At 44.3% G+C, this 57,671-nt stretch carries 53 protein-coding genes (2 of these 53 cut by a window edge); 29 read left to right on the forward strand and 24 right to left on the reverse strand.

Going from position 1 to position 57,671, the window contains the following annotated elements:
* Both fbaA and tamL read right to left on the reverse strand, forming a co-directional pair.
* Positions 1–131: the 5' portion of a class II fructose-bisphosphate aldolase gene (gene fbaA, locus BW980_RS16975; protein ID WP_013992142.1), read on the reverse strand. 937 nt of this gene lie to the left of the window's left edge; 131 of the gene's 1,068 nt are visible here — the first part of the coding sequence; the start codon lies at positions 129–131; the stop codon falls past the left edge of the window.
* Positions 132–339: 208 nt separating this feature from the next.
* Complete coding sequence (gene tamL / locus BW980_RS16980) at positions 340–2,952, reverse strand: translocation and assembly module lipoprotein TamL (protein ID WP_076456385.1); 2,613 nt, start codon at positions 2,950–2,952, stop codon at positions 340–342.
* Between the two features lie 188 nt (positions 2,953–3,140).
* On the opposite strand from tamL, the gene BW980_RS16985 reads away from it, so the two are divergent.
* Positions 3,141–3,863 (forward strand): TrmH family RNA methyltransferase, encoded by a 723-nt coding sequence (locus tag BW980_RS16985; protein ID WP_076456386.1) that lies wholly within the window; start codon positions 3,141–3,143, stop codon positions 3,861–3,863.
* A gap of 7 nt (positions 3,864–3,870) precedes the next feature.
* On the opposite strand, the gene porT is transcribed toward BW980_RS16985, so the two are convergent.
* Positions 3,871–4,590, reverse strand: coding sequence for a type IX secretion/gliding motility protein PorT/SprT (gene porT / locus BW980_RS16990; protein WP_076456387.1), 720 nt, complete (start codon positions 4,588–4,590; stop codon positions 3,871–3,873).
* 77 nt (positions 4,591–4,667) lie between these two features.
* Positions 4,668–5,399, reverse strand: a complete 732-nt coding sequence (gene ubiE, locus BW980_RS16995) for a bifunctional demethylmenaquinone methyltransferase/2-methoxy-6-polyprenyl-1,4-benzoquinol methylase UbiE (RefSeq protein ID WP_076456388.1) — start codon at positions 5,397–5,399, stop codon at positions 4,668–4,670.
* 213 nt (positions 5,400–5,612) lie between these two features.
* Here ubiE and trkA point away from each other — a divergent pair, with 213 nt between their 5' ends.
* The 3 genes from trkA to BW980_RS17010 all read left to right on the forward strand — a co-directional run bounded on the left by trkA (position 5,613) and on the right by BW980_RS17010 (position 10,956).
* Positions 5,613–6,962: a Trk system potassium transporter TrkA gene (gene trkA / locus BW980_RS17000; protein ID WP_013992137.1), complete on the forward strand. Its 1,350-nt coding sequence runs from the start codon at positions 5,613–5,615 to the stop codon at positions 6,960–6,962.
* The gene (locus BW980_RS17005; RefSeq protein ID WP_076456389.1) at positions 6,962–8,452 is read left to right on the forward strand and encodes a TrkH family potassium uptake protein; all 1,491 of its coding nucleotides are present in this window, start codon (positions 6,962–6,964) and stop codon (positions 8,450–8,452) included. The genes trkA and BW980_RS17005 overlap by 1 nt, the downstream gene beginning before the upstream one ends.
* 353 nt (positions 8,453–8,805) lie before the next feature.
* Positions 8,806–10,956 carry a zinc metalloprotease gene (locus BW980_RS17010; RefSeq protein WP_076456390.1) on the forward strand — a complete coding sequence of 717 codons (2,151 nt, stop codon included), beginning with the start codon at positions 8,806–8,808 and terminating at the stop codon, positions 10,954–10,956.
* Between the two features lie 86 nt (positions 10,957–11,042).
* On the opposite strand, the gene BW980_RS17015 is transcribed toward BW980_RS17010, so the two are convergent.
* Together BW980_RS17015 and BW980_RS17020 are read right to left on the reverse strand one after the other, a co-directional pair.
* Positions 11,043–12,254, reverse strand: a complete 1,212-nt coding sequence (locus tag BW980_RS17015; protein WP_076456391.1) for a pyridoxal phosphate-dependent aminotransferase — start codon at positions 12,252–12,254, stop codon at positions 11,043–11,045.
* 63 nt (positions 12,255–12,317) lie between these two features.
* Complete coding sequence (locus BW980_RS17020; RefSeq protein WP_076456392.1) at positions 12,318–13,421, reverse strand: fatty acid desaturase family protein; 1,104 nt, start codon at positions 13,419–13,421, stop codon at positions 12,318–12,320.
* Between the two features lie 107 nt (positions 13,422–13,528).
* Here BW980_RS17020 and rsmG point away from each other — a divergent pair, with 107 nt between their 5' ends.
* Positions 13,529–14,164, forward strand: coding sequence for a 16S rRNA (guanine(527)-N(7))-methyltransferase RsmG (gene rsmG / locus BW980_RS17025; protein WP_076456393.1), 636 nt, complete (start codon positions 13,529–13,531; stop codon positions 14,162–14,164).
* Between the two features lie 543 nt (positions 14,165–14,707).
* Here rsmG and BW980_RS17030 read toward each other — a convergent pair.
* The 5 genes from BW980_RS17030 to BW980_RS17050 all read right to left on the reverse strand — a co-directional run bounded on the left by BW980_RS17030 (position 14,708) and on the right by BW980_RS17050 (position 19,982).
* Positions 14,708–15,220, reverse strand: coding sequence for a DinB family protein (locus BW980_RS17030; RefSeq protein WP_076456394.1), 513 nt, complete (start codon positions 15,218–15,220; stop codon positions 14,708–14,710).
* Positions 15,221–15,342: 122 nt separating this feature from the next.
* A complete protein-coding gene (pruA, locus tag BW980_RS17035; RefSeq protein WP_076456395.1) occupies positions 15,343–16,971 on the reverse strand; it encodes an L-glutamate gamma-semialdehyde dehydrogenase in 1,629 nt (542 codons plus the stop codon).
* Positions 16,972–17,172: 201 nt separating this feature from the next.
* On the reverse strand, positions 17,173–17,559 hold the full coding sequence (gene apaG / locus BW980_RS17040) for a Co2+/Mg2+ efflux protein ApaG (RefSeq protein WP_013992129.1): 387 nt from the start codon (positions 17,557–17,559) through the stop codon (positions 17,173–17,175).
* 12 nt (positions 17,560–17,571) lie between these two features.
* Positions 17,572–18,699, reverse strand: a complete 1,128-nt coding sequence (locus tag BW980_RS17045) for a DUF3667 domain-containing protein (protein ID WP_076456396.1) — start codon at positions 18,697–18,699, stop codon at positions 17,572–17,574.
* A gap of 38 nt (positions 18,700–18,737) precedes the next feature.
* Positions 18,738–19,982, reverse strand: coding sequence for a type IX secretion system plug protein (locus BW980_RS17050; RefSeq protein ID WP_076456397.1), 1,245 nt, complete (start codon positions 19,980–19,982; stop codon positions 18,738–18,740).
* A gap of 152 nt (positions 19,983–20,134) precedes the next feature.
* On the opposite strand from BW980_RS17050, the gene BW980_RS17055 reads away from it, so the two are divergent.
* From BW980_RS17055 to BW980_RS17090, 8 genes are all read left to right on the forward strand, one after another.
* Positions 20,135–21,487, forward strand: coding sequence for a Na(+)-translocating NADH-quinone reductase subunit A (locus BW980_RS17055; RefSeq protein ID WP_076456398.1), 1,353 nt, complete (start codon positions 20,135–20,137; stop codon positions 21,485–21,487).
* A 3-nt stretch (positions 21,488–21,490) separates the two neighbouring features.
* Positions 21,491–22,765, forward strand: coding sequence for an NADH:ubiquinone reductase (Na(+)-transporting) subunit B (locus BW980_RS17060; RefSeq protein ID WP_076456399.1), 1,275 nt, complete (start codon positions 21,491–21,493; stop codon positions 22,763–22,765).
* A gap of 2 nt (positions 22,766–22,767) precedes the next feature.
* The gene (locus tag BW980_RS17065) at positions 22,768–23,517 is read left to right on the forward strand and encodes a Na(+)-translocating NADH-quinone reductase subunit C (RefSeq protein WP_013992124.1); all 750 of its coding nucleotides are present in this window, start codon (positions 22,768–22,770) and stop codon (positions 23,515–23,517) included.
* A 1-nt stretch (position 23,518) separates the two neighbouring features.
* Positions 23,519–24,166 carry an NADH:ubiquinone reductase (Na(+)-transporting) subunit D gene (locus BW980_RS17070; protein ID WP_013992123.1) on the forward strand — a complete coding sequence of 216 codons (648 nt, stop codon included), beginning with the start codon at positions 23,519–23,521 and terminating at the stop codon, positions 24,164–24,166.
* A 21-nt stretch (positions 24,167–24,187) separates the two neighbouring features.
* Complete coding sequence (nqrE, locus tag BW980_RS17075; protein WP_076456400.1) at positions 24,188–24,940, forward strand: NADH:ubiquinone reductase (Na(+)-transporting) subunit E; 753 nt, start codon at positions 24,188–24,190, stop codon at positions 24,938–24,940.
* A gap of 2 nt (positions 24,941–24,942) precedes the next feature.
* Positions 24,943–26,250, forward strand: coding sequence for an NADH:ubiquinone reductase (Na(+)-transporting) subunit F (nqrF, locus tag BW980_RS17080; RefSeq protein WP_013992121.1), 1,308 nt, complete (start codon positions 24,943–24,945; stop codon positions 26,248–26,250).
* Positions 26,251–26,365: 115 nt separating this feature from the next.
* Positions 26,366–26,734: a Na(+)-translocating NADH-quinone reductase subunit F gene (locus BW980_RS17085; RefSeq protein WP_076456401.1), complete on the forward strand. Its 369-nt coding sequence runs from the start codon at positions 26,366–26,368 to the stop codon at positions 26,732–26,734.
* Entirely contained in the window at positions 26,727–27,734 is a 1,008-nt protein-coding gene (locus tag BW980_RS17090) for an FAD:protein FMN transferase (RefSeq protein ID WP_076456402.1), read from the forward strand. Before BW980_RS17085 ends, BW980_RS17090 begins: the two co-directional genes overlap by 8 nt.
* On the opposite strand, the gene BW980_RS17095 is transcribed toward BW980_RS17090, so the two are convergent.
* From BW980_RS17095 to gpmI, 3 genes are read right to left on the reverse strand one after another with little or no spacing between them, the layout of a single operon-like run.
* The gene (locus tag BW980_RS17095) at positions 27,731–28,501 is read right to left on the reverse strand and encodes a class I SAM-dependent methyltransferase (RefSeq protein WP_076456403.1); all 771 of its coding nucleotides are present in this window, start codon (positions 28,499–28,501) and stop codon (positions 27,731–27,733) included. The two genes, BW980_RS17090 and BW980_RS17095, sit on opposite strands and share 4 nt — an antisense overlap.
* Before the next feature lie 42 nt (positions 28,502–28,543).
* The gene (gene map, locus BW980_RS17100) at positions 28,544–29,362 is read right to left on the reverse strand and encodes a type I methionyl aminopeptidase (RefSeq protein WP_013992117.1); all 819 of its coding nucleotides are present in this window, start codon (positions 29,360–29,362) and stop codon (positions 28,544–28,546) included.
* 33 nt (positions 29,363–29,395) lie between these two features.
* The gene (gene gpmI / locus BW980_RS17105) at positions 29,396–30,913 is read right to left on the reverse strand and encodes a 2,3-bisphosphoglycerate-independent phosphoglycerate mutase (RefSeq protein WP_076456404.1); all 1,518 of its coding nucleotides are present in this window, start codon (positions 30,911–30,913) and stop codon (positions 29,396–29,398) included.
* A gap of 344 nt (positions 30,914–31,257) precedes the next feature.
* On the opposite strand from gpmI, the gene BW980_RS17110 reads away from it, so the two are divergent.
* A complete protein-coding gene (locus BW980_RS17110; protein ID WP_076456405.1) occupies positions 31,258–31,650 on the forward strand; it encodes an ankyrin repeat domain-containing protein in 393 nt (130 codons plus the stop codon).
* A gap of 107 nt (positions 31,651–31,757) precedes the next feature.
* On the opposite strand, the gene BW980_RS22980 is transcribed toward BW980_RS17110, so the two are convergent.
* The 5 genes from BW980_RS22980 to BW980_RS17130 form a co-directional block, all read right to left on the reverse strand.
* Positions 31,758–31,925: a DUF6747 family protein gene (locus BW980_RS22980; protein WP_316932901.1), complete on the reverse strand. Its 168-nt coding sequence runs from the start codon at positions 31,923–31,925 to the stop codon at positions 31,758–31,760.
* A gap of 238 nt (positions 31,926–32,163) precedes the next feature.
* Positions 32,164–32,928 (reverse strand): M48 family metalloprotease, encoded by a 765-nt coding sequence (locus BW980_RS17115; protein WP_076456406.1) that lies wholly within the window; start codon positions 32,926–32,928, stop codon positions 32,164–32,166.
* A gap of 37 nt (positions 32,929–32,965) precedes the next feature.
* A complete protein-coding gene (locus tag BW980_RS17120) occupies positions 32,966–33,700 on the reverse strand; it encodes a M15 family metallopeptidase (protein ID WP_076456485.1) in 735 nt (244 codons plus the stop codon).
* 364 nt (positions 33,701–34,064) lie between these two features.
* A complete protein-coding gene (locus tag BW980_RS17125) occupies positions 34,065–35,216 on the reverse strand; it encodes a T9SS type B sorting domain-containing protein (protein WP_076456407.1) in 1,152 nt (383 codons plus the stop codon).
* A gap of 24 nt (positions 35,217–35,240) precedes the next feature.
* Positions 35,241–38,777, reverse strand: a complete 3,537-nt coding sequence (locus BW980_RS17130) for a TMF family protein (RefSeq protein WP_139327722.1) — start codon at positions 38,775–38,777, stop codon at positions 35,241–35,243.
* Positions 38,778–39,137: 360 nt separating this feature from the next.
* Here BW980_RS17130 and BW980_RS17135 point away from each other — a divergent pair, with 360 nt between their 5' ends.
* The 8 genes from BW980_RS17135 (at position 39,138) to BW980_RS17170 (ending at position 46,353) form a co-directional block, all read left to right on the forward strand.
* Positions 39,138–39,887, forward strand: coding sequence for a hypothetical protein (locus BW980_RS17135; RefSeq protein ID WP_076456409.1), 750 nt, complete (start codon positions 39,138–39,140; stop codon positions 39,885–39,887).
* A complete protein-coding gene (locus tag BW980_RS17140) occupies positions 39,874–40,656 on the forward strand; it encodes a carboxypeptidase-like regulatory domain-containing protein (protein WP_076456410.1) in 783 nt (260 codons plus the stop codon). Before BW980_RS17135 ends, BW980_RS17140 begins: the two co-directional genes overlap by 14 nt.
* A gap of 57 nt (positions 40,657–40,713) precedes the next feature.
* Positions 40,714–41,544 carry a carboxypeptidase-like regulatory domain-containing protein gene (locus tag BW980_RS17145; RefSeq protein ID WP_076456411.1) on the forward strand — a complete coding sequence of 277 codons (831 nt, stop codon included), beginning with the start codon at positions 40,714–40,716 and terminating at the stop codon, positions 41,542–41,544.
* Between the two features lie 52 nt (positions 41,545–41,596).
* On the forward strand, positions 41,597–42,427 hold the full coding sequence (locus tag BW980_RS17150; protein ID WP_076456486.1) for a peptidase associated/transthyretin-like domain-containing protein: 831 nt from the start codon (positions 41,597–41,599) through the stop codon (positions 42,425–42,427).
* Positions 42,428–42,477: 50 nt separating this feature from the next.
* Positions 42,478–42,984 (forward strand): DUF6702 family protein, encoded by a 507-nt coding sequence (locus tag BW980_RS17155; RefSeq protein ID WP_076456412.1) that lies wholly within the window; start codon positions 42,478–42,480, stop codon positions 42,982–42,984.
* A 60-nt stretch (positions 42,985–43,044) separates the two neighbouring features.
* Positions 43,045–45,357: a M1 family metallopeptidase gene (locus BW980_RS17160; protein ID WP_076456413.1), complete on the forward strand. Its 2,313-nt coding sequence runs from the start codon at positions 43,045–43,047 to the stop codon at positions 45,355–45,357.
* Between the two features lie 82 nt (positions 45,358–45,439).
* On the forward strand, positions 45,440–45,778 hold the full coding sequence (locus BW980_RS17165; RefSeq protein ID WP_076456414.1) for a Sec-independent protein translocase subunit TatA/TatB: 339 nt from the start codon (positions 45,440–45,442) through the stop codon (positions 45,776–45,778).
* A 2-nt stretch (positions 45,779–45,780) separates the two neighbouring features.
* A complete protein-coding gene (locus tag BW980_RS17170; RefSeq protein ID WP_076456415.1) occupies positions 45,781–46,353 on the forward strand; it encodes a phosphatase PAP2 family protein in 573 nt (190 codons plus the stop codon).
* On the opposite strand, the gene BW980_RS17175 is transcribed toward BW980_RS17170, so the two are convergent.
* The gene (locus BW980_RS17175) at positions 46,319–46,960 is read right to left on the reverse strand and encodes an O-methyltransferase (RefSeq protein WP_076456416.1); all 642 of its coding nucleotides are present in this window, start codon (positions 46,958–46,960) and stop codon (positions 46,319–46,321) included. The two genes, BW980_RS17170 and BW980_RS17175, sit on opposite strands and share 35 nt — an antisense overlap.
* 68 nt (positions 46,961–47,028) lie before the next feature.
* Between BW980_RS17175 and BW980_RS17180 the strand changes: the two genes are divergently transcribed.
* From BW980_RS17180 to BW980_RS17195, 4 genes are all read left to right on the forward strand, one after another.
* Entirely contained in the window at positions 47,029–47,496 is a 468-nt protein-coding gene (locus BW980_RS17180) for a GNAT family N-acetyltransferase (protein ID WP_076456417.1), read from the forward strand.
* Between the two features lie 49 nt (positions 47,497–47,545).
* Complete coding sequence (gene kynU / locus BW980_RS17185) at positions 47,546–48,817, forward strand: kynureninase (RefSeq protein WP_076456418.1); 1,272 nt, start codon at positions 47,546–47,548, stop codon at positions 48,815–48,817.
* A gap of 203 nt (positions 48,818–49,020) precedes the next feature.
* Positions 49,021–50,070 carry a M12 family metallopeptidase gene (locus BW980_RS17190; RefSeq protein WP_175609906.1) on the forward strand — a complete coding sequence of 350 codons (1,050 nt, stop codon included), beginning with the start codon at positions 49,021–49,023 and terminating at the stop codon, positions 50,068–50,070.
* 137 nt (positions 50,071–50,207) lie between these two features.
* A complete protein-coding gene (locus tag BW980_RS17195) occupies positions 50,208–51,353 on the forward strand; it encodes an MFS transporter (protein WP_076456420.1) in 1,146 nt (381 codons plus the stop codon).
* A 12-nt stretch (positions 51,354–51,365) separates the two neighbouring features.
* On the opposite strand, the gene BW980_RS17200 is transcribed toward BW980_RS17195, so the two are convergent.
* The gene (locus tag BW980_RS17200) at positions 51,366–52,046 is read right to left on the reverse strand and encodes a hypothetical protein (protein ID WP_076456487.1); all 681 of its coding nucleotides are present in this window, start codon (positions 52,044–52,046) and stop codon (positions 51,366–51,368) included.
* 209 nt (positions 52,047–52,255) lie between these two features.
* Here BW980_RS17200 and BW980_RS17205 point away from each other — a divergent pair, with 209 nt between their 5' ends.
* Both BW980_RS17205 and BW980_RS17210 read left to right on the forward strand, forming a co-directional pair.
* Positions 52,256–52,804 (forward strand): ClpP family protease, encoded by a 549-nt coding sequence (locus BW980_RS17205; RefSeq protein WP_046287315.1) that lies wholly within the window; start codon positions 52,256–52,258, stop codon positions 52,802–52,804.
* A 326-nt stretch (positions 52,805–53,130) separates the two neighbouring features.
* The gene (locus BW980_RS17210; protein ID WP_076456421.1) at positions 53,131–54,471 is read left to right on the forward strand and encodes an FAD-dependent oxidoreductase; all 1,341 of its coding nucleotides are present in this window, start codon (positions 53,131–53,133) and stop codon (positions 54,469–54,471) included.
* Between the two features lie 67 nt (positions 54,472–54,538).
* Here BW980_RS17210 and BW980_RS17215 read toward each other — a convergent pair whose 3' ends face one another.
* Both BW980_RS17215 and BW980_RS17220 read right to left on the reverse strand, forming a co-directional pair.
* The gene (locus tag BW980_RS17215; protein WP_013992094.1) at positions 54,539–55,318 is read right to left on the reverse strand and encodes a zinc ribbon domain-containing protein; all 780 of its coding nucleotides are present in this window, start codon (positions 55,316–55,318) and stop codon (positions 54,539–54,541) included.
* Between the two features lie 5 nt (positions 55,319–55,323).
* Positions 55,324–56,418, reverse strand: a complete 1,095-nt coding sequence (locus BW980_RS17220; protein WP_076456422.1) for a Nif3-like dinuclear metal center hexameric protein — start codon at positions 56,416–56,418, stop codon at positions 55,324–55,326.
* Positions 56,419–56,466: 48 nt separating this feature from the next.
* On the opposite strand from BW980_RS17220, the gene lpxK reads away from it, so the two are divergent.
* Complete coding sequence (gene lpxK / locus BW980_RS17225; protein WP_076456423.1) at positions 56,467–57,462, forward strand: tetraacyldisaccharide 4'-kinase; 996 nt, start codon at positions 56,467–56,469, stop codon at positions 57,460–57,462.
* Here lpxK and BW980_RS17230 read toward each other — a convergent pair.
* Positions 57,455–57,671: the 3' portion of a tetratricopeptide repeat-containing hybrid sensor histidine kinase/response regulator gene (locus BW980_RS17230; RefSeq protein ID WP_076456424.1), read on the reverse strand. 2,012 nt of this gene lie beyond the right edge of the window; 217 of the gene's 2,229 nt are visible here — the last part of the coding sequence; its start codon lies off the right edge, out of view; it ends in the stop codon at positions 57,455–57,457. The genes lpxK and BW980_RS17230 overlap by 8 nt on opposite strands.

Consider the following 57,671-nt stretch of genomic DNA (forward strand, 5'->3'; position numbering starts at 1 on the left):
AGAACACCGTTGATCGTATCTGAACCGATAACGTTCACTGCCGGAAGGGCAAATCCTTTCTCCTTGGCATAATTGAAAATCGCTTGTACTTCGTCACCTGTTGCGACACCTGGTTTTATACTGTGGGCCATAATATTTCTGGTCTATATAGTTATGTAAAAAATGAATAGGGCAAATGTAATAAAATAAATAGGTCTAAAAAGATGGGTGTTTATAAGTTTATACCCTATAAGGCCGAATATTGTGATAAAATTAGCCTTTTTCCGCCCTGTTTTATAAGTGTTTTAAAAGATGCGCCCGTTTCTGCATGGTGGGGTGAAAAAATAATTTACGGCCATTTTAGAAGGGGTAGTTGATCCCAATTTGGAGTACCGAGTTGGCGAAATTGTAGTCCCTGAACCATCGTTTTGACATTTCTTCCGCCGGATTATAGGTTTTGAAGCCCAAATCGGCCCTTAAGATAAAATAGGTGAAATCGTATCGGAGACCAAAACCGGTTCCTAGGGCAACGTCTTCCAAGGATTTGAACCCGGTAAAGGTAGCGGCGGGGTCTTCTACGTTATCGAAAACGTTCCAAATGTTTCCGGCATCGGCAAAGAGGGCTCCTTTCATATTTCCTATTACGGGGAAGCGATATTCAAGGTTGAGTTCGATTTTTAGGTTGGCCTCGTTAAAGTCGTTAATGGCATCGGTGCTTCCGGGTCCGAGGGAATAGGGAGACCAGGCCCTGATGTCGTTGGCCCCTCCTGCAAAATAACTGCGGACAAAGGGAATGTTGTCGGAGTTTCCATATGGAATGGCTATACCGAAAAAGCTACGAAAGGCCAATACGTTGGTACGCGATGTAGCCCAATATTTTACGTAGTCGAATTCCGTTTTAAGGTATTGGCTATAGGGAACGCTGAAAACCAATTGGTCTCCGCTGTCATTTTCATTGAAGGGAACAATGTTCGAGAGCAAGGATAAAACGTTGCCCGCACTTTCGAACTTGAACCTGAATTGATAGAATTGGTTGTCGGTAAGCCCTTCGCGGTTGTTCAGGTTCAGGGTGTAATTGCTGGCAAAGATCAGGTTGTCTTCGGTAAGCCGTTGTCTTCGTTCTTCGATACGGCTTACGGTTTGAAATTCATCAGCGGTACTCGACACCGTCCCATCAAGAATGGCCCTTGTGAAATCGGTCGTTCCTAAAGGAATACGAAGGCTGGGGTCGTCCGAACTTTCCGAGGTTTCAAAATTACGTGTCAGTTCGGGGTAGTTTATGGCGTCGTTATAGCTGTCAAAATTATCGGCTACCGCATCTAACTGTTCGTAGGAGTTTTGATAGACATTAAAAAAGCGGTCGGGGTTTACGTTTTTTACGAACTGTATGTTGAGCAGTTCAATGTTGTGTTTGATAAAGTCCGAAGGTGTCCAGTTATACCCCAAGACCGTACTGAAGGCCTGTTTGTCTAGACCTATATTTTTCTGAAAGCTCGTTCCGACGGAAATCCGTGTTCTGGGCAGGGTATAGCTGGGTATAATTTTACTGGTGTTGATAAAGGGAAACCAGAACCTTGGTATGTCTAAGGTGAGGTCGGCCCCGAACTCTTGAATGTTAAAGAACCGACTGTCTATTATACTGGGGTCGTTCGATGAGCCAATGCTCAATCTGCCTGCCAAATTTAGGTTTTCGGCCCCCCCGAACAAGTTTCTGGCCTGTAAGGAAGGACTTAGGGCCAAGCCTACCTGCTGAATATTGGATCGGGTGACCTCAAAAGAGGTTCCCAGTGAATACTTGGGTCGCGCCGCCAGATAAATGTTGGCGTCTAAAACCGCAGCGCTATCGTTGGGTGTAGATGTGATCGTAGGATATTTAAAAACGCCCAAACTGGTAATTTGCCTATAGGTTCGGGTACGGTCTATATCTTTATAGATACTGTCTTTTTCGAAAAATACGGCATTGGCCAAGGTTTTGGGCTTGAACCTTAGTTTGTTGCGGTAGAAAATGGTGTAGTCTCCATAACGGATGAACTTTTGTTCGCTATCGCGTTCGTCATATAAATAATCGGTGTAGATATTGATCTTGTCAAATTTGTACACTTTGTATTCGGCACTGGTTACGGCACTGTCGCCCCGTCTCTTAAAGTTGTCGATGTTCAGCTCAATGTTCATTTTTTGATCATTGGCCAATTTGGTGGTATCGGTAGCGATGTCGTAAGAAATTGAGCTTTCTTGAAAGTTGTAGATACCTGAATTTCTGAAAATAGTGCTGAGGCGCTCCCTTTCACTGGCAAATTTGGTAAGGTCGAATTGGTCTCCGCTCTGAACGAACGATTCCGCCTTATGGAGGGCATAAATGGAGTCTATGGCCTTTGATGCAATTTTTTTGGATACCGAATCGATCATAAAGGGGTGGCCGAGGTCGACTTTATAGGCAACCATGGCCCTTCTTTTTTTGCCAAGCGTGTCTATCTCGTATGTGGTGTTATTGTTGAAGTAACCTTTGCTTCCGTAATAGGCGCGCAGTCTTTCCAAGGTACGCCTCGTTTTTGTGGTGTCTAAAATGGCTGGGGCCTCGCCGACTTTTTTGAGCCATTCGCTCAGGCCGCTTACCAGAAAAGATTTGCCTAATCGGTCTACCTGTTTTTTGGATAGGAAATTGATCAGCCTCTGTTCTCGTTTTGCACTTTCATGAAGCCACGCCTGATAAGACGAATCCGGATTTTTTTTAGCGAGGTTGTGCAGGTTCAGTCGCAGTGGGTAGCCTAAAAGTGTGGTGTTCGGCTCTTGAACGATCAAACTTTTTATTTCTTCGCTCTTGACTTCAATGCTGTCGGCATAAATGGTGTTTTTTTTGAGCAAAAGTTCATCGTCATCCACGCGCTTTAGCGTGTTGCACGAGTTGACCACGAGAACTATAAGCAATAGGCCTATTCTAATAGTGGACTTAGTAAAGCGAAACGTTTTGCCCATAGAGGTCAAAAATACATTGATTTCGTTTAAACTTTTTTATTTGGAGTCGAAAATATAGGGTTTTCTGTAGGGATGCACTTTTTTGGGGGAAATTTATGACCTTAATTTTAGTGTTAGAGTATAAATTGTAGCTTCAAAATGGCATATTTGCAGTCCATATATATTCATCGTAAGACGCACAGAACACCATGGTTTCAAAAAATCAGATCAAACTCGTTAAAAGTCTACACCAAAAAAAGTACCGTAATCGTCACAACCTTTTTGTGGCCGAGGGTAGAAAGGTTGTAAGCGAGTTGGTGGCCTCAGATTTCAAGGTAAATGCCGTTTATAGTACCGATGCCGAAATAGAGGTGGGTGCGGCTGGTTTGGTGGAGCTTGTTTCAGAGGCGGAATTGAAAAAAATGAGTGCGCTTACCACTCCTAACAAAGTATTGGGGGTTTTTGAGATTCCTAAGGCCCGAAAGCCCGATTTGACGGGGTGGGTCGTTGTGCTCGATGATGTTCGTGATCCGGGAAACCTGGGGACCATCATTCGGTTGTGCGACTGGTTCGGTATTGAACATTTGATCTGTTCCTTGAATACGGTAGATTGTTACAATCCGAAAACCTTGCAGGCTACCATGGGGTCGATATCGCGTGTGAATATCGGTTATACCGATTTGCCTACTTTTTTAGAGGGAGTTTCCGTCGAGATATACGGAGCTTTTATGGACGGAGAAAGTGTTTATACGAAGACAATGCCCGAGTCGGGAATATTGGTAATGGGCAATGAGGCCAATGGTGTATCGAAAGAAGTGGAAGCTTTGGTGTCCCGGAAAATAAGCATACCCCAGTTCGGGAAAAGCACTACGGAAAGCCTTAACGTAGCAACTGCTACGGCTATATTGTTAAACGAAATCAGAAGGGTTTAGCGCTTTTTTATTCAAAGGTAAAGTTGACAAAGAGTCCGCGCGTTTTCATGGATTCGATATTTCCGGTCCATGGGCTGTTGGGGTCGTTGTCGCGTACCAGTTCGTCCGTTAGGCCGAAGACACCGCGAATGGATGGGGTGAATTTAAAGTACTCGAGGTAGAAATCTATACCGAAGCCCAGTTCGTAGTTGTAAGTCCATTTTTTCATACGGAAGGTTCCGCTGCTGTTGTCATCAAGACTTTTTTCGTTGCTTCCCAAGTTGAGGGAAGCCGATGGGCCGGCAACTAGAAAAGGTTTGAAATTACCAAAACGGCGTGTACCGATCTTTAAAAGAACGGGGAAATTGATGTAAGTCGATTTTACTTCGGTAATGGCATTCCTTTCTCCTTCGTCAGTTGCGGCGAATCCGGGAAAACCCAAGGTTCTGGCGTTATAGTATAGTCCGGGCTCTAGCCTTACATCCAAAAATTCATTAAGGCGCAGCTCGCCGATAAGGCCTACGTTAAATCCGGTGGACTCCAAGACTTGTATGTCGGTGCCTTGGTTGCCCCGATCTTGTTTGTATTCAAATTTGAATCCGTATTGGTTGAAACCCAAGAAATAGCCGTAGTTCAAGAATTTTTTATCCTTGTTCTCAATATTTAGAACCGGGTTGGAATTGAATTGGGCGTTCGCCGGTAGGGATAGGAATAAAATACCTCCCAGAACCAAAAAAAATCTTTTCATTCAAAAAAAAATTATCCGTCCGCTTTTCGCTTTTTAAAAAGGTCGAACCTCTGGTTTATTTGGCCATAACGACCGTGTCATTTTTTTGTGGCAACGTAAATCGATGCAACCCCAAATGTTTGGGGCCTGTTCTCTACCTCTATAAACCCGATTTTGCGTAAAATATTGTTGAAGGCATCACCATGTGGGAAAACAGATGCCGATTCGCTCAGGTAAGAATAGGCTGCTTTGTCTTTGGAAAAGAGTTTGCCAATGGCGGGCAACATGTATTTGGTGTATGTGTTATAGCCCTGTTTAAAAGGGGTTTTGGTCGGTACCGAGGTTTCTAAGACCACAAAGGTGCCGTTTGGGGCCAATACCCTGTATATTTCCGCAAGGCCTTTTTCCAAGGTTTCAAAATTTCGAACACCAAAGGCTACGGTTACGGCATCGAAACTATGGTCTTCAAAAGGTAGGTTTTCACTGTCGCCGATAACCATGTCTATTTTTTGATCTAGGTTTTTTTGGGCTACTTTCTTTTTGCCGACCTCTAGCATTCCGGGAGATATGTCAAGGCCCACAATTTTTTCGGCTCCGGTTTCCACCAGGTTAATGGCGAGGTCGCCTGTGCCTGTGGCAATGTCCAATATGGAACTGGGTTCCTTGGCGGTCAAAATGGCCACCACCCTTTTGCGCCATTTGATGTCTATACCGAAGGAAATGACACGGTTCAGGCCATCGTAATTTTCTGATATGTTATCGAACATTTGCGTAACTTGGTCTTTCTTTCCAAGCTCGGAATCTTTGTAAGGAGTAACCTTTTTGTCCATTTTTGGGCAATTTTTGGGGCAAAGATACAATATCGTGACAAGTAAACGTTTATGCAACACCACGAAAGCCTAGGAGGGTAAAGTGTATTTTATGGGCATTTTAGAAAGTCAACCGAAATATTATGTAATTTTGCCCAGCAAAATATAAGCTAGAAACTGGTTTTATATGCATAGAGGGGTGTGTGCTGCCGATCCCAACAAAGTTGCTGATACATGAAAATTATAATCGCAGGCGCTGGTGAAGTAGGTTTTCACTTGGCCAAACTGCTATCTTACGAATCACAGGATATTACGCTCATCGATACTAAAAAAGAGAGTCTGGCCTATGCCGATACTCATTTGGATATTCGTGTGCTGCGTGGTGATGCCACTTCACTTTCCGTACTTAGGGATGCCGATGTGCAAAATTCAAGGTTGGTAATCGGGGTAACTTCCTCGGAAACCACCAATATTACCTTATGTATGTTGGCCAAGCAATTGGGATGTAAAAGAACCATCGCCAGAATATCGAACACAGAGTTTATCGAAGAACGTGAGAGCATCCGCTTTGCCGATCTTGGTATAGACGAGCTGATTTCCCCCGAAGAGCTGGCAGCGACCGAAATACAACTGCTGTTGAACAAGTCGGCTTTTAACGATACCTACGAGTTTGAGGAAGGTAAACTTATTATGATCGGGGTTTCGCTATTGGCCAGTGCGCCCTTTGTCGGAAAGACGGTAAAGGAGGCGGCCCGTATTTTTCCGGAACTCAATTTTATGCCGATCGCCTTACAGCGAACCGGTACCCAATATACGGTTATACCTCGGGGAGACACCGTTTTTAAACACGGTGACCAGGTTTATTTTATCACGACAAAAGAAGGGGTAGACCAACTGTACAAGCTTACGGGCAAAAAAAAGGAATCTATTCGAAACGTAATGATCTTGGGCGGTAGTAAAGTGGGCTTTAAGGCCGCACGAGACCTGTGTGCCAACAAGTTCAATGTAAAACTTATTGAAAAGGACAAGGAAAAGGCCTTTGATCTTGCTGACGATTTGCCAAATGCCTTGGTCATTAACGGAGACGGTAGAAATGTAGAATTGTTGGAAGAGGAAAGCCTAGAGTCTATGGATGCCTTTATTGCGGTGACCGGAAACTCCGAAACCAACATTATGTCTTGTCTTGTGGCCAAGTCGAAGCGTATCAAGAAAACCATTGCCTTGGTCGAGAATATGGACTATTTTCAACTATCGCATTCCATAGGTATAGATACCTTGATCAATAAAAAGCTATTGGCGGCCAATAACATATTTCGCCATATTAGAAAAGGTGAAGTAGTGGCTTTGATGCGTTTGAACAATTTAAACGCGGAAATACTGGAATTTGTGGTCAAACCCAACTCAAGGGTAACGGGAAGTGTTATCCGTGAACTTGATTTCCCAAGGGCCGCTACCATAGGCGGGGTCATCAGGGGAGAAGAAGGAATCATAGCCTTAGGGGGCTTTGAAATACAGGCAGGCGACCGGGTAGTGGTCTGTTGTCTGCCGGAAGCCATTCCTAAAATTGAACGATTGTTTCTTTAATGCAGCTAAATTCAAAAATAATATTTCATATCATGGGGCTGCTGTTGCTTTGCAACGGCGGCTTTATGCTCTTGGCTGCCTTGGTAAGCGGGATCTATGATGATGGCGCTACCCTAAGTATAGCTTTGGCGGCGATAACGACAATGTTTATTGGAATTTTTGCCATGTTCTATACCAAGGGACATAAAAAGGAGGTAAAGCGTAAGGAAGGTTATATTATCGTGACCTTTGGGTGGCTGGTAATGTCTTTTTCGGGCATGTTGCCCTATCTTTTTTCCGGGGCCATTCCCTCGGTTACCAATGCTTTTTTTGAGACCGTATCGGGGTATACCACAACAGGGGCCTCCATTTTAGATGATATTGAGGTATTGCCCAAGGGCTTGCTTTTTTGGCGTAGCCTTACCCATTGGATCGGTGGTATGGGAATTATTGTTTTGGCCATTGCCATTTTACCGCTATTGGGTATCGGGGGGATGCAGTTGTTCGCGGCCGAAGCCCCTGGGCCGAGCGCCGATAAGTTGCACCCAAGGATTACCGATACCGCCAAACGTCTTTGGCTGATTTATGTCGGATATACCTTGGCGGAAACCCTGCTTTTGAAATTGGCGGGCATGAGTTTCTTCGATGCTATAAACCATTCCTTGGCTACCCTTTCTACCGGGGGCTTTTCGACCAAGAACCTAAGTGTGGCCTATTGGAACGATCAGCCGATGATCCAGTACATTATTATTGTGTTCATGTTTCTTGCAGGAAGCAATTTCGTACTCAGTTACTTTGCTTTTAAAGGGAAGGTACAACGCGTATTAAGGGATGAGGAGTTTAGATATTATGGCGGCTTTGTGGTCATTTTTACCCTGGTGTCGGCCCTAGTGGTCTATTTTCATGCGGAAGTGCCGCTTACCGAATACCATCCGATGGTGCTAGGGCAGGCGGAAAGCGCTTTTCGGCATACCTTATTTCAAGTTATATCGGTAATTACCACAACGGGATTTGTTTCTGCCGATTTTACTAGTTGGACACCCTTTATGACCGTTTTCTTTTTCGGACTGATGTTCCTTGGTGGCTCTGCAGGTTCTACTTCAGGTGGGATCAAGGTTATGCGGCATATACTGATTATTAAGAACGGATTGTTGGAGTTTAAGCGAACCTTGCACCCCAATGCCATTATCCCCGTGCGTTACAACAATAAGACCGTTAAAGAGAAAATCGTTTATAACATCATCGCGTTTTTTGTGCTGTATATGTTATTGTTCATCATAGGGGCTTTGGTATTAGGGGCCATGGGAATCGATTTTGTAACTGCCATTGGTGGTTCGGCCTCGTCCCTTGGTAATGTGGGGCCGGCCTTTGGGGGACTCTATCCCTTGAGCAATTTCAACGGATTGCCCGACGCGGGTAAATGGTGGTGCGGTTTTCTTATGTTGGCCGGTAGGCTCGAGCTCTTTACGGTTCTTATTTTACTTACCCCTTATTTCTGGAAGAGGACCTAGAAATTATTTCTTCCGATCTTTATTTTTTCGAGTTGTTTTCGACAACTGCATTTAAGGTCAAAAAAACCTTGTAAAGTATCGTTTGCACTTCAACGTAGTTTTCAAATTTTTACCGCCATAAGGCTATTGGAACAATTGGTGTTATCAAGTCTGTAATTTATATGTTTATATTTTGATAAATGTAGAAAAAATCTTACATTGTATTCCTTTTTTGATATAACTATTATTGTGGGGCTACAGCAATATGATGGTTTGGCCGCCGCACCTTCAACCTTCCCCTGAAATGAGCAATGCCTAGGGCATTTGGTTCTTAGTCTGTATTTACTAATTCTAATCATAAAATACGTTTTATCATGGGAAAAAAAGTTTTAGATTCGAGTATTGGGGACGTAGCGGAGTTGGAAAGGGAAATAACTCCGGAAGAAATTGGCCAACAGGCCCAACTGATACCGTTTTGGTATAGAAACAGCGGCTTGTACATTAAAAAGGGCAGGTTCTTTCCGGTCTTTCCGAAAATACCGATAAAGATGAAGCCGTCTGGGGTTCAGAGTGCAATTGACCTTGATGTTCTGAACGAGGAAGAACGGGCTAGTCTTCCTATATTGCCATTTCTCTCTTACGAAGAACTGAGGCTTGATATTGACGGTCAATTTCCGTTAATGATGGCCAGTGGTTACCTGAGGTTTCCAGGGGTGCATTACGTAGCGAAGTTGAGCAAGTCGGGCAATGATTACTTGGGTAAAATCTGGTACAGGCATGGTAATGTAGCCTCGTTTGCCTACAAGTATATCAAAATCGAGTTGACCAATTCAATCTTCCCAAAAAACAAGAAGGCCAAGGTCACTTTTTACGGAAACGGAGATACCAAAAAAGTTTCGACCTATAATTTTAGTAGCAGTCAGTTTAGAAAAGTCGATTTTGAATTCGATTACGAAGAAGGGGTAAAACCGGTGTTGTCTATAGATACCCATGCCCATCCGATAAGGCCTGCGAGTCTGGTCAAAGAAAAATTGACACTTGAAAAAGTGTATCAGCGGGCTGGTTTTACGGTTACGCGATCCGCCGGTGATGAGGTTCCTTCGGCGTTAAAAGGGGCGAATGGTACTTGGAGCAATATGGAAATGCATGATGCCATGCAGGCCTATTGGTCTAAATTCAGCGCAGCACCCAAGTGGGCCTTGTGGACCTTCTTTGCCAAACAACATGATATAGGCCCGAACCTTGGAGGGATTATGTTCGATGATATCGGTCCTAACCACAGACAGGGTACGGCTATATTTTACGACTCTTTTATTAATAATGCGCCAGTGGGTGACGCCAATCCGGCAGCCTTTGTCAAACGTTCAAAATTCTGGACGGCCGCCCATGAAATGGGGCATGCCTTTAATTTGGCCCATTCATGGCAAAAAAACTATCCCGGTTTTGGCTTTTCATGGATTCCACTGGCCAACGATCCTGAAGACCGTAGCTTTATGAACTATCCCGGTAGGGTTAGTGGGGGTGAAAACGCTTTCTATTCCGATTTTGATTTTAGGTTTACCGATAACGAGTTGTTGTTTATGCGCCATGCCCCTAACGATTTTGTTGAAATGGGAAATAGCGACTGGTTCGAGAACCACGCTTTTGAACAAGAAGCGTCCATTACCGATAATAGGTTGTCGTTAGAGATAAACGTATTACAGGAAGGCCGAGTGGCCGAATACCTTGAGCCTGTGTATTTGGAGCTGACCTTGAGGAATACTTCCGGTGCTCCCATAGCGGTGAGCAAACGCTTGATTGACAACCTTAAGAATGTTATGGTGCTTATTCAAGGGCCCAACGGCAAGGTGTCTAAGGTGCGTAGTTTTGTCGAGTACCTTCTCGAGGATAAAGAGGTGGTCTTGTTGCCCGATGAAATCATGACCCATAAACATTTTATATCCGCAGGTCCCGATGGTTGGTATATAAAAGATAGTGGTAGCTATAAAATTTCGGCCATGTTAGAGAACAAGGATCAAGTTTATAGTTCCAATCAGGTGGAATTGGAAGTACTCTTGCCTAAAACTACCGAAGCCCAATTATTGGCGAATCAATATTTTACCGAAGAGGTGGCGCGAGTCTTGTTTTTTAATGGTAGCCGAGTGCTTACCACTGGAAACAAGGTGTTGCAAAAAGTAGTGGACAGCCTACCGGAAAGTAATGTTTCGGTACATGCGGCTATGGCACTGGCTATGCCTTATATGAAAGATTATAAGATGATGAATTTTGAAGAAGCTACACCGCAGGCGGCCGTAAAAAGTGCCTCGGAGGAAAAGGGCGGGTTCAAGACGATAAAGGCCGATGAGAAAAAGGCAAAGTCTTTGATCGATATAGCTACGTCACGTACCGAGCAATTTGCCAAGACCTATGGTGTTGCATCGAACAACGCACATTTGAACGAGCTTCTTGGTTTTATAAAAGAAAACGACAGTGCGACAAAGCTCAATAAAATTGAGAAGGATTTGAATAAATATAGCCGTAATTGACACGTGGGGGGAATATATGTCAATTAAAAAAGGGTAGACGTGATGAAACGTCTACCCTTTTTGTATGTGTTAAACCTATACTTGGTCTATTGTTTCAGCGCTTTTTCAATTCTGGAAATAGCTTCCCTGATTTGCTTTTCGGCCGCGGCATAAGAGATTCTGATGCAATTTCCGTTGCCGAAGGCATCGCCTGTCACCGTTGCTACGTTCGCATGCTCCAAAAGGTACATGGCGAAATCGGAGGCATTGTTTATGGTTACCCCGTTCAAAGTTTTTCCAAAATAAGCGGTTACGTCAGGGTAAACGTAAAAAGCACCTTCGGGTTCGTTACAACGAAAACCGTCGATAGCGTTCAAAAGTTCAAGAATGATTTTTCTACGTTCCTTAAACTCATCGACCATATATTGAATTCGGTCGGGAGATTCGGTTAGGGCGGTAATTACCGCTCTTTGGGCAATACAGTTGGCGCCGCTGGTAACTTGGCCCTGTAGTTTGTTACAGGCACGAGCTATGTAAGTCGGGGCTCCGATGTATCCAATACGCCATCCGGTCATGGCAAAGGCCTTGGCCACTCCGTTTACGGTTACCGTACGGTCGTACATATCTTCAAACGCGGCCATAGAGGCATGCTCGGTTACACCGTAGTTGATATGTTCGTATATTTCATCACTTACCACTATAATTTGTGGGTATTTCTGTAAAACGTCCGCAAGGGCACGTAATTCTTCCTTGCTGTATATAGAACCACTGGGGTTACATGGGGAGCTGTACCAAAGCATTTTGGTCTTTGGCGTAATGGCGGCTTCCAGTTGTTCGGGAGTCATTTTAAAATCGCTCTCTATGCTAGTGGCCACTTCTACGGGTACACCATCGGCCAATTTCACGATATCGCTATAGCTAACCCAGTAAGGACATGGGAGAATAACTTCGTCACCTTTGTTCAATACCACTTGCGCTACATTGTACAAAGCTTGTTTGGCTCCGGTAGACACAACGATCTGCGGACGCTCATAGCTGATGCCATTGTCTCTTTGAAACTTGGTGATGATCGCATCCTTCAATTCTACGTACCCATCAACAGGGGTGTATGAATTATAGCCGTCGTTTACGGCTTGAATGGCCGCTTCCTTGATGTAGTCGGGCGTATTAAAGTCCGGTTCGCCCAAGCTTAGTCCGATAATGTCTTTTCCTGCTGCGCGCAATTCACGGGCCTTGGAGGCCATTTCTAGGGTGGCCGAGGGAGCTAGACTGTTGATGCGGTCAGAAAGTTGGTTCGTTGTTGCAGTCGATGATGTCATAATAAAACTAATGTTTTACACGGTACGTATACACGTGTGCTAATAAAATTACGTTCAATGGGTCTATTGAAGGTTCAGGCTAGGTCTTTTACCGAGCTCCTTCAAATGTTTAAAGTGCGAAATTATAGCTTTTCGGGTAGTTTTGTACTCGTTATAGGGCAAATTAAATTCCTTTGCCGTTTCTTTCACAATTTCTGCAATTTTTGTGTAGTGTACATGACTGATGTTAGGGAAAATATGATGTTCTACCTGGTGGTTCAAACCTCCCGTAAACCAATTGACCAATTTGTTTTTGGTGCCAAAGTTGACGGTCGTGAACAATTGGTGTATGGCCCATGTATTTTTCATAGTACCTGTTTCGTCGGGTAATGGCGTATCGGCCTCGTCAACGATATGTGCCAACTGGAATACTACGCTCAAGATAACCCCGGCTACATAGTGCATGATAAAGAAGCCCAACAATACCTTCCACCAAGCGATATCGACAAAAATCAACGGCAGAACGATCCAGATGGTGATATAGAGCACCTTTGTAATAACCAAAGTACTCCAATTCACTACCGGGTTCGGTAGTTTACCGTATGAAAGTTTGCGTTTCATATAACGGTACATCTGCTGAAAATCGGTGGTAATGGCCCAGTTGAACGTCAATAAGCCATAAAGAAAAACCGAATAGAAGTGTTGGAATTTATGGTGTTTGCGCCATTCTGCATGTTTGCTAAAGCGCAGGATGCGGCCCGCTTCCATATCTTCATCGTGTTCGTGGATGTTGGTATAGGTGTGGTGCAATACATTGTGCTGCACCTGCCAGTTGTAAACATTTCCCGCTAGGATATAAATACTGCTTCCCATGAGTTTGTTCACCCATTTTTTGTTCGAATAGGCGCCGTGGTTGCCGTCGTGCATAACGTTCATGCCAACACCTGCCATACCGATTCCCATGATAATGGTAAGAATCAGGTTGGCCCAGATCGGAAGGCCTAGGGTCAAGATCAGAAAGTACGGGGTCAGAAAAATGGCGAACATAATCACCGTTTTCAGGTGCAAGCGCCAGTTGCCCGTCTTTTTTAATTTGTTCTCTTTGAAATAATCGTTTACGCGCTTGTTCAAGGTTCTAAAGAACTGTGCGGAATCTTTTCTAGAGAATCGTACTGTTTTTGGGTCCATATAAATAGTATTTTTGATAAATATCGTAGAAACGCAAAGGTTTAAATGTCGATAAAATATTATTTCATCGATGAATATAGTAGTTTTGTAACTATACAAATATACGCATGACTGCCGAATTAGTTTTTAAATATTTTCCCAATTTATCAGAACTTCAACAAAAACGGTTCATTTTATTGGAAGAACTGTATAAAGATTGGAACCAAAAGATAAACGTAGTCTCTCGTAAGGATATTGATGAACTTTATTTGAGACATGTACTTCATTCAACCGGAATAGCTAAAGTTCAGCAGTTTAACGATGGGTCTTCCGTTCTCGATGTAGGTACCGGTGGTGGCTTCCCCGGTGTGCCCTTGGCTATACTTTTTCCTGAAGTACAGTTCACTTTGGTCGATTCTATAGGTAAGAAAATTAAAGTGGTCGAAGAGGTCGTTCAAGGTCTGGGTATAGACAATGTACGTACCATCAATGCCAGGGTAGAGGAAACCAAGGAGCAACATGACTTTATTGTAAGTCGAGCGGTTGCCGCAATGCCTACTTTTGTGCACTGGGTCAAAGGGAGAATAAAAAAAGATTCGCTACACGAACGTAGAAACGGAATTCTTTACTTAAAAGGTGGGGACTTGTCGGAAGAACTAGAAGGGTATAAGTCGGTAGAGACCTACGATCTTACCGACTACTTTGAAGAGTCTTTTTTCGAAACCAAAAAAGTGGTTTACCTGCCCATGAAATACAAGGGCTAGTCTATAAGCTCAATAGGTGGTAATACGCCTTTCTATATTTCCTCGCGTAAATTTTCAAATAACTCCATACGTGTATACGTAAGCAATCTACAATCATTCGTGATTTACTGTATGTTTTCTGCATATTCATAATCCTCATTTTTTTACAGTTACTACAAAGTACGTAATTATTACGATAAGTTTACAATTACTTAACGTTAAATTTACATAAAAAGTGTGTATTCAAGCAAGTTTCAGTCTTTTTTCCTCAAAATCAAGGTGATAAAATCGCGATTTTAGGCTTTACTATCCTTGTGGAGCCAGATTTGATATCTAACAAAAATTTTATTGTAAAGCGCTTGTAATTAGGTTTTTATAGGTTTGAGTCCGACTGTAATCACTTTGCTTTAATAAAGTAATGTTTGTGTTGTGTTATTTTAATGTAAATATAACGTTAACCAAGAGGGGTAAATTGTGTTGTTTTGGAAAAAAGGAGGGTTTTGGGTATAAAAAAAGCCTTTCAACACTATGTGTCAAAAGGCTTTTGAAGGTTTTACGCTTTTCTTACTTGCTCCATGGGGGAGTGACACCGTTAGATCGCGCGTAGGCGATCAATTGGCCTTTGTGTTCTCCGTTGTGTTCCATTATGGCCAAAAGGCCACCCAATTTGTTCATTTTGGCGAACCCAAAGTCCACTTCATCGGCAAATTGGTCGTCCTCCACTTGGGTTATTTTGTCAAGAACGAATTCATTCGATTTTTTCAATGCGGCTATAATATTTTCCTTGCCCGTAATTTTTGAAAGGTTCATCATATCAACATCCTCTGGTGGGGCAAAGCCCATTTTAGAGGTTAGGTAGTAGTTTCCTCCGGCTACGTGCAACAGGGCTTCCGCCACCGAATTGACCCCTTCGGTAGGGCGCCAGGCGTACTGCTCTTCAGAGAAGGCTTCCGCTAGGGCGACTACTTGTTCTTGGTTTCCTTTTAAAACGCCCTGAATTGTGTTTTGGGTCAATTTTTCCTGTGCATACGTTATGGTGGCTACCATAAGGAATGCCATTAATGCTAGTTTTTTCATTTTTCTTTTTGTTTTAGTGGTTAAATAAATTCCCCAATCGTCCGATTGTAAAACCGGGAATTGGGGAATTTAAGAAAAGTTACAATAAAATACTGATAATCAGTATTATTTTGGTGTCTTGTTTAGCCTAGGAAGGGATATCTGTAATCCGTTGGGGTTACAAAGGTCTCCTTGATAAGGCGAGGTGAAACCCATCTTAACAAGTTTTGGGCCGAACCGGCCTTATCGTTGGTTCCGGAAGCCCTAGCGCCTCCAAAAGGTTGCTGGCCTACAACGGCTCCAGTCGGTTTGTCGTTGATGTAGAAGTTACCCGCACAGTTTTGTAGTGCTTTGGTGGCTTCGTCGATCGCATATCTGTCAGTAGACAAAACTGCTCCTGTCAAGGCGTATTCCGAGGTTTCGTCAACGAGCTTAAGGGTCTTGGACCAATCTTCGTCCTCATATACATATACCGTTACCACTGGGCCGAACAATTCGGTTTCCATAGTGGTGTATTTGGGGTCTGTAGTAAGAATGACCGTAGGCTCTATAAAATACCCTTTCGATTTGTCGTAGTTTCCACCGATAATCACTTCGGCATTGTCGTCGTTTTTGGCTTGATCGATGTATTTGGCCAATTTGTCGAATGAACCTTCGTGGATAACCGCCGTTACGAAGTTGCTCATATCCTCGGGGCTTCCCGGTTTGTTGAACGAAGCAACGTCTTTCTTGACAGATTCAAGAATTTCTTCCGATAATGATTTAGGAAGGTAGACACGGGAGGCCGCACTACATTTCTGACCTTGGAATTCAAAGCCGCCGCGAACGATGGCAGTGGCCACTTGCTGTGGTTTTGCCGATGGGTGAGCGATGATGAAATCCTTTCCGCCGGTTTCCCCAACGATTCTTGGGTAGGTTTTGTATTTATGGATGTTGCTTCCTATCTGCTTCCAAAGTTCTTTGAAGACATGGGTGGAACCTGTAAAATGGATACCTGCAAAATCAGGACTGTCCAATACGGTTTCGGTAATCATTACCGGGTCTCCGTAAACTACGTTGATCACTCCATCGGGAAGACCTGCTTCCTTGAAGATGTCGACAATTACCTTTGCCGAGAATACTTGGCTGTCGCTAGGTTTCCATACCACTACGTTACCCATCATGGCGGCACTTGCTGGAAGGTTTCCGGCAATGGCGGTAAAGTTGAACGGGGTAATGGCATAAACAAAGCCTTCTAGGGGTCTGTATTCTACACGGTTCCAGATACCTTCGGCCGAATCGGGTTGCTCTTCGTAGATCTGTGACATGTACTCTACATTAAAGCGAAGGAAATCGATCAGCTCACAGGCGGCATCGATTTCGGCCTGATGTATGGTTTTCGATTGTGCGATCATGGTGGCGGCATTGATCTTTGCGCGGTAAGGTCCTGCGATCAATTCGGCAGCCTTTAGGAAAATGGCGGCACGCTGTTCCCAAGTAAGGTCGGCCCAAGCCGCTCGAGATGCCAAGCCGTTTTCAATGGCCTGGGTCACATGTTTCTTTTCGGCTACATGGTATTGGCCTACAATGTGTTTATGGTCATGTGGAGGAGACATCGGCTTGGTATTACCGGTCTTAATTTCTTCTTTACCTATATATAAGGGTACGTCTACATTCCCGTTAAAATAAGCACGGTACTGTTCGAGGACTTCTTCTCTTTCGGAAGAGCCTGGTGCATAACTTTTTATCGGTTCGTTGATAGCTGTCGGTACTTGAAAAAAACCTTTGCTCATAATACTTTAATTAAGTTTTAAAAAATAGAGCGTAAAGGTAGGATTCTTAGTGCGAATAAAAAATTGCTATGGGGGTAATAATGCCCGTAAACTATGCTAAAAAAAGCATAAAACTATAGGGAGTGAACCGACGGGAAAACCAATGCGCTAACAATTTTTTAAATCGGCGTAAAAAATACTATGATATTGAAAGGAAATGGCCTAATTCAGTGCAAAAGGGGCATGAAATTTAAAGGTGGGAATGTAGACCCTAAATTTTTCGGTGGAACTGAAATTTACCATATTGTAATGCCCCCTCATGGCGCCGATGGGCGAGGCTAGAAGGCAGCCGGAAGTGTAAGTGTGCGATTCGCCGGGTTTGATGACCGGTTTCTTGCCGATTACACCTTCCCCGTCAAGGATCTCCAGCTCGTTAAGGGCGTCGTAGATTTTCCAGTGACGCGAGGTCAGCTGTACGGAGTCTTTACTTTGGTTTTCTATGGTAATGGTGTAGCCAAAGGCAAAGTGCATTTTATAGTTCTTGAAGAATGTACCTTCAAAACTGGTGTTTACCGAAATTTTTATGCCCTTGGTTACCTGTGTGATCATAAGCGTTTCCTTCTAAAAGGTGATTATGTTTCCGGTAAAAAGAATTACCGTGGAAAATATAGCCAATATAAAAAAAATAGTGTTGAGAAAGAGATATTTAACAATAGTTTTGAATATACCCTGTCCGTAAAAATTCCGCATAGCCGCAAAGAGGTATGTCGAAAAAATCATTAGAAAAATCCAATTGCTGTTCGTTTTAAAAACAGAGTCAATCAAATAGCTAATAATGAGCAAGATAAACAATAAGGCGGTGTTGTGAAAACTAAAGATCAAATGATCGGTGTAACTATATTTTTTTCTGATATATACCAGCCAAATGAATAAGGTAAAGACGGGTAAAAAGAAAAATACGACGAACGGTAATTTTGAGATCAGGGTGCTTAGGAAGCTGCCGGGCGATTTTTGGAGTTTTAAGAACCCGTTGGCGGTGTTGAATGCCATTTTGTTCTCGAAAGTTTCGGCAAATCCGTATTTCTGCTCTATATCTTGGTAGTCGTATATGGTATCGTGCTTCAAAAGGGTGGTGAACAAAACGTGCTTGGCGCTGAAGCGGTCGCCTAAAAGACCTTGGTCTATTTTCTTTATATGGGCGCCCGGGTCGAGTAAGAGCAATGAGTCGCGCTTGTGCTTTCGCGCTTTGTATGTATCGTAGTTTACCACTTTTTTAAGGGAATCGATTTTTTGGGATAATTCGACTTCCTCTTCGTTTGCGGGGTCTATCGTCAATTCGGAAATCACGTCTTCAACGGCCGAGAAGTCCTGAACGGCGTATTTGTCCAGTTTTGAAAAATTTCCAGTAAAATTTATCATCAAAAAATAGATGATGGCGAGGCTTAGTAAAAAGCGAAACGGGTTGGTGAAAGAAACGCGCTTGCCGTCGATATAGCTTCTTGTGATCTTTCCCGGTCTGATGAGTAGGGTAGAGAGTGTACGGAACAAACGTGAGTCGTAGGCGATCAGGGTGCCGAAAAACTCGTCCACATAATCCTTGAGGGATATTTTTTTAGTGCTGTTGGCCTGCGAGCAATTGGGGCAATACCTGTCACTTAGGTCTAGGGGATGTCCGCAATTGAGGCATTCGGTGCCTCGGTAGTTGAGGTTGTACCTTCCTTTTCCTGGTATTATGGGCTTGTCGTTCATTTGTCCAGAAAAAATATAAGGCCAAGGCTTGTTGTGGTTTAATTGCTGATATTTCTCGAATTGGCCGAGCCAACACCGATAATGCTGTCGTATAGGTCACCGAAGTTCCTGTAGTATACTAAAATAAGGTAGTTGTTCTCGGTAAAGTGGTAGTTGCCGCAAATGGTATTGAGTTCTATGCTGCCATCTTCGCGTTTTATAACATATTTATAGTTGTAGAAGCCCTGTTTGAGTTTTATTTGGGCTTCCATCATCCCATTATTTTCGTTATAGGTCATTTTGTTCCCCTCGTTCAGGGCGTAATTGTTGTGCTTTCCGAAAACATAGACCTCGTCTAGGGCCAGACGTTCGTCGTAGGGTAGGGCAAAATGGACCATGGTGTACTCCGCTTCCCTCGAATTGTCGTCGCCCTGTAGGGTGCGAACGACAAAGTCGCCGTTGATGTCGGGGTAATAGGTATAGGGTTGGTTGGCGCGATATTCGTCGGCAAACAAATAATGGTCGTAGAGTTCGCCGATTTCTATTCTTGAAATTTGTGATGTCGGCGCCCTAAGGTCGCTGGTGTCGAAATTCAGGAATTCGTTACCGCCGTAAAAACTCGTTTCTTGGTCGTATTTGTAGACCAGTTCGGATCCCAAGGTGTATTGTGGGGCTATATTATAAAGAGCCGTTTCCCATTGATGGTTTTGTAAGATGGCCACTTTCACTTCTTTTTTCGGGTTGACAAGCTGAAAGTTTCCGGCATTGATGCTGAATTGTACCACTTGTTTTTCGTTGAGGAAGTTAAAATCACGCGAACGTTTGATCGTACCTCCCACGGTAACGAGGTTTTTGTAGACGACAAATCGCCTTGAAAATTGAAGTTCGTAGCTGTCGTTGTAGATTTCCAGTACAAAATTCCCGCTTACCTTTAGTCCTACATTTTCGTTCGGTATGGTCAGTTTGTAGTTGGAATAAGACTGGAGGGTAGAGTAACTGTTCTCGTAATCGGTGATGCGTTGGTTGTCTACCCCGTTCAGGTATTGCGACTTTAAAAGTTGGGACGGTTGCCAGTCGTAGTCGCAATGGACGATTTTGTAGTAATAGTCGCGTTCCTCCGCCGTAGTGTCGTCAAACTCCAGCTTGATGCTCTCGCCGAGCTCTACCACGGGAAATTGGTCTTCCGTAGGTCCTCCGAAAATGACGGTTTTTATATGTTCGGGAGGATTCACTTCTACTTGAACCTGAGCCCATATTGAAGATGTTAAAACGAAGGAAAAAACCAGTGTAAGATTCAAGCGCATTACCAGCTATTTTTTATCACAAAGGTAAACAAAAAGCTTGCCCAAAAAATTTAGATCGCTGTGTGGCCTAAATTTCTAGGCATTTATTATGAAAACAATCCTTTTAGTATTATTTTTGCTCGAAATTTTGTTAACCTAAGGTCTAGAACAATATGTCTAAAGACATCAGGATTAAAAAGGGCTTGAACATAAATCTTGTTGGAGCTGCAGATCAAACTACCTCAAAAGCCGTTTTAAGTAACGTTTATGCCATAAACCTAAACGATTTTCACGGAGTCACACCTAAAATGTTGGTAAAGCAAGGTGCTGAAGTCAAAGCGGGAGAACCAATTTTTTACAATAAGGACAAGGAAAACATGCTTTTCGTCTCGCCGGTAAGTGGTGAGCTTGTAGAGATTGTAAGGGGCGCAAGAAGGCGCATTCTCACGTTAAGGATTTTAGCCGATAAAGAGCAGGCCGACGTTTCCCACGATTTGTTAAATGTTGAAAACGCCTCTAAGGATGAGGTCAAGGCATACTTGTTGAAGACAGGGTGCTGGCCTTTTATCAAGCAACGGCCGTACGACGTTATAGCGAATCCGGATGTGAATCCGAAAGCGATTTTCGTTTCAGGATATGTTACGGCGCCACTTGCTGCGGATTTGAATTACGTTTTGCAAGGAAAGGAAAAAGAACTTCAGGCCGCATTGACCGCCTTGGGCAAATTGACGCCCGGTAAGGTCCATGTTTCTGTCGGGAAATCCGATAACTCGCCATTGGCCGCTGTAAAAGGCGTGGAGCTGCACAAGGTTTCGGGTCCGCACCCCGCAGGCTTGGTCGGTACGCAGATCAATAAAATCGATCCGATCAACAAAGGGGAGACCGTTTGGACGGTAACGCCACAAGACTTGGTGATCATCGGTGAGTTGTTGTTGACGGGTAAGTTTAACCCTGAGCGTATTGTGGCCTTGGCCGGATCATCGGTTAAAGCGCCAAAGTACTACAAAACCAAAATTGGAACCGAAATCTCTACCTTTTTATATAGTAGCGGTGTTGAAGGTGATAATTTTAGGGTAATCAATGGTGATGTGCTTACGGGTTCAAAATCGGCACCTGATGGGTACTTGGGTTACTACAATAATACGGTAACGGTGATTCCTGAAGGGGATGATTACGAATTCTTTGGATGGAACAAACCTGTTTTCAATAAAATATCGGCTACAAGGGCATTGACGTTCTCATGGATGCAGCCCAATAAAAAATACGACCTGAATACAAATACCAATGGGGAGCACCGTGCTTTTGTGGTAACGGGTATGTATGAAAAAGTATTTCCGTTAGATATCTATCCTATGCAGTTGCTTAAGGCGTGTATGGTGAAAGATTTGGATGAGATGGAGCAACTGGGGCTTTATGAAGTGGCGCCGGAGGATTTCTCGTTGACCGAGTTTGTTTGTGTTTCAAAACAACCGCATCAACAGATCATTAGGGAAGGATTGGATCTATTGCATAAAGAAATAGGATAAAAGATGAGTGATAAAAGACTGACTTTCAAAAAAAGGCTGCACATTTTAAAGCACCATTACCGTGGCAAGAAAATGGCGCCGGCCTTCAATGCGTTGCATACATTTTTGTTTGCTCCTGACGAAACCACACATTCGGGTTCGCACGTAAGGGCGGCAGATGATTTAAAACGTACCATGAACACGGTGATCATGGCCTTGGTGCCGGTATTGATTTTTTCAATGTTCAATGCGGGCTACCAACACTATTCGGCCATAAACGGATTTCCTCAAGATTTCTCGTTGATGAACGATTTCCTTACTTGGGACAATTTCTGGATCGGAATCATAAAAGTACTTCCTTTATTAGTGGTGTCTTATGGAGTGGGACTTCTAGTCGAATTTATATTTGCCGTAATCAAAGGGCATGAAGTGGAGGAAGGCTACTTGGTAACAGGTATGCTGGTTCCCTTGATCGTTCCTATCGATACGCCACTTTGGATGTTGGCCGTGGCCGTAGTTTTTGGTGTGGTCATCGGTAAGGAGGTCTTTGGTGGTACGGGGATGAATATCTTGAACCCTGCGCTTACCATAAGGGCGTTCTTGTTTTTTGCCTATCCCACGTGGATGAGTGGTGACAAGGTTTGGGTGTATCAGGCGGTTGAACGTGCCGGTGGCCCGGATGCTATTTCAGGTGAGACTATTTTAGGGTATTTGGCACAGAATAAAGCGGCCGAGATGTCGTATTCGGTATCGGATATGTTCTTCGGTTTTATACCGGGTTCTGTCGGTGAGACTTCTACATTCTTGATCCTTTTAGGGGGCTTGTTCTTGATCTTTAGTAAGATCGCTAGCTGGCGTATTATGCTAAGTGCCGTTATCGGTTCCTTGGTCATGGGCTTGGTCTTCAACGGAGTTGTCGATGCAGGCTGGATCGGTGAGACCAGCAAGTTTTACGGTCTTATGAGTTTTGAATTTTGGAAACATTTGATCGTTGGTGGTTTGGCCTTTGGTATTGTCTATATGGCTACCGACCCGGTTACGGGCGCCCAGACCAATAGGGGGAAATGGTTCTACGGATTCTTTATCGGTTTCCTTTCGGTAATGATACGGGTATTCAACCCCGCCTACCCAGAAGGTGTTTTCTTGGCCATTCTTTTAATGAACGTTTTTGCGCCGACAATTGATCATTATGTGGTTCGTGGAAACGTAAAACGTAGAATGAAACGACTCAAAAATGCAACCATCTTGCCTAAGGATTCAGAGGGCAAGGCAAACGAACTTCACGCAGAAACCGTATAGTTATGGCAATCAATACAGATAAAAATTCATATACCGTTATTTTCGCTGCCGTTATGGTGGTGATAGTAGGTTCTATTCTCGCTTTTGCGGCCTCTGGTCTTAAAGATAGGATAGCCGAGAACGAACGGTTTGAAAAACAACAGAACATTCTTTACGCCATGGGTGTAAACGAAAATGTTGACGAGGGTAGTGTAAACTTCGTTTCTACCGATAAGGTAGAGGGCGAGTTTAAGAAGTATATCAAAGAACAATTGGTTATCGAAGGTGGTGAAATTACCAAAGACGACCATGCGTATTTGATTGATATGAAAAAGCAAATGGCTATCGCCGCCAAAGGTGAAACACCTAAGCTTCCATTGTTGATCGGTGAAAAAGACGGGGAGACCTTCTATATCATCCCGATGTACGGAAAAGGTCTTTGGGATGCCATCTGGGGTTTTATCGCAGTTGACAAGACCATGACGGTTAAAGGGGTCTATTTTGACCACAAAGGAGAAACACCGGGTCTAGGGGCAAACATCAAGCAGCGTTATTTTATGGATGATTTCACTGGGGAAAGCATCCTTAAGGGTACGGCCTTTGAAGGTATTACCGTAGCCAAAGGAAATAACGATCCCTTGAACAATACAAAAGATGACAACGAAGTCGATGCGCTCGCAGGAGCGACAATTACCGGAAACGGGGTGTCGGCTATGATTAAAGAGAGTGTACATCTCTATGAGGACTATTTAAAAACCGTTAGCGCAAAATAATATGGCACTATTAACAAAAAAAGATGCAAGTCTAATAACAGACCCGTTGGCCGATAACAACCCTATTACCATTCAGGTATTGGGTATATGTTCTGCGCTGGCGATTACGGCAGAGTTGAAAGCTTCCGTAGTAATGGCGGTCTCGGTACTTTTCGTTTTGGCCTTGGGTAACGTGGTGATTTCCTTAATGCGAAACATCATTCCTTCCAAAATAAGGATTATCGTTCAGTTGATCGTGGTGGCTACCTTGGTAATTATCGTGGATCAGGTCTTGAAGGCCTTTGCCTATGAATTGAGTAAAACGCTTTCGGTATTCGTTGGTCTGATCATTACCAACTGTATCATTATGGGACGCTTTGAGGCTTTTGCCTTGGGTAACGGTCCGTGGAGGTCTTTCTTGGATGGTATTGGTAATGCCTTGGGTTATGGTGTTATTTTGGTCATCGTAGGCTTCTTTAGGGAGCTTTTGGGCTCGGGAACTTTATTCGGTTATCCTGTCTTGGGAAATCCGATCGAAAAAACGGGCTTGTACTCCATAGGTTACGAGAACAACGGATTTATGATTATTCCACCGGCGGCTTTGATCGTTGTAGGTATTATCATTTGGGTACAGCGTTCAAGAAATCCGGCCTTGGTCGAAGATCATTAATTAAGGTAAAAAGATAGAATTATGTTAGAGCATATTGAATTATTTTTTAAGTCCATCTTTATAGATAATATGGTGTTCGCCGTATTCTTGGGGATGTGTTCTTACTTGGCAGTATCTAAAAAAGTAGCTACCGCCGTAGGTTTGGGAGCTGCCGTAATTTTTGTACTGGCCGTTACCGTTCCGTTGAACTGGTTGTTGGACCAATACCTTTTAAGGGATGGCGCGTTGGTGTGGTTGGGACCTGAATACACTGACTACAACTTGAGCTTCCTTTCCTTCATCCTATTCATTGCTACCATTGCAACTATGGTACAATTGGTTGAGATCGTAGTGGAGAAATTTTCACCTTCACTTTATAACTCCTTGGGTATTTTCTTGCCTTTGATCGCAGTAAACTGTGCGATATTGGGGGGCTCGCTCTTTATGCAGTCCAGAGATATCCAAACCTTGGGTTTGGCCTTCAATTACGGTGTTAGCTCAGGTATCGGATGGTTCTTGGCCATCTTGGCCATTGCCGCTATTCGTGAAAAAATCAGATACTCCAATGTACCGGCCCCGTTAAGAGGTCTGGGTATAACCTTTATCATAACAGGTTTGATGGGTATCGGATTCCAAAGTTTTGGAGGTATGTTGACAGGTGGTGACGAAGCGGCCCCTGTTAAGGAAGAACAACAAGTGGTTAACGACAAGGTATCGAAAATCGAGAAGAAAGAGCTTGAAAAGAAAGATATCGAGGAAAAGGAAATTTCTTATAACGACACAATAAATAATTAGATATGCTATTAGCAGCAAGTACCGGCGGAACTATTCTTATTACAGTAGTCGCATTTTTGATACTCTTAATGATTTTGGTGGCCCTCTTATTGTTCACCAAGGAAAAACTATCGCCTTCGGGTCCCGTTACCATTACGATCAATGGGGAGAAGAAGATAGAGGTGGGCTCAGGAAGTTCATTGCTTTCTACACTGGGTAACCAGAAAATTTTCTTACCGTCGGCTTGTGGTGGCGGTGGAACCTGTATTCAGTGCGAATGCCATGTGCTTTCCGGTGGAGGTGAGGCCTTGCCTACCGAAACGCCCCACTTCTCTAAAAGGGAATTGAACGCGGGAGCTCGTTTGGCCTGTCAGGTGAAAGTAAAACAAGACATGGAGATTACCATACCCGAAGAGGTATTCGGTATCAAAAAATGGCCCGCCAAAGTGGTTCGTAACTATAACGTGGCTTCCTTTATCAAGGAATTCGTTGTTGAGATCCCAGAAGATATGGGATACAAGGCAGGGGGGTATATCCAAATCGAGATTCCGGAATGTGAGATCAAGTATTCCGATATCGATATTACCGCCCACCCCGAAGAACATGAAACACCCGATAAGTTTCAAGCGGAGTGGGACAAGTTCAACCTTTGGCCTTTGGTAATGAAAAACCCTGAAACCGTAGAGCGTGCCTATTCGATGGCTTCTTACCCTGCGGAAGGAAGAGAGATCATGTTGAACGTTCGTATTGCGACCCCACCATGGGATCGTGCCAAGAACGGTTGGATGGATGTTAACCCAGGGGTGGCTTCATCTTATATATTCTCCTTGAAACCTGGTGATGATGTCGTTATCTCAGGACCTTACGGTGAATTCTTTATCAACGAGTCCGATGCTGAGATGTTATATGTCGGTGGTGGGGCAGGTATGGCGCCAATGCGCTCGCATTTGTACCATTTGTTCAAAACCCTTAAGACCAATAGAAAAGTAACGTATTGGTACGGTGGTCGTTCTAAAAGGGAACTTTTCTACATCGATCACTTTAAGAAATTAGAGCAAGAATTTCCGAATTTCAAATTCTATATGGCACTTTCTGAGCCTATGGAGGAAGATAACTGGAAGGTTAAGGAAAATATTGATGCACCGGGAGACGGCTTTGTAGGCTTTATCCACAACTGTGTGATCGAGCACTATTTGAACCATCACGAATCACCTGAAGATATAGAGCTTTATTTCTGCGGACCTCCATTGATGAACAAGGCGGTACAGAAAATGGGTGAAGACTTTGGTATTCCCGATGAGCATATCCGCTTTGATGATTTTGGTGGATAATCATATACGTACGAACAAAGGAGTTTTAGTATTCTATATCGTACAAGCTTTTTAAATTGAATAAAAACCGATGTACAAGCATCGGTTTTTTTTGATCTAATTTTTTTTTAGTGTTATGGGGAAACCGTTAACGGGTCGAGAACTGCATAACCTGGCCATGAACATTGTGGGACGGGAGCTTGAGGCTGAGGGGTACGATTTTATGGGCGTGAACAGCGAACCTAAAAAGAATCCCCAGTTTGTTTGCCTAAAGGACAAGGTATTGCATTTTATCGTGGTACGCTATGTACCGCACCCTAAAGACCCTAGGGTTTATGACGAGGCCTTAATGGCCAAAATGAAGGATCATGCCAATAAGCATGAAGCGCGTACCTATTATGCGGGGGTGGGGCTGTCAAATGCCGAAAACCAAGATTTACCGGTGTATTTGAACGAGGCCTATATTGTTGATTATAGAGGTTTAATTGAGATTGAAGATGAATAGATTGATAGTGTTTCTTGTCGGATTGCAGTTGATTTCATGTGGTGGTCCGGGTGGTGTGGTCCGAAACGAAGCATCGGGTGCGGCCTTGGGTACTTCGTATAACCTGATATATCTGACGCCGGAAAAGCTTGACTTGCAAAAGCAAATCGATTCGGTCTTTGATGCGATCAACCATTCCTTGTCGACCTATATTCCGACCTCCGATATTTCGAGGATCAATAAGGGCGATTCTACCTTGGTGGTGGATCAAATGTTCAGGGAGGTTTTTAATTTGTCACAAGAAGTGTACACCAGTACGAAAGGCTATTTTGATCCCACTGTGGGGGTTTTGGTGAACGCTTGGGGCTTTGGCCCGGGAAAACAAATGGAGATGGATAGCGCCCGCGTAGATAGCCTTCTGCGTTATGTGGGTTTTAATAAGGTAAAGCTTACCGAGCGCTTTACGGTTCAAAAGAGCGAACCCGATATCTATTTCGATTTTAATGCCATTGCCAAAGGATATTCCATAGATCGCTTGGCGAAGCTGATGGAGATGCACGGTGTTGAAAACTACTTGCTGGAAGTGGGTGGGGAGCTCGTCGCCAAAGGAAACAACCAAATCAAAGGGAAGCCTTGGGTCGTGGGAATAGAAGATCCTACCATTGAAGACGATAGAAAATTGAAGGCTACCATCGAACTTCAGGATAAGGCTTTGGCTTCATCGGGAAACTACCGGCATTTTAGAAAAGACCCGGTCAGTGGGGTAAAATATGTGCATACGATCGATCCTATTACGGGGTTTACCAAAAACTCCAATACCCTGGCGGCTACCGTACTTGCCGATAATTGCGCAAAAGCCGATGCCTATGCCACTTCCTTTATGGCAATGGACTTAGATGAGGTGTTGAAACTTTTGGCGGTTAGGCGCGAGCTGGAGGCCTATATTATCTTTTTTGACGAAAAGGGGGAGATCCACGAATTTATGACCCCGGGTTTTGAAGCCTTGCTGACCAAATCTTAGGCCGGTTTTTTTACCAGGGGAATGATTTCACCCTTGGCCAATCGGTATCTGTCTATGTCTTCGGGCGAAAGGGTGGCGGTATAGTCTACTTCCTCGACGATAAAACCTATGCTTCTTAACTTGTCGAAATAATCGCGACCGTAAATACGAACGTGGTCGTACTGCCCGAATATCTTGGTGCGTTCCTTTTTGTCGGTGATGCTGTCATCTTCAAAGGTGGTCTCGCGTTCCAAGTCTTGTGGAATCTGTAAGATGCCCCATCCTCCCTTTTTCAGTACGCGATAGAGCTCTTGCATGGCCTTGGTGTCGTTCGGTATATGTTCGAGCACATGGTTGCACAAAATCACATCAAAGCTGTTGTCTTCAAAAGGTAGGTCACAGATATCGGCCTTTACATCGGCTAGGGGCGAAAAAAGGTCGGTAGTGGTATAATCTAGGTTTTTGAGCTTTCTAAAGCGCTTGTAAAACGCCTGTTCAGGGGCAAAATGGAGCACCTTTAGGTTTTCGGTAAAGAAGTTCGACCGATGTTTCAGGTAAAGCCATAACAAACGGTGCCTTTCCAAAGATAGGGTGTAAGGGGCGAGCACATTTTCCCTAGGGCTTTCATATCCGTAGGGTAAAAAGCGCTTGAACCTTTTGCCGTCAATGGGGTCTTCATAGCGATTGCCGCGCATCCAAAGACCTAAAAGCGGTCGCACTAGGTAGCTTAACTTGATAAGCAGCGGCCTAGGAACGGCATTTAGAATGAACTTGAAAATTTTGGACACGTATGGAACGGGTTTGTTCGGGTTACCTATATCCGCTCTTGCTTAAAGAACCAATTTTTTTTGATGGAACTGATCTTCTTCGTCACTTTCAATACCTAGGGCTTCATAAATATACTGATAGGTAGAGAGAAGCTCGGGTTTGCCGTTAACGATGGCCACGTTGTGCTCAAAGTGGGCACTGGGTTGACCGTCGGCGGTTAAGATCGTCCAGCCGTCCTTGAGTTGCTTGATGCGTCGCGTACCCATATTGATCATAGGCTCTATGGCAACAACAAGACCTTCCTTGAACTGTTTTCCGCGACCGCGTTTACCGTAGTTCGGCATTTCGGGGCCTTCGTGTAACTTTTTGCCCAGGCCATGGCCTACCAATTCGCGAACTACACCATAACCATGACTCTCGCAATAGTTTTGAATGGCATAGGCCACATCGCCAACGCGGTTTCCCGCCTTGAATTGGGCAATGCCCAAGTACAATGATTCTTTGGTGACCTTGAGTAGCTTTTTGGTCTCTTCCGCTATTTCACCAACGGGAAAGGTATAGGCGTGATCGCCGTAGTAACCGTTTTTAAGGGCACCGCAATCTACCGAAATAATATCGCCTTCTTTCAAAGGTTCTGCGTTGGGTATGCCGTGCACCACTTGGGCGTTCGGACTCATGTTCAACGTATTCGGAAAATCGTACATGCCCAAGAAACCTGGTTCAGCGCCCTGCTCCCTGATAAAATCTTCTGCTAATTTATCAAGATATAGGGCGGTGACACCTGGTTTTATCTCCGATGCCAGCATGCCCAAAGTTCTTGATACCACCAAGGCGCTTTCACGCATTAGTTCTATTTCCTCGGGTGTTTTTAATTTGATCATAGCGGCAAAGGTAAAAATATTTGATGTGATTGACTAAACAAGAGCCTTTCTTGTCATTAATTCTGGTTGGGGAACGCCCATCAGTTTTAAAATGGTCGGGGCGATATCGCCCAGAACACCGTCTTTAATCTCTTTGATTTCCTTGTCGACCAAGATCGAGGGTACGGGGTTGGTGGTATGTGCGGTATTCGGACTACCGTCAGGGTTTACCATAGTATCACAGTTCCCGTGATCGGCAATGACTATGGAAGTATAGCCGTTTTCCAGTCCTGCGGTCACTACGTCCCTGGCACATTCGTCGACCACTTCACACGCTTTAATAGCGGCAGACATAACTCCCGTATGGCCTACCATATCAGGGTTGGCAAAGTTTAGGCAGACAAAATCGACCTCTCCTTTTTTCAATTCGGGAATGATGGCGTCCCTAATGTCATAGGCGCTCATTTCCGGCTGTAGGTCGTAGGTGGCTACCTTTGGGGAAGGACATAGCAAACGTTGCTCGCCATTGAAGGGCTTTTCACGGCCACCATTGAAGAAAAAGGTAACGTGCGGATACTTTTCGGTCTCGGCAATACGAATTTGCTTTTTATTCGCCCTTTCCAAGACTTCGCCCAAGGTGTCCTTGATATTGTCTTTGTCGTAAACCACGTGAACCCCGGTGTACGAATCGTCGTAATTGGTAAGGGTTACGTAATACAGGTTGAGTTTGTGCATGTTCTGCTCATGCATATCGTTCTGGCTCAAGACTTCGGTAAGCTCGCGTCCACGGTCGGTCCTGAAATTGAAGAAGATGACCACGTCGTCATTTGAGATTTTGGCAACGGGGGTTCCCTTACTGTCGGTCATTACAATGGGCTCGATAAACTCATCGGTTACGCCCTTGTCATAGTTCTCCTGCATTTTTGCGGCAATATCGACGGTTTTATCACCTTCGGCATTTACCATAAGGTCATAGGCTTTCTTTACGCGCTCCCATCGTTTGTCGCGGTCCATGGCAAAATACCTTCCGATTACGGAAGCCAGTTTGGTATTTTTATCGCTACAGAAATCGTTCAGGTCCGTCAAGAAACCTTTTCCGCTTTTGGGGTCTACGTCCCTACCATCGGTAAAGGCGTGAACGAACATATTTTTTACGCCGCTGGCGTTACCGGCCTCGATAAGTCCTTTGATGTGGTTGATGTGGCTGTGTACCCCACCATTGCTCAACAAACCTAAAAAGTGTACGGGTTTGTCGTTCGCCTTGGCATAGGCAAAGGCATCTTGTAAGACCTTTTCGTCTTTCAAGGTGTTCTCTTTTACGGCCAAGTTGATCTTTGCCAAATCTTGGTATACGATACGTCCGGCACCAAGGTTCATGTGGCCCACTTCGCTGTTTCCCATTTGACCTTCGGGCAAACCTACGTTCATACCATCGGTAAGAAGGTTGGCGTTCGGGTAATTTTTGTAAAGGGAGTCGACAAAGGGAGTATTGGCATTGTCTATTGCGGAGACCTTGGGGTCGGGCGATTTGCCCCAACCGTCAAGAATCATAAGTATTACTTTCTTGTTCATGGGTTCTGAAAATTAGATTTTCAAAAGTACTGTGATCTATGAGGAAATACCAATTATGACGGGGCTTTTTTACGGTGATTTCAACATTGTTAGAGATACCACATTTTACTGTTCGAAATAGTATTTTTTAAATTTCTAGGGAAGGACCGAAGGGGAGCTCTGGCAAAGGCAAGACGCTTGTAAAATGGATGGAAAGGGGCGATAGGCCCTATTGCAGATCTGAGCTTGCAGGAAGCCCAATTGTTAAAATTTTGTTATTGTACCCAAAATCTTGTAACAAGATGGCGAAAATCAAGTCTATCTAGTACAATCAATTACATATTCATCAATTAAAATCACTCATCATGAAAAAAACAGTATTCACTTTCGCAATGGCCTGTTTGGTCGGATCTACAGCCTTAATGGCCAATGACAACATTACTACGAACAATGCGCCGGCATTTGAAATGTACCGTACTTTAGAAGTAAACTCTTTCTGCAAGGCAATTATGCAGGGCGATTTTGACACCGTAAAAAAATTGATAGAACTGGGCGAAGACGTCAACCAAAAGTCTTTGGGAATGACACCGGCCATTTTTGCCGCACGCTATAACAGGGCGGAAATCCTAGAATTGTTGATCGCAAATGGGGCAAACCTAAAGATCAAGAGCGATAAGGGATATTCCGTAAAAAAATACGCAGAGCTATCCAATGCGGTCGATGCCCTAAGGGTCATTGATTCGGCCATGGGAAGCTAAAAGCTTGAATTAGCCCGATTGCTATGAAAACTAAAACCCGACCATATTGCTATGGCCGGGTTTCTTTTCATATAGTGACTCGTAAAAGAGCGGTAAAACGATACGGATCAGAATTCAAATCCGTGTAAGGCCCTATGCATAAACGCGTAAACGGCCATAAACAACATTAATCCACAAAACACCGAATAGGCCTTTAAAAGAAATACAACGATTTCAGGCTTGCAATTTTCGAATGCTTGGACGTACAAATTTTTAAAGTGCAATAGTGTTCCCATATAGTTTCTCTTTTAATGCCTTGTCTAGGGGCATTGGTTATTGTAAAGCTATAAGGGTTAAATCAGTGCTCTGGCAATGGTAGTCTTTGGGAGGTGTAAAGATAGCCAATTAAACGGCGGTGCCCTTGCAGTTCATCGAATTTAACAACTCTTCGCGGAATTTATAAAATAAATCGTAACCTATTGGGAAACAATGGCTAGGGTTTTGTGGGGGAAGCCGTATGAAGTAGGTCGGGCCTTACTGATTTCGATATTTTTCTATGGATTCCCGTATTTTCTCGATCCGGTTTTCAGGGTCGGGATGGGTGCTTTGGAATTCAGGGGTCCGGTTCGGGCCGGCCGCTGCTTTTAAGATTTCCATTACCTTGATCATTTCTTCAGGGCGATAGCCCGATTTTATCATAAAGAGTACGCCTAGGTCATCACTTTCAAGCTCGTCGCCACGACCGTTTTTAAGCAGGGTGTTTTGGCCGATTCCACCGACCAATCCGCCCATGTCGCCACCAACGGAAGCTCCGGTCGATAGGGTTTGCCAAAATTCGCCCTCGGCAATGCGTTCTGCCGAATGCCGGCCGATCACATGGCCGATCTCGTGGCCTAAAACCCCGGCGAGCTGGGCCTCGTTCAGTTGTTTGAACAGGGCGTAGGTGATAAAGACCGGACCGCCGGGCAATGCAAAAGCATTGATCGTCTGGTCGTCGGCCAATAGGTGAAAGTCGTATTGATAGGGCGTTTCTCGGGCAATGCTGTTCTGTACCAGTTTATGCCCTATTTGGTCTACATAAGATTGTAGCTTCTCATCGGGGTATAGTCCTCCGTATTGTTGGGCAATTTCCGGGGCACTGTTGAGGCCGATGGCAATCTCTTGCTCGGTACTCATGTTAATGGTCTGTACCCTTCCGGTATAGGGGTTTTCCTCCTTGCTGCTCCAACGCTTGATAAAGGCAAATGCCACAATGGCCAAGCCTATAACTATCCTAATTTTCCAACTTCCTCTTCGCATGGTTTAGTGTTCTTTTGTACCTCAATATACAAAAGACCTAAAGAAGTTCGGTATTGATATCCAGGATATTATCTTGTATGTAGTTGGTCAAGAAGCCTTCGGTAAAATGTTCGGTACCGTAGAAATCTTCATTTTTTAGCAATTGCATGATGTTCTTTCTTCTGAATTCGGTCAGCATAGGAACCGATAATGGGGCATAACTATAGTGCCATGGCTCGTATTTAAAGCCCCTACGGCCGGGGGTGTCGGTATAGACCAAGTGGAAATCGAAGTCCTTGGCATTTTCATCCATCCATTTCTTGAAATCGGCATAAGGTTCGCCTTCCCCGAATTTTGATGGTACCAACATATCGCCTTCTACCTTGCGGTTACCGTCAACAATATCGATGTCGGTACCCCAATGGTGTCGGCTTGTGCCGGGTATGGTGGAATATTCTATGATCTTGTCAATGGCCTTTAGCGGGGCCATGTTGCCATCGTCGGTGTATTTTAGGAATTTGCGTTCCCAGATAGAACGTTGGCGTTCGAAACTGCGGTAGCTAGAGACAATTTTTAAATCTATGCCATCGCCGTAAGCGGCTTTTTTCATTTCAACAAAGGCATCATGTGCCTCTTTTCTTAAATTGATGCCCTTTCCGTAGAGTTTGATATCGGTTTTGCCCATCAGCTCTAAGATGCTGTACTCAAAATCTTTTGAGAATGCCAAATTGGGCAGTGCCGCCAATGCCAGGCCTGCAACCCCACTCTTTTTTATGAATGCTCGTCGTTCCATACTACCATTTTGTTTTAATCGTGTTCGCAATCTAGACAAAGATACCCAAATTTGGTGCCAAGAATAGATCGCGACCGAATTGATAACGTTTGAACTAGCGATTATCGTGTAAAGTGACGGTGGTAAATAGGAAAAAAACCTAAGGCTTCCCCCTATCGGAATGATTCCTATGGCTTTAAGGTCGATTCGTGCCGCTCGTTGGGGCAAAGAAACAGTAGTAGGGCAAATGTGAAATAGGGGAGGTAGGTTCAACATCCTACTAAAAAAAGAAAAGCCGGGTCCGGTATGTATCGCTATGTACGGTCTTTATGTGGGGCGGCAAATAGGGGGCATAAAAAAGGGGCCTTTAAGCCCCTTCTTTTTATCAGTCGTTCGCCAAATATAAAAATCCTTGAAACTCAAGATCTAGATCGTCTAGGGTAACTATATAGAAGTATACGCCCGAGGGAAGTCCCTTATCGCGCGATACTACAAAGTTGTTCTGTGTAGAGTGCCCGTTGAATTCATTGGTGTAATTCCTTTTTTCAAAAACCTTGAGTCCTTCTCTGTTAAAGATCTGCATAAAATTGTTGGGCGATAAGGCCAATTCGGGAATCTCGAGAAAATCGTTGATTCCGTCACCATTGGGGGAGACGAAGTAATTTTCAAGGTCGAGATAGTCACGGGGCTCGCCTGCGGCCGCAAAGGTAAGTACGGCGTAGTCATCGGGAACAATAGTGCCCGTAGCGGCAATGCCTTGGCTAAGGGAACCCGAAGAGACCGGCCCTCCGAGGCTTACCCATCGGTTTTCCGACTTGCTATAGCCAACAATGACCACTTCGTTGACATCGTTGGTCAATCGGCTGATATTGCTCCTTTCGTTCCAAAGCAGTTGTACGGTAGAAGGCACCGAGCCTTCTAAATGCCAGAATTCCACGGTGCTGATCCGGCCAATCTCGGCAGCCTTGTTATCGGTATTGAACGAACCCGGTATAATGCTCGGGCTGTTCGGGTCTTCTAAATAATAGGCACATCGGGCCAGGGTATTCGGACTTTCGGAAATTAAACGCAAGGGGCGAAACTCTTGGGTATCGCCTACAGGGAACATAAAATCGGACTGGCCACTTACGCTGGCATAACCATCTACCTTACTGATATTGCTTTGTCCGTTGGGAAAGGCATTGTTCAAAAAGTTAAGGGAATTGAAGCTCTGTGCCCGATCGGTGATGACATCCCCGCTTACGAAGTTGGCATTGTTCAATACGTTCAAGGCGGTCTGTAATATGGTACCCGAACCGGTTACGAACTCAACATCGTAAAGGGTGGCGGGCAGGCTACCGCCAATGGTGCGGAGGTCGTCGCCATAAAAACCGACCAGCCCCAGGTTTTCGTCAAAGCTGCCGTCGTTGATCAGGTCGGTATGAAAGCCTATTCGCCCTCCATCGTGAACACGTAGGTTGCCGGCATTGTACAGGGCCGATTGGGCCTGTACGCCCGATACCAAAATGAGTGCCACTATGTATAGGTGTTTTTTCATGTGCTGCTGATGGTGCTCCGTTGATTACTTCTTTAAAAGGGCCTTGATTTCTTCTAGGTCGCTTTTCATCGATTTTAATTCTTGGGCCAAGCTTTCCTTTTCGGCCTTTAGCTTGTGGATCTCTTTTTCTTGTTCAATGGTGTACAGAAAAAGTTCCTCTATTTTTTCGAGGTTCTGCAAGTTCGATTCGCTCAAGTTCCAGTGCCCTTCTTCTTGGGCTTTTGCGGCCGAGGTAACACCGGGCAGGTGATGGTTCTTTTTTATAAACGCTTCTATTTCCTTTAAATTATTGAAGTGGTAGTCTTCTTTTAAGTCTGAGCTCCCTAAAAAGTATTTTTGGAAAACGTAATCAGGTATATTATCAATTAGCGTTCCATCATAAATTACATCTCCAGAAGTAACTATATCACCATCTGCCCGAATGATTCCTGCAACATGAAGCTTTTCGGCAGGAGTAGCCGTTCCGATTCCTACGTTTTGGCTGGCATCGATTCTTAAAGCTTCCGTACCTCCTGTAGAAAATGCCAGTTGGTCAGCTGCCGCACGAAACATTCCTGTGTTTGTATCGCCGTTAAAGCGATAAGAGGGCTCGTTAATGGTGCCGTTAGAGTTCAGAAATCCTTCTGAGCGTATTGCTCCCGTAACGTGTAGTTTGTTTGCAGGGCTATCCGTTCCTATTCCGACTCTTCCAGAGCCATTAAGGGCAAAATCAAAACCAGCTAAATTGATTGTTCTGTCTTCGGTCAAGGTCATATCATTGTTTTCTAGATTTGCGGGGTCGGCCCATTCGGTTTGTCCCGTTGTGGTAGTCGATAGTACTTGCCCATTGCTACCAGCACCATTTCGGGCAATAAGGTTGCCGTTACTGATTTCTACGTTTCCGTTGATATGTAGTTTTTCACTAGGGGAGTTAGTTCCGATGCCTAGGCGTTTGTCAGCTGTACTCCAATACAATTCCGAATTTTCATCCGTGGCGGAACCATCCGTGTCGGCAAAAAATATAGAGCCTGTAGTGCCTTTAACGGTTAGGTCGTTCAATTTGTTGATCGCCGCTTCTACATCTTCTTCATCCGCAGTGTCCCCATCAATATCTATAGGGGTGGCCAATTTTACTTTTGTGGCATTATTGTAGCTCCATGTGGCATCTGTACCATCGTAAACCAATAATTGGTCTGCTGTGCCGCCTGAAGGTAGGGCTACATCTGAAACATCTTTCCATGTTACGGCACCAGTGCCGGTTGAGGTTAATACTTGACCATCATCACCCCGATCTCCCGCTATTTCTATACCGTTGTATAGTACAATGTCCTTGTTATTTTTAACGGTAAAGGCCTTGTCGGTTAGTTCAGGTTTTTCGCTGTCACCATTGTCGTCGGAGTTTTGTAAAAAGTGAAAATCACCTCGCGCAGAGCTGGCTGTTCTTTCATAAATCAAGCCTCCCTTGCCGTAAGTTCCTGTACCTTCTGATACCCCAACTACAGAAAAAAGAATTCCTGACGAAGCTCCTATTTGATTACTTTCATTTATGAGTTGTAATGGGAAAGTGGTTCCCATGGATAAAGGAGGTCGTTCAGCTATAACCACTTTTGAGTTATTACTGACCTTACTAGCCGTACCTTGATTTGGAACTCCTTTTTTCAATCCCACAAACAACGCACCGGATTTAAATCTACTGGCGGGGTTCCAGATTAAGCCGCCATCATCTTGGTAGTCCGGTGTTTCCTCTGTTGATGTTGGTTTATTGTCTGTGCCTGCAAAAAATATGGTATTGGGTTCCCCCGTATGCTCCCCCGGAGCGGCTTCTACGATCCAAGAAGTGGTGTCGACGTCCCATCGCATGACATCGCCATCGTCGGTCGCCCCCATATCGCTTAGGTCTTCTAGCTTGATCGTAGCGTTCTCTATTTTGTCGGAGTCAATAGCTTCTTCCTCTATGGTAAGCAGCCCGGTATTATCAAGGGTGGCGTCTCCGCTCATTACCACCTCTTGCGCTTCGTTGGAGGCATTGCCCATGAGAATGTTCCCGTCGGTCAAGGTTTTGGTTGCGGTTATTTCATCATCCACATATTTTTTGGTGGCGGCGTCTTGATCGGCGGTGGGAGCGCCCAAATTGTTGATGGTCGCTCCCCCGGCATCTTTGCCTTCACCCAAGACCGCGGAAAGGTTGGGGGTAGTGGCACCTGATGGTATCGGAGCCCAAGTAAGTGCGTCGGTGTCTTTATCGGTGATCAACATTTGATTGGCCGGGGTGACCAAGGGCGTGGCGGGTACGATGTCGATGTCAATTTCATTGTTGGCGGCATCATTCGTTACGGAGATAAATCCCGAAGTGCCTGCGTTTATACTTTTAAAAGGGAGGTCCGCCCCGCTTTTGGGCAATACCACGCCTACACCACCTGCACCTGAGTTGGAGGAGGTATTCGCCTCACCGCCGGCACTAAGGCCATCGACCTCGCTCTGGATTTCTACAATGGCATCCTGAACGTTCGTACTGGTGGTGTTGCCTGTGGCAGTGAAGGGTACTTCGGTAGCCGTTTGGTCGTCGTCTCCGCCTCCGGCCAAGGGGCTTAAATCGACCGTGGTAAGGTTGCCCGGTTCCGTAATCACCAATTCATTGGCGGCATTAAGAACGGCACCGGTGATAAGCTCATTGGTAGTGCTTCCGTCAACTTCGTTGGGTACGTTGATCCTGTATTCGTCCCCTACCACCCCGGTACCGCTAACGGTGGTATTGGTGCCGTTCACGATCTTGGTGTCCGAACCGCTGGAGGTCGGTAGGGTGACCGAGCCTCCTCCCCGTGATAAGGTGAGTTCGTTGGTGGTTGTGTTTAGATTTAGTAATTGTATTTCGTTCGTAGCGTTCGTGTCGCCGTCAGCAGCAATGGCCGTTGTGTTGGCGGCAATATTGTTTTCCAAGGTAGAGGCGTCGAAAAAGGCGGCCCCATTGGCATCGGGCGTAATGCTGTTGCCCGCATCGGGGCTGACGATATCGGCACCGGTGATAAAACCTTGGTCATTGGTAAAATCGCTGAGGTTGATGTTGTCATTATCGAGGGCAAAGGCCCCCACGGAATTTTCCGCTAGTTTGTTTTGTGTAACCGAATTGTCAGAAAGCTTGTTCTGTCCGATCGAACCGTCTTGAATATCTATTCCATTGATGCCCCCATCACGGATCTGTTCGCTGTTGATACTGTTCGGGGCGATCTCTATCGTGTTTCCGTTTGGCGTAGGCGTAATGGCTATAGTGCTTTCGGCGTTCAGTTCCGGGTCGGTAATTAGGCCGCCCGCGGCTTCGCACATACTGATCCAGGCGGTGCCATCGTAATAATATATACAATCGGCCGTGGTGTTGTAGACCATGGCTCCGCGATTGGGAACAATGCTGGCCATTTGCGACTCGTCTACCCGAGTTATGACCAGAACCTTGTTCGAACTTTCTAGCTCTAAAATAGAGGAAGGGTCTATGGTTTGTGGATTGTCACCGATTTTTACCTGGGCTTGGGCAAAACCTATGATAAAGAAACCAATTAAGAATAAGGGTATTGAAATGCGCTTTTGCATACAATTTCGATTTAAGGTGTTAAGCATATTAGGGTCAACAAAAATAAACTTATCTCATAATTTATCTAATTTAACAAGACAAACTACTTGTTCGTCAGGCTAAAAGGATTACAATGGGCAGTAAAAGGCCATCGATAACATGGTTTTGGCCGCGATTACGAATTAACAAAAGTTTAGAGGGCATGGTTTTTTTAAGACCGAAACATGTATTTTCTTTATAAACTCGTTTAAAAAGGAATCGACACGGAACGCTTTCTTAACTATTGTACGAATGTACTATGAATAAAGTTGCCCCGAATCTATTTTTAAACCGACCAATACTTTGACCAATTATAGAACGCTTACAACTAAAACAACCAAATGAGAAATATCCCTACCCTGGTTTTCATACTTTTTACCTTTTTGAACGTGTCGGCCCAAGACGATGACCGATCCTTGTTGAGAGGTACGGTGCTTTACCGAAGTATTAGTGTCCCTAATGAAAATGTCATCAATATTACGGCCGAGAATGCCGTCATTTCAGATGAAAAAGGGCAGTTTGCCATTATGGCCAAGGCTGGGGACGAGTTGGCCTTTACCGCTATAAACTATCAGATGGAAGTAATAAAGGTCACCGAAGAGATCATAAAGAAGGGGCGCCTTGTCGTTGAGGTGACCGAAAAGGTGACCGAACTCGACGAGGTGGTGGTAAGCCCTGAAAACGAGGAGAAGTTCTTAAAAATGCAGAATGAGGAATTTAAAAAGGTAGAGTACGATATCGACCGTTCTACCGAAGTTGAAAATATAGCCTTGAGCCAGGTGGATAGGGGGATGAAAGATGGCCTCAATTTTGTCAACATCTTTAAGGCTTTGGCCAAATCGGGGAAAGGCGACAACGCTGAGAGTCGGCCCCGTATGAAGATGAGCGAAGTGCTAAGACAGGTGTATGACGATGAGTTTTTTGTGGCCGACCTTAAATTACCACAGGCGGCTATTGACGATTTTTTACAATATGTAGATACTCACGAACCCGAATATGCCCTGCTCTTGAAAAAGAACGAATTTGAATTGATCGATTTTCTGGTCAACAAGAGTAAGGCCTATCGAGAACAAATAAATGAAGAGAAATAGTTTTCTTTTTGCTATTTTTTTTGTGGTCTTGGCACGTCTTGCTGCCCAAGACCTTATTTCCGTTGAACTTGAGGGTCGCGTTTACAGTAAAGACGGCGATGTGGCCGCTACCCATGTTCTGAATACCACCACGAAAAAAGCTACCATTACCGATATTGACGGTTTTTTTGATATAGCCGTTAAGTTGAACGATACCTTGGTGTTTTCCGCCGTACAGTACAAGCGCAAGGAAATTGTGATTTCCATGGGCATTTTGGAAAGCAAGTTCATAATGATTCCCCTAGAAGAGGCCCTGACCGAATTGGATGAGGTGATCGTAACGCCCTACAGCCTGTCAGGACATATAGCGAGCGACCTTCAGACCTTACAGATCGAACCCGTGGTAACGGCTTCTACCTTGGGCCTGCCCAATGCCTTTGTGGTGCCGATGGGTAAGGCCGAACGCGAGCTTCGGGCGGCCACGGCAAACCCCTATATGAGTTTAGATCCCCTGATCAATACCATTACCGGGCGCAAGAAGATGTTGAAGGCCCGCGTAAAACGCAATGAGAAATACGAACGGACCCAACGCGTGCGCGAGTTTTATGTAGATTCGCTCTATACCGTAGAGCTGAAGATTGCCCAAGATAAAATCGATGATTTTCTGTATTTCTGTGAGGTCGATTCGGCCTTCCAGCAAATTGTGGATACCCATGACCGATTGCGAATATGGGACTTTATGAAGCGGAAAAGTGTAGTATACCGCAGGAACCATAGGGAGGAAGAGTAATTGGCTTGGCTGGTAAAAAGTCGTGCTTCAATAGTGTAGGGCTAAAACGTTTCGGATATGAAATCTTTACAAGGACTTCTTTTTACAAGTGTAATGCTGGTGGTTTCTACCGTGGGAAAGGCCCAAAGTTCCGAAACCTTAGAGGGACGTGTGTACAGCGATAACAATGATGTGTCGGGAACCCATGTGTTGAATACGACGACCAATAGGGCTACGATAACCGATGCCAACGGCTTTTTTGATATTGTGGTACGGCTTAATGATACCTTGGTGTTTTCCGCCGTACAGTACAAACGCAAGGAAATCGTGGTTTCTGAAAGTGTTCTTGAGAGCAAGTTGTTGTTGATTCCCCTAGAAGAGGCCCTGAACGAATTAGATGAGGTAGTCGTAACGCCTTACAACTTATCGGGCCATATGGCGAGCGACCTGAAAAACCTCGAAATAGACCCGGTGGTGACGGCTTCTACCTTGGGGCTTCCCAATGCCCATGCCAAAAGATGGACCCAAAGCGAGCGTTTGCTCCGCGAGGCTTCGGCCATGTCGGTGACCGGAACCACATCGGGTCTGGGTGCGGGTGGGGCGGTTTCCTTGAATCCTATTATAAACGGAATTACCGGACGTACCAAAATGCTCAAGAAACGTGTGAAACGCGATCGGGCCTATTCAAGAACCGAAAGGGTGCGGGCGTTTTATGTAGATTCGCTCTATACCACCGAATTAAAGATTCCCCAAGATAAAATCGATGATTTTCTATACTTCTGTGAGGTCGATGCCGATTTTCAGAAAGTAGTGGATGGCCACGATCGATTAAAAATTTGGACTTTTATGAAGCGGAAAAGTGTGGTCTACCGTAAAAATTACGAAGCATACGAAGAAGGGGAAGATTAACATTAGGGTTGAGGTATTTTCTTCTTTTGGGGAATTAATTAAAACGGAACCTATGAAGCCATGGCTAAAATTAGCTTTTGTGAGTGCCATAAACTTGACGGCCCATGCTTCGTATGCCCAAGAACCGATTACTTTAGAGGGGCGTGTGTATAGCGAAAACATAGATGTTTCCGCCACCCACGTGTTGAACACCACAAGCAAAAAGGCGACTATAACAAGGGGCGATGGTTTTTTTGATATCGTAGTTCGCCTGAATGATACCCTGGTCTTCTCGGCCGTGCAATTTAAAAGGAAGGAAGTAGTGGTTACCCCATCGGTTTTGGAAAGTAAATTGCTCATAGTGCCCCTGCAGGAAGTCTTGACCCAGTTGGAAGAGGTGGTGGTAACCCCGTATAACTTGACCGGCGACATGGGGAGGGACCTAGATCGGGTGCCGGTCACTTCTGTAATTACATCGCACTCCTTGGGGCTCCTAAACAAAAAGGCAAGGCTTAGGCCTAAAGGTATGGGGGTAACCTTGCGATTGAACAAATACCTCAATCTGGTAACGGGATATGACACCCTTGCCTTAAGGCCCGATATCCGTCTCGATTTAAAGATCGTTAGGCTGGCCGACGATATATCGGGGCGGACCAAGGATTTGGAAAAGTATAAAACCCTTGTGGGCGAGCTTGATCAAATTGAGGCCATACGATTGTTCTTTACCGACTTCGTTTTTGTAGGTACCTTAAAAATTCCCGAAGCCCATATAAACGATTTTTTAAACTACTGTATGGTCGATAAAGCATATAAGGAAGTTGCGAAGGCCGACGACATGGCTTCCGTATATGGGCTGATGGAAGCAAAGGCCCCAGGATATAGAAAAAATAACGGCTTGGAATAATGCGGTTTTTGGCATAACATTTGCCTATTTTTGCGATAGAAAATGAGATTATGAAGTCTTTGAAAAAGTTGCTTGTACTATTGCTGCTTCCTTTAATGGCCTTTACGGCCGCCCATAAGTTCTACGTAAGCGTAACCAACGTAAACTATTCCGAAAAGGATAAGGCCTTACAGATTACCTCCCGCATTTTTATCGATGACCTAGACAAATTGCTGCTTGAGCGCTACGACTTAAAGGCGCAATTGGCAACCGGGGAAGAATCGCCATTGGCCGATGCCTATCTAGAAAAATACCTAAGGGCCAAATTTGTAATAGAGGTCAACGGCAACAATGCCGACTATACATACATCGGTAAGAAGTACGACGCCGATGTGGTGATTTTCTATATCGAGGTTCCCAACGTCGATAAGGCCACTTTGAAATCGGTGCAAATAGAGAACGAAATCTTGACCGACCTCTTTGACGAGCAACAAAATGTAGTACATTTTAAGATAGGTGACCAGAAAAAAAGCTTTGTTTTGGTCAAATCTCGTACTAAAGGAATGTTAAACTTGTAACATATAGGCGACTATTCCTTAAAATATTTTATTTTTCGCGGATTAAAACCACACAGACATATGAACAAATTGAAGTATGGTCTTGCAACGTTATTTTTTGTGTTCGCCAGCGTTCTGATGGCACAAAATGGCGTTAATGCAGACAAGGAACCAGGGCATTACAATCAGAATAAATTCAAACAGTTGTACGAAGAGTTCGCTACTCCGAACAATTATCGTTCCGCCTCGGGAGCACCCGGACCCGATTATTACCAACAACAGGCCGATTACAAAATGGATATCGAGCTTGATGATGAAAATGCGAAAATCTTTGGTACGGAAACCATTACCTATACCAACAATTCGCCCGATGACCTTGAATATCTTTGGCTTCAGTTGGATCAAAACGTAAGGGCCAAGACTTCAAAATCACCTTTGCGAGATGGTGGAGGTGTACCCATGGCCGAACAAGTGGGGTCATTCGCACAAAAATACATGACCGAGCCGTTTGACGGGGGCTTCAATATAGAATACGTGAAGGATGCCAGCGGAAAACCGTTGAAGTATACCATCAATCAGACCATGATGCGTATCGATATTCCAAAACCCTTAAAGAGTAAAGAGAAGATTTCCTTTTCCATCAAGTGGGACTACAATATTCCCGACCACACCGTAAACAGGGCACGTTCGGGCTATGAATATTTCCCTAAAGACGGTAACAGGGCCTATGTTATTGCGCAGTTCTTTCCAAGAATGGCCGTATATAGCGATGTAGAAGGTTGGCAGAACCACCAGTTCTGGGGTAGTGGCGAGTTCGCCCTTACCTTTGGTGACTACGACGTAAACATTACCGTACCTGCCGATCACGTTCTTGATGCTACAGGAACCTTGCAGAACCGAAAAGATGTATTTACAAAGGAAATGATGGCGCGCTACGAAAAGGCGAAGAAGTCGTATGACAAGCCGGTAGTGATCGTTACCCAAGAGGAAGCCGAAAAGGCGGAAAAAGGGTTTTCCAAAAAGAAAAAAACATGGAAGTTCAGGGCTGAGAACGTAAGGGATTATGCCTTTGCTACATCAAGAAAATTCATTTGGGACATGCAGGCCGTTAAAGTGGGCAGCAAAGACGTTATGGCCGTTTCGCTTTATCCAAAAGAAGGAAACCCGCTATGGGAGGAGTATTCTACCAAGGCCGTGGCACATACGCTTAAATCGTATTCATCGCATACCTTCGATTACCCTTACCCTAAAGCCATTTCGGTACATGCCAAGCAACAGGGAATGGAGTATCCGATGATTTGTTGGAACTACGGTCGCCCTAACGAAGACGGTACGTATTCAGACCGTGTGAAATTCGGTATGATCAGTGTGATCATTCACGAGGTAGGTCACAACTTTTTCCCGATGATCGTAAATTCAGACGAGCGTCAGTGGGGATGGATGGATGAAGGTCTTGATACCTTTATGCAATATATGGCGGAGCAAGAATTCGGGGAAAAATATCCTGAGGCCATTGCCCCTAATAGCAAATACCCATCGCGAAGGGGAGAGCCTTCTAAGATCGTACCCTATATGGCGGGTGATCAGAGCAGCATTGCACCGATCATGTCGAACCCTGAAAACGTATACCAGTTAGGCCCGAATGCCTACGGTAAACCGGCAACGGCCTTGAACATTCTTCGTGAGACCGTAATGGGCCGCGAACTTTTTGACCATGCCTTTAAAACATATGCACAACGTTGGATGTTCAAGCACCCGACACCCGAAGATTTCTTTAGGACTATGGAAGATGCCTCTGCTGTCGATTTAGACTGGTACTGGAGAGGATGGTTCTATACTACCGATTTTGTGGATATAGGGGTCAAAGGCATCAAAAAATACTACGTTACCGACAAGCCTAGCAAGAAAATGCAAGAATATATGGCAGTACGTGGCATTACCGAGGCCGATTTACCACCTTTGGTATATTTGGCGGAAGAAGGTAGCGGCGACCTTGATCCGAACCTAAAAGACAAGGCGCCTTCCGAAAGTTCACAGCCTTTGAAAGAATTTATGATGGACAATATGACGGCCGAAGAACGCGCCGCCGTAAAAGAGCCTAAATATATCTACGAGGTTACTTACGATAAGCCAGGGGGCATACCAATGCCGGTGATCGTGGAGTACACCTATGCCGACGGTTCTACCAAAAATGTTACCTACCCACCTGAAATTTGGCGTAAGAACGATAAAGAGGTAAGTGTAGTGATATCATCACAGAGCGAACTTACCGGAATCGTTGTCGACCCAAAGGCGGAAACGGCAGATATAGACACGTCTAACAACGCATGGCCTAAGAAAGAGGAAAAGTCCGATTTCGAGAAGATGAAGGAAAATGCTGTCAAGGGCAAATAAATTTTGTTAATATCACAAAAAGACCTGTCAGGTTTTCTATACCTGACAGGTCTTTCTATGTAAACTTCATTATATTTGTGATATGTATTCACTGCACTTTTTATTTATTAGCGGGGGCGAAATCTTCTTTATCATGTTTATCGTGGTGATGGTTTTCGGCGCCGATAAGATACCCGGCATAGCCAAGGGGCTGGGCAAGGGTATGCGCCAATTGAAAGACGCCACGGAAGATATCAAGCAAGAAATTCAAAAAAGCGCCGAAAAACAGGGCGTTGATACGAGTTTTATAACCGATATCAAAAAAGACATCGATGAGGTCAAGAACAATATTACCTCAGGGGTCGGTACCGACATCAAAAAAGAAATAGACGGGGTCAAAAAGACCGTCGATGATGTTACGGGAACCATCAAAAGAAGCTAGTTTTGCTCGAAAGGATCTTAGAATGGGATAGGGAAACTTTTATCTACCTGAACAATCTGGGCATTGAAGACTACGACCGATTTTGGATCGTCGTTACGCACTTCTCGACTTGGATTCCCCTTTTTGCCCTATTCTTTATTCTTATTTTTATAAAATACCCCAAGAGAGAGGCCATTTTTGTGGTGCTTACCATAATCTTGATGCTGTTTTTTGTCGTAACCCTTACCGATTTGACCAAAGAGGTAGTAGCCCGTTTGCGGCCCAATAACGATGAAACCATAAATACCTTGATCCGTATACTGAAGCCTTCTTCTTCCTATAGTTTCTTTTCCGGCCACTCGTCGAGTTCGTTTTCGGCGACCACTATTGTGGTACTCTTTTTAAGAAGGCGTTTTAAATGGTGCTGGCTATTCTATATTTGGCCCCTATTGTTCGTAAGCAGTCGTATTTTCGTAGGGGTGCATTTTCCGACCGATATCATGGTGGGTTCTTTGGTCGGTGTTTTTTCGGCCTGGCTTTTTTATATGCTTTACCTTAGGCTTATAGTACCCTACTTAGGGTTAAGCCATCCCTAATCGGTAGTAATACCGTTTCTACACGTGGGTCTTCCTTTAATTTTTTGTTGTACTCCAAAAGAATGGGGGTTACCTTGTCTTTTTTCTCCACGGCTTCCACTACTTTTCCCGACCATAGTACGTTGTCAGATAAAATAACGCTACCCGGGCGGGTCTTCTGTATGGCAAGTTCAAAATAATCGGGGTAGTCCCTTTTTTCGGCATCGATAAAGACGAGGTCAAAAGTAGCTTCAAGTTGGGGAATGATGGTTTTGGCATCTCCAATATGCTGTACGATTTGCCCTTTGTAGGCACTGCGCGAAAAATAGCGTTCTTGAATATCTTGCAACTCTTCGTTGATGTCTATGGTATGTAGCTGGCCGTCCTTTTGCATGCCCTCCGCTAAACACAGGGCGGAATAACCCGTATAGGTGCCGATTTCAAGAATGTTCTTGGGGTAGAGGATCTTCGAAAGCACACTTAAGACCCTTCCCTGAAAATGCCCGGTGAGCATACGGGGGCGGACTACTTTTAAGTGCGTTTCCCGGGTAAGTTCTTGAAGTAGCTTGGGTTCGTCCTCTGAATGGTTTTGGATATAATCCTCTAAATCCGAAGATAGGAAATGCATGAGCTGTAATTTCTGCAAATATATAGTATTTTAGAACTCCAGAAGTTCAAACTAGAAGAGATCAAGCTATGGATATATTTAAAATTCGAACGGCAGTTCTAGACGATTTAGAGACCTTGTTGGAATTTGAGCAGGGCATCATTGCGGCCGAAAGACCATACGACCCCACCCTTAGGGCCGGTCGTATTAGTTATTACGATTTGGGGGAATTGATCAAAAGTGATGATGCCGAGGTGGTAGTGGTCGAGTGCGAAGGAAGTATAGTGGCTTCGGGCTATGCCCAAATCAAAAAGGCTAAGGCATATCTAGACCATGAGGTGTATTCGTATCTGGGCTTTATGTATACCCATAGCGACTATAGGGGGAAAGGACTGAACAAAAAGGTTGTCGATGCCTTGAAAACATGGTCCGATTCAAGGGGGATTTCAGAGATACGGCTTACGGTCTATAGTGATAATATTGGGGCAATCAAGGCCTACGAAAAAGCAGGGTTTACAAATCATCTTATCGAGATGCGACTAGTTGGCCCGAAGTAGGGGGCAATATCTTTTTTGAAATTGTATTTTTATAAAAAAAAACGCCGATATGAAGTTCGAGAATACGTTGGGTTTTGCCCAAAAACTAGATGATCAAGATCCATTGCGAAGCTATCGTGATGAATTTTATTTCCCAAAGGTAGACGGAAAAGAGGTCATCTATTTTACAGGAAATTCCCTCGGATTGCAGCCTAAGCGTACCCAAAAGTTTGTTGATGAGGTAATGAGCGATTGGAAAGAACTGGCCGTAGAAGGCCATTTTCATTCCGATAAGCCTTGGTGGGATTACCATGAGCGATTGGCCGCCCCCTTGGCCAAAGTGGTCGGGGCAAAGACCGAAGAGGTATCGGTGATGAATACCCTTACGGTAAACCTGCACCTTTTGATGGTTACCTTTTACAGGCCAACTGCCAAACGTTATAAAATTATTTGTGAGGAAAAGGCTTTCCCTTCCGATCAATATATGTTGCAAAGTCAGGTACGCAATCACGGACTTGATCCCGACGATGCACTGGTAGAGGTGAAAAAAAGGGAAGGTGAAAATTTTTGGCGTACCGAAGACGTACTGCAAAAAATCAATGAAGTAGGTGATGAATTGGCCTTGGTGCTGATCGGTGGGGTCAATTATTACAACGGACAGGTGTTCGACATGGAAACCATAACCAAGGCCGGAAAGGCCGTAGGCGCTAACGTTGGTTGGGATTTGGCCCATGGCGCCGGTAATATAGAACTTAAATTGCACGATTGGGATGCCGACTTTGCGGCATGGTGTAGTTATAAATATATGAACAGTGGCCCGGGCAATGCTTCGGGCGTGTTTATTCACGAACGTCACCTGAATAAAAAGGATATACCTCGTTTAGAAGGATGGTGGGGTACCAAAAAGGAAACACGGTTTTTGATGAAACCCGAGTTTGAGCCTATGGCCAATGCCGACGCCTGGCAATTGAGCAACCCACCGGTGTTATCTGTGGCACCTTATCTGGCCTCCTTAGAGATGTTCGAGGAAGTCGGTATGGAAGCATTGATCGATAAAAGAGATCGCATAGTGGCCTATTTGGAATTTGTACTTCACGAAATAGACAAGGAAACCGACAAGGCCACCTTTGAAATCATTACTCCCAAGGATAGGGGGACCCAGCTTTCCGTTTTTCTTCACGGTCAGGGGAAATCCCTTTTCGATTACTTGATGAAAAGCGGGGTTATTACCGATTGGAGGGAACCCAATGTCATCCGTCTTGCTCCCGCACCGTTTTATTGTTCCTATGAAGATATGTACCGCTTCGGTCAAATCTTAAAAAAAGGAATACAAACGGTATAATTTTATTTTTTCTGCACAACCGTCGTCTGGCCCCGACCTATAGGGGCTAAGACTGGTTTTTATTGCCCTTCCCGTTTTTTTTAAGAGTGTAGTTCATCGAATTTCGAGGGGTCTTGTCAGCCAATCGGGTGGTTATTTCCGTACATCAAATGTAAGTTTTAACCCCAAATATTAAAATGAACATGAAAACAAAAAATGAAAAAATGAACAATAAAACGTTCCCTACGCGATTTATGCTTTTTATGGCGACCTGTGCATTGGTTTTAGGATCCTGTACTGAAGATGCCGTGGAACCTGAGGCCGAAACTTCCGTCCGTCCCAAAGCGGAAGTTGAGGCTCAACAGGAATCTCAATTCGTTACTAAATATTTCTTAGGTGATGCCGTAAAGGTGGAACTGGAAGAAGATGGTACATACAGCTTGGCGGGTACGGATATCCGATTGTTCGAAGATCAACTTTCCGATTCCCCTGATGCTTATGATCCTAACCCTGTCCCCGGGGAAGAGCTGTCAGGTTTGGCCCAGCACGGTAGTATCAGAAAGTGGCCCGATAATACGGTGTATTATGTGATAAACGGATTGAGTTCAAGTGTACGTTCAGAATTGCAAAAGTCGTTTGACGAATGGACGAGCAAGACTAATGTCCGTTTTAAGGAGCGTACCAACCAATCTAATTACGTAACTATATCATCTTCAGGTTCTAATAGTAATTCAGGTGTGGCTACCTTAGGTATGTACGGTTCCAGTGGCTATATCAAACTGGGTACCCGCGCTACTGCCGTGGTCATCATTCATGAGATAGGTCACACTTTGGGCTATATTCATGAGCAAAACCGCGCTGATAGGGACGACCATATCATTATCAATGTTGAGAACATACAACCTGATGCCGTTGATCAATTCTATAAGAATACATCGGCTATCTATCTTACCAGCGATTTTGATATCAATTCTACCATGATGTACGGTAGCTATACATTCAGTAAAAACGGCCAACCTACGATTACCGATTTGAATGGAAATATTTTGCCTCAAAGACAAGCCAAGCTTTCTCCTTTGGATATTGCAGGAACCAATGTGGCCTACCCATCTACCGATGGTGGAGGTAACCCAGAACCAGAAGAGGACCTGTGTGACACTGCCGAAGAGTTTTCTTCGAACAAAGCTTACAGAGTCGGAGACTACGTAACCTATTATGGTAGATTGTACCAAAGGGATTTTACCCGTTGGAATTATATCAAGACTTGTAATTAATTCTAACTGGGGTTAAAGCAAAGACAGGTTTTCTGTCAGTTACACATATTTCATGATCAAAGGCCATCTGCATAAGATGGCCTTTTTTCATTTCTGGAAAACGCTTTTTGAATTACCTTCGCGGTCAAATATCTTGTATGAAGTCTTTACGCCTAATACTTACCAATTCACGCTATTTTGGGGCTGCCTGGGTCTTTGCCAGTATAAATATCCTATTTGGCACCTGGGCGATTTATATCCCGGCGGTAAAGGAGCAACTTCAAATTGATAAGTCACAATTGGGCTTGGCCATATTTTTTCTATCGCTAGGGGTGTTTACGGTATTCCCCATGGCATCGTCTATTATCAATAGAATCGGTGTGGGAAGGGCAACGTGGTACGGGGTCGTTATGAGCTGTGTAGCAGCACTTATGCCCTTGTTGGCCCCCAACTATTATACACTTATGGCCGCGTTGTTTCTGTTCGGGGCTTCGAATGGTATTACCGATATCGCCATGAATACCTTGGTCACGGAACTTGAAAAGGAAGATGGGAAGAATTTTATGAGTGCGTCCCACGGATTTTTTAGCCTAGGCGGTGTCTTGGCAGGATTGGGCAGTTTTTTGATCGGGCCGCTTGATAATCCACCTTTGCACATGGGCCTTGCGGTACTTCTTGTTTTTACGATCAATTTTATATTTCATGGAAAGTATAAAAGCGTGGTTGCCGTCTCTGAAGGAAAGGAAGCCTTTAGTCTAAAGCTTTTTAAACCGATGTTGTTTTTGGGGCTTATTTCATTCGTTTCCATGGGGAGCGAGGGGGCCATAGTCGATTGGAGCGGACTCTATTTGAAAGAGGTCAGTTTGGCACCGGAAGTACTCTGGGGCGCCGGTTTCTTGGGGTTTCAGATTACCATGACCTTAGGAAGGTTTCTCGGCGATGCCCTCAGTGAAAACATCGGTTCGGTAAAAATGGTCACCTTGGCTACCCTGATCGTGTTAACGGGCTACCTTATGGTGCTGACCGCAGATACCTTTTGGGCTATTTCCGGTTTTGCGTTAAGCGGACTCGGTTTTTCGGTAATGGTACCCGAACTCTTTCGTATCGGCGGAAAGGTCAAAGGGGTCGATTCATCCCAAGGGGTATCGTTTATAGCGGGTACGGGCTATGCCGGCTTTTTAACGGCCCCGCCCATTTTAGGTTATATTGCCGATAGTTCTTCCTTAAAGACTTGTTTCTTGGTGTTGTTCGCCTGTGCGCTTTTGGTCCTTGCCGCCACGTTTAAGCTTAACCGCAAGCGGTAAGAGAGGCTTCGGTTAATTTGTTTTTACCTCTAGGCCGGTGAAGTAGAGCTTAAAGCTACCGTCTTCGTTTTGGTGCATTTTTGCGATTTTTAGTCCCCCAAGCTCGCTGTAATCTTCCCAAGTGGTGATCATTGAAGGTTCGGCCTGGTTGCCCTTTCTGAATACCCATTCTTTGATCAAGTAATCGTCGCCAAAATAAAAGTCATAGGCGTCACCTGGGGTGTAACCGCCTTCTTGTTTGTAGACGACCGTTAATTTCTGCATGCTTTTCTTGCTGATCGGGGCTTCCGCTTTAGGGCTAAGCTCGTTGGTGCTTCCGTTTTTGTCCCATAAAATATTAATGGGGGCTATCAACCAGTATTTGTCGTTTATGAATCCACCGTTGGTTTTATAGGCCGTACTGTCCATATCCTTTCGGTTATAGGTCAAGGTATCGTTTGCCGATATAGCGGTGACGTCGTTGGTCTTGGGTTTCCATATCCAGCTGCGCTCAAAGTGGGCGGTATCCCTGTCGACGTTAAAAGTGAATTTTAGCTCTTCGACCTTGTTCCAGTTTTTATAGCCGTTGGCATAGGCTATTTTTTCAAGAATGGTCAGCTCTTTTTCGGGTTGGGAGGGCTCTGCTTTTTTATTTTCTTTACAGCTTATAAAAAGGAAGGTAAATAAGATATATGCGTAAAGGTACTTTGCCATGACTCTGTTTTTGGTCAAAGATAATGGCTTTTGCGCTAAGGCGGTGGGCATACCTGAAAAATCATAGGAAGGCTCTTTTAAAGAAGGGTGGGGTTAGGAGTGGGGCCCGTCGTTAAATAGGGAGGTGGATGGTAATTTCCGCGATAATGTCCATACACTATTTTAGTACGGATAAATTGTTTAATTTTGAGTGGTATAAACAATCACAAATGAGTTCTAAAAAAGGAAAAGTTCAAGAAGCGATAGACGAGAAATTACTAGAAGAACGCAAAGTCTTCTTGTGGGGCATGGTAGATGATGATTCTGCCAAGCATGTCATAGACCGTTTATTGTATTTAGATATGCAGAATAATAAGGAGATACAATTGTTCATCAATAGTCCGGGCGGGTATGTTACCTCTGGCTTCGCCATGTACGATACCATAAAGTCGTTAAAGAGTCCCGTTTCAACTATTTGTACCGGTCTTGCCGCCTCTATGGGCTCTATTTTACTTTCTGTAGGAAAGAAAGGCCGTAGGTTTATTCAGCCACATGCACAGGTGATGATACATCAGCCTAGTGGAGGGGCAAGGGGCCAGGCTTCCAATATAGAGATCCAAGCCAAGGAAATTATCAAAACTAAAGAACTAAGCGCCCGTATTCTTGCCGATAATTGTGGTCAAGACTATGAAAAGGTGTTGAAAGATTTTGATAGGGATTACTGGATGAACGCTGAAGAATCAGTAGCGTACGGTATCGTAGACGGCATTTTAGAATAATCCTTCTTGAGTATCGAAAAGAAAAAAGTCCTTCGTAATTAAAAATTATGAAGGACTTTTTTTTGGATATATATAGACGCTTGCGCGGAATTTTCATAAGTATTTACGAAAGAAAGGCAAATCAAGGATTTTTCATTTACGTTAAAAAAATATTAAACTCAAATCTAGGTCCCGATGGTTTTGAATCCTGCTCAAATCGGTCGATGCCGATGGGCGTGAAAGGCCAAGCGTAACAAAGTAGCGACTTTCTGTGGACTAAGGTCCTGTATTTAGAGACTCTTATAGAATTTAGTACATTTACCACTTTCTCATTATCTGAAATTTATATGAAACAAAGTTCTAAGAACATTGCCATAATAGGCTCCGGTCTTGTTGGTTCACTGTTGTCCATCTACCTTAAAAAAATGGGGCATACGATTACTGTTTTCGATAGGAGGCCCGATATACGTAATGTTGAATTTTCAGGGCGATCTATTAATCTGGCGATGAGCAATCGAGGATGGCAGTCGTTACGGGAAGTCGGAATTGAAGATGAGATAAAGAAAATAGCCATACCCTTAGACAAACGGGCCATGCACGTTATCGGAAAGCCGATGTATTTTCAGAAGTACGGGAAGGACGGCGAGGCCATATGGTCTATTTCGAGAGGGGTATTGAACCGAAAGATGATCGACTTGGCCGAAGAGGCAGGAGTGGAATTTCGCTTTAATGAGAAGGTTTGGAACGTAGATTTGCCCGAGGCAACCTTGTTTACCGGTGAGTCGGAAAAAGGAAAATGGAAAGAGTACAATTACGATATTATCTTCGGTTGTGATGGGGCATTTTCAAGGGTACGACACAAAATGCAACGCCGTAGCCGCTTTGATTATTCGCAAAACTTTATTGATGTAGGTTATAAGGAGCTTTCGATTCCGGCCAATGAAGACGGAAGCCATAAACTGGACAAAAATTCATTTCACATTTGGCCTAGGGGCAATTTTATGCTGATCGCTATGCCGAATATCGATGGGAGTTTTACCTGTACCCTGTTTATGCCTTTTGAAGGGGAGGTGTCTTTTGAAAGCATTAAGACCAAGGAACAGGCCACGACCTTTTTTAAGACTTATTTTCCGAATGTTCGAAAAGAGATAGAGAACTTGACCGGGGATTTCTTTAAAAATCCTACAAGTGCCATGGTAACGATCAAATGTTATCCTTGGACCTATTGGGACAAGGTGGCCTTAGTAGGTGATTCAGCGCACGCTATAGTGCCCTTTTACGGCCAAGGTATGAACGCAGGCTTTGAAGATATCTTTGCCTTGAAGCAGATTATCGAAAAACACGGTGATGACTGGGAAACTATTTTTGAAACCTATCAAAAAGAGCGTAAGCCCAATGCCGATGCCATAGCGGAACTGAGTTATCGCAATTTTGTGGAAATGAGCAGCAAAACCGCCGATGCCAAATTTTTATTGCAGAAAAAAATAGAGAAACGTTTTGCCGAATTACATCCCGATAAATGGATACCGGCCTATTCGCGGGTTACTTTTTCAAATAAGCCCTACGCCGAGGCTTTGGCCATGGGCGATGCCCAAGAGGAAATTATGAAGGAGGTAATGCAAATGCCCCATATTGAAAGCCTGTGGGACAGTGACGAGGTCGAGCAAAAGATTTTGAGCCTGTTGTAGTTCCGTTGAACACATAAAAAAAAGCCATCATGAAAATGATGGCTTTTTTTGTATCGGTATAGTTCGACTATAATTTGGCGAACATTTTTTGCATTTTTTCAGCTTCTTCTTCAGCCAAAACGGGGTCTACCAAGATTCTTCCACTGTGTTCGTCGGTAATGATTTTCTTGCGTGAAGCAATTTCTACCTGTACCTGTGGAGGTATAGTAAAGAAAGATCCCCCTGAGGCCCCTCTTTCGATCGGCACAACGGCCAAACCGTTCTTAACATTATGGCGAATACGTTTGTACGCCTTCACCAATCGCTCTTCTATTTCGTTTTGGAACTTTTCGGAATGCTCGATAAGTGCCTTTTCTTCTTTTTCGGTCTCTGCCAAAATAGCGTCAAGTTCACTTTTCTTGTGCTTCAAATGCGATTCGCGCTCGGCCAACCGTTCTTTGGTTTCGGAAATAACTTCTTTCTTTTGCTCTATCTGTGCCTTGAACTCTTTAATGTTCTTTTCGGCAAGTTGAATTTCGAGTTCTTGAAACTCTAGTTCTTTACTGATAGAGTTGAATTCCCTACTGTTACGAACGTTCTTTTGTTGTTCCGCGTATTTCTTTATAAGCGCTTTTGCCTCTTCTATGAGGTTCTTTTTGGCACCAATCTCAAAATTGATGGTCTCAACATCTGTCTTTAACTTGTCCAATCTCGTTTTTAGACCAAGAACGTCATCTTCCAAATCTTCTACTTCTAAAGGAAGTTCGCCACGTACGTTGCGTATTTCATCGACTCTTGAATCAATCAATTGCAAGTCGTACAATGCCCTTAACTTTTCCTCTACCGTTGCTTCTGATTTTTTTGCCATATACTTTATAAATACTTGATGGGATTGGTTTTACTTTCCGATAAACGGATTGCAAAATTAGGGATTTTTTTTGTAAGATAGTCAACTAAAAGGTTTTTTGTAAACTGCTCGCTTTCATAGTGTCCGATATCCGCGATCACTATTTTGTCTTCCGCTTTGTAAAACTCGTGGTATTTAATGTCTGCGGTAATCAAAATATCGGCGCCGGCAGCTTTGGCGGCATCAATAGCAAAGGCCCCACTTCCGCCCAAGACCGCAACGCTCTGAATTTCCCTTCCTAATAGTTTGGAATGTCGAATGCCTCCGGCCGACATCGTTTGCTTCACTTGTTTTAAAAAATCCAATTCCCCCATGGGCGAATCGAGTGTCCCTATCATGCCCATACCCAGGTTTTGGTCATTGTTCTCGAGCGTGGTTATTTCATAGGCCACTTCTTCATATGGGTGGGTGGCAAACAAGGCTTTCATTATTTTAGATTGGTGTGCCTTTGAAAAGGTTACGTTCAGTTGGGTTTCTTCTTCATAATGGGTCTTGCCTATTTCTCCCAAGGTGGGCTTGGCATTTTCCCCGGCCTTATAACTGCCCAGTCCGTTAACATTAAAGCTACAGTTGCTATAATTGCCGATATTTCCTGCTCCGGCGTTGAATATGGCTTTCCTAACGGCCTCCGCATCTTTTAGGGGTACGTAAGTCGTTAGTTTTTTAATGCTCCCCTTTTGAGGAATCAAGGCTTTGGTGTTTTTGATGCCTAAAACTTCACATATTTTTGCGTTGACCCCGTTCGGTACATTGTCTAAAGCGGTGTGCATGCTATAAATGGCGATATCGTTTTTAATGGCCTTGATGACTACGCGTTCAACGTACGATTTGCCCGTAATCTTTTTTAATCCCCCAAAAATGATAGGATGGAAGCTGACGATAAGGTTACACTTCTTTTCGATGGCCTCGTCGATTACGTTTTCCATAGTGTCCAAGCTTACGAGTATGCCTGTAACCTCGGAGGTGGAATCGCCTACCAAAAGGCCTACATTATCAAAGCCCTCGGCATAGGATAGAGGAGCTAGGTCTTCGAGTATTTCGGTGACTTCTTTTACGGTCATGTCTATTTTTTATCAGGTCTAAAGATAAAATATTATATTTTCGCCTTTGTGCAACTACTCAGAAAAATATTGTTTCCCGTATCCTTGGTATATGCCTTGGTGGTCTACCTCCGTAATTTTTTATATGATCAAGGGATTTTTAGTTCCAAGAGCTTTGAAACACCTACCATTTGCGTTGGAAACCTGAGTGCCGGTGGTACGGGAAAAACACCTATGGTAGAGCTATTGGTCGCCCTATTGAAAGATCAATATAAAGTGGCGGTGTTGAGCAGGGGCTATCGTAGAAAATCAAAAGGCTTTGTTCTTGCCGATGCCCAGGCCACGGTTGAAACACTAGGGGATGAGCCTTATCAGATATTTTCAAAGTATACCGATCTGGCCTTGGCCGTAGATGCCGACCGACGGAACGGAATTACTATTTTGGAAGAGAAAATACGCCCCGATGTGATTCTCTTGGACGATGCCTATCAACACCGTAAGGTAAAGTGTGGGTTTTCAATACTGCTTACCTCTTTCGATAACCTGTATGTAGATGACTGGTATTTGCCCACGGGAAATTTGAGGGATAGTAAAAAGGAAGCGGGGCGGGCCCAAGTTATCGTAGTGACCAAATGTCCCCAAGATTTAAGTCTTGCGGCACAACAGGAGCTAGAAAACAAGCTTCGGCCAAAGGCCTACCAACGACTTATATTCTCTTATCTGGCCTACGGAGACCGGCTCATAGGAAACGAGGGTAGTATAGATTTTGAAGATTTGCGTAGGCAAAGCGTTACATTGGTGACGGGTATTGCCAATCCGAAACCCTTATTGGTCTATTTGGAAAACAAGGGGGTGGAGTTCGAACACTTGAGGTTTAAGGATCATCATAGCTTTTCTGAAACCGAATTGGAAATGCTAAGGCAAAAACAATGTATCCTTACTACCGAAAAGGATTTTGTACGCCTAAAGGATAAGGTAGACCATCTTTATTTTATACCTGTACGGCATAAGTTTCTTGCGAATGGCGAGGCTGTGCTAGAGCAAAGGCTACAAGAATTTATGTAATCGAGTTCTTGAGTTCTTTTCGGTTGAAAATGTTCTCGCCAATTTTTTGGTAGAAGACCTCGGGTTTGAACGGTTTGGTAATTACGTCGTTACAGCCGGCCGCATAAAAACTCTCTAAACTATCGTCTAAAGAAATAGCGGTCAAGGCAATAATAGGTGTAACGATATCGAACTTGCGTATTTCAACGGTCGCTTCTTCACCGCCGATT

This window comes from Zobellia uliginosa (assembly GCF_900156625.1).
Classification (GTDB): Bacteria; Bacteroidota; Bacteroidia; order Flavobacteriales; family Flavobacteriaceae; genus Zobellia; species Zobellia uliginosa.

Excerpts from the sequence above, each read along its gene's own strand:
- BW980_RS17065 (WP_013992124.1), top strand. The coding sequence starts at position 22,768 with ATGGCAATCAATACAGATAAAAATTCATATACCGTTATTTTCGCTGCC.
- BW980_RS17150 (WP_076456486.1), top strand. The coding sequence starts at position 41,597 with ATGAAGCCATGGCTAAAATTAGCTTTTGTGAGTGCCATAAACTTGACG.
- BW980_RS17130 (WP_139327722.1), bottom strand. The coding sequence starts at position 38,777 with ATGCAAAAGCGCATTTCAATACCCTTATTCTTAATTGGTTTCTTTATC.
- BW980_RS17055 (WP_076456398.1), top strand. The coding sequence starts at position 20,135 with ATGTCTAAAGACATCAGGATTAAAAAGGGCTTGAACATAAATCTTGTT.
- porT (WP_076456387.1), bottom strand. The coding sequence starts at position 4,590 with ATGAAAAGATTTTTTTTGGTTCTGGGAGGTATTTTATTCCTATCCCTA.
- BW980_RS17005 (WP_076456389.1), top strand. The coding sequence starts at position 6,962 with ATGCAGCTAAATTCAAAAATAATATTTCATATCATGGGGCTGCTGTTG.
- nqrF (WP_013992121.1), top strand. The coding sequence starts at position 24,943 with ATGCTATTAGCAGCAAGTACCGGCGGAACTATTCTTATTACAGTAGTC.
- BW980_RS17190 (WP_175609906.1), top strand. The coding sequence starts at position 49,021 with ATGAACAATAAAACGTTCCCTACGCGATTTATGCTTTTTATGGCGACC.
- BW980_RS17085 (WP_076456401.1), top strand. The coding sequence starts at position 26,366 with ATGGGGAAACCGTTAACGGGTCGAGAACTGCATAACCTGGCCATGAAC.
- trkA (WP_013992137.1), top strand. The coding sequence starts at position 5,613 with ATGAAAATTATAATCGCAGGCGCTGGTGAAGTAGGTTTTCACTTGGCC.
- BW980_RS17215 (WP_013992094.1), bottom strand. The coding sequence starts at position 55,318 with ATGGCAAAAAAATCAGAAGCAACGGTAGAGGAAAAGTTAAGGGCATTG.
- BW980_RS17010 (WP_076456390.1), top strand. The coding sequence starts at position 8,806 with ATGGGAAAAAAAGTTTTAGATTCGAGTATTGGGGACGTAGCGGAGTTG.
- BW980_RS17155 (WP_076456412.1), top strand. The coding sequence starts at position 42,478 with ATGAAGTCTTTGAAAAAGTTGCTTGTACTATTGCTGCTTCCTTTAATG.
- BW980_RS17210 (WP_076456421.1), top strand. The coding sequence starts at position 53,131 with ATGAAACAAAGTTCTAAGAACATTGCCATAATAGGCTCCGGTCTTGTT.
- BW980_RS16985 (WP_076456386.1), top strand. The coding sequence starts at position 3,141 with ATGGTTTCAAAAAATCAGATCAAACTCGTTAAAAGTCTACACCAAAAA.
- BW980_RS17125 (WP_076456407.1), bottom strand. The coding sequence starts at position 35,216 with ATGAAAAAACACCTATACATAGTGGCACTCATTTTGGTATCGGGCGTA.
- BW980_RS17045 (WP_076456396.1), bottom strand. The coding sequence starts at position 18,699 with ATGAACGACAAGCCCATAATACCAGGAAAAGGAAGGTACAACCTCAAC.
- nqrE (WP_076456400.1), top strand. The coding sequence starts at position 24,188 with ATGTTAGAGCATATTGAATTATTTTTTAAGTCCATCTTTATAGATAAT.
- tamL (WP_076456385.1), bottom strand. The coding sequence starts at position 2,952 with ATGGGCAAAACGTTTCGCTTTACTAAGTCCACTATTAGAATAGGCCTA.
- BW980_RS17140 (WP_076456410.1), top strand. The coding sequence starts at position 39,874 with ATGAAGAGAAATAGTTTTCTTTTTGCTATTTTTTTTGTGGTCTTGGCA.
- BW980_RS17015 (WP_076456391.1), bottom strand. The coding sequence starts at position 12,254 with ATGACATCATCGACTGCAACAACGAACCAACTTTCTGACCGCATCAAC.
- BW980_RS17220 (WP_076456422.1), bottom strand. The coding sequence starts at position 56,418 with ATGACCGTAAAAGAAGTCACCGAAATACTCGAAGACCTAGCTCCTCTA.
- BW980_RS17060 (WP_076456399.1), top strand. The coding sequence starts at position 21,491 with ATGAGTGATAAAAGACTGACTTTCAAAAAAAGGCTGCACATTTTAAAG.
- BW980_RS17110 (WP_076456405.1), top strand. The coding sequence starts at position 31,258 with ATGAAAAAAACAGTATTCACTTTCGCAATGGCCTGTTTGGTCGGATCT.
- pruA (WP_076456395.1), bottom strand. The coding sequence starts at position 16,971 with ATGAGCAAAGGTTTTTTTCAAGTACCGACAGCTATCAACGAACCGATA.
- map (WP_013992117.1), bottom strand. The coding sequence starts at position 29,362 with ATGATCAAATTAAAAACACCCGAGGAAATAGAACTAATGCGTGAAAGC.
- BW980_RS17020 (WP_076456392.1), bottom strand. The coding sequence starts at position 13,421 with ATGGACCCAAAAACAGTACGATTCTCTAGAAAAGATTCCGCACAGTTC.
- BW980_RS17090 (WP_076456402.1), top strand. The coding sequence starts at position 26,727 with ATGAATAGATTGATAGTGTTTCTTGTCGGATTGCAGTTGATTTCATGT.
- kynU (WP_076456418.1), top strand. The coding sequence starts at position 47,546 with ATGAAGTTCGAGAATACGTTGGGTTTTGCCCAAAAACTAGATGATCAA.
- BW980_RS17165 (WP_076456414.1), top strand. The coding sequence starts at position 45,440 with ATGTATTCACTGCACTTTTTATTTATTAGCGGGGGCGAAATCTTCTTT.
- BW980_RS17135 (WP_076456409.1), top strand. The coding sequence starts at position 39,138 with ATGAGAAATATCCCTACCCTGGTTTTCATACTTTTTACCTTTTTGAAC.
- BW980_RS17115 (WP_076456406.1), bottom strand. The coding sequence starts at position 32,928 with ATGCGAAGAGGAAGTTGGAAAATTAGGATAGTTATAGGCTTGGCCATT.
- BW980_RS17200 (WP_076456487.1), bottom strand. The coding sequence starts at position 52,046 with ATGGCAAAGTACCTTTACGCATATATCTTATTTACCTTCCTTTTTATA.
- rsmG (WP_076456393.1), top strand. The coding sequence starts at position 13,529 with ATGACTGCCGAATTAGTTTTTAAATATTTTCCCAATTTATCAGAACTT.
- BW980_RS17195 (WP_076456420.1), top strand. The coding sequence starts at position 50,208 with ATGAAGTCTTTACGCCTAATACTTACCAATTCACGCTATTTTGGGGCT.
- BW980_RS22980 (WP_316932901.1), bottom strand. The coding sequence starts at position 31,925 with ATGGGAACACTATTGCACTTTAAAAATTTGTACGTCCAAGCATTCGAA.
- gpmI (WP_076456404.1), bottom strand. The coding sequence starts at position 30,913 with ATGAACAAGAAAGTAATACTTATGATTCTTGACGGTTGGGGCAAATCG.
- BW980_RS17070 (WP_013992123.1), top strand. The coding sequence starts at position 23,519 with ATGGCACTATTAACAAAAAAAGATGCAAGTCTAATAACAGACCCGTTG.
- BW980_RS17030 (WP_076456394.1), bottom strand. The coding sequence starts at position 15,220 with ATGAAAAAACTAGCATTAATGGCATTCCTTATGGTAGCCACCATAACG.
- BW980_RS17050 (WP_076456397.1), bottom strand. The coding sequence starts at position 19,982 with ATGCGCTTGAATCTTACACTGGTTTTTTCCTTCGTTTTAACATCTTCA.
- BW980_RS17160 (WP_076456413.1), top strand. The coding sequence starts at position 43,045 with ATGAACAAATTGAAGTATGGTCTTGCAACGTTATTTTTTGTGTTCGCC.
- BW980_RS17120 (WP_076456485.1), bottom strand. The coding sequence starts at position 33,700 with ATGGAACGACGAGCATTCATAAAAAAGAGTGGGGTTGCAGGCCTGGCA.
- BW980_RS17205 (WP_046287315.1), top strand. The coding sequence starts at position 52,256 with ATGAGTTCTAAAAAAGGAAAAGTTCAAGAAGCGATAGACGAGAAATTA.
- BW980_RS17180 (WP_076456417.1), top strand. The coding sequence starts at position 47,029 with ATGGATATATTTAAAATTCGAACGGCAGTTCTAGACGATTTAGAGACC.
- ubiE (WP_076456388.1), bottom strand. The coding sequence starts at position 5,399 with ATGGACAAAAAGGTTACTCCTTACAAAGATTCCGAGCTTGGAAAGAAA.
- BW980_RS17175 (WP_076456416.1), bottom strand. The coding sequence starts at position 46,960 with ATGCATTTCCTATCTTCGGATTTAGAGGATTATATCCAAAACCATTCA.
- BW980_RS17145 (WP_076456411.1), top strand. The coding sequence starts at position 40,714 with ATGAAATCTTTACAAGGACTTCTTTTTACAAGTGTAATGCTGGTGGTT.
- apaG (WP_013992129.1), bottom strand. The coding sequence starts at position 17,559 with ATGATCACACAGGTAACCAAGGGCATAAAAATTTCGGTAAACACCAGT.